The organism is bacterium (assembly GCA_041648665.1).
Lineage (GTDB): Bacteria > UBA10199 > UBA10199 > 2-02-FULL-44-16 > JAAZCA01 > JAFGMW01.
The window spans coordinates 1-49871 of the sequence record JBAZOP010000012.1; the positions used below are offsets into that span (position 1 = coordinate 1).

Sequence of the window (49871 nt, forward strand, 5' to 3'; positions counted from 1 at the left end):
ACGCCCGAAGACCTGGCCAAAGCCGCGTTGCTGACGGCAGATCCGGACGCGCCCCCAGTGCGCATCCGGGCCGCTTGGAGGGACATCGGCTGCTCGGGCAGTGGCCCAGAGGCCTACAGGAAGGTGATCTATCCGGGCCAGTCCGCCCCGGTGTGGCCCGACGCAGATCGCCTGCCGGCGCAGGGCGGCAGCCGCTCTGCGGAGCGGCGCTGCACGACCTACTGTGAGGTCCCCCCAGGCACCATTGTGATCACCTACAGCCGGAAGCGCGGCCGTTGCTCGTTTGAGGCCGGTGTAGTTTACCGTAGCCCCGGTGACCCCGATGTGGGTAAGGTGTTCCCCTGCGAACACAGGACGCTGCGATCTCGCCCGGTGTACGAAGTGACCCTGCCCAACGGCGTCAAGGTGGAGGTAGCGGCGTCAAGGTGGAGGTAGCGCGCACATGAGCCCCGACACGACAGTCACGACCCAGCCCGCTCCTTACGAGCGTACGACCCAGCCGCCCCCCTGCGGGGGATATGAGGACTTCGACGCAGAGGCGATCTACAGTTTGGTGGCCTTGCATCCGCTACCCAAGTGGAGGGCCCCGTGGCTCGGATGACCCCTAACGAGGCCCGTTCGGCAGCACGCCGGCGGGCCCTCGTGGCCCGCACGGCGAAGACCATGTCAGTGGTGGACCAGATCTGGTACGCCACTAGAGCAGACAACCTCCTCGGCACGCTGCTTGGCTGCGTGCTCGGGGGGCTGGTGCCCCTCTTGTCCTACGTCGAAGCTCACCATGACACGTCCACCTACGCGCCCCTGCGTTGGGCGCTTGTAGGTGGTGGCCTTGTATTCTCCTGTGCCACTGTGTGGCACTGGGGGAGCAAGGCCTTCGAAAGCGCCTACAAAGCAGCAGGTTTCGTCCTCCTGCTGGAGGGCGCGATGGTGTTCTCGGGTGTGACCTGGTTGGGCCAGGTCGCGCTCGGCCTGCTCATGGCGGTCAACGCCATTGCCACAGGCGTGGCTCTGGCATTGCAAAAATGGCGCCCCGGGCGCCAGGCGGGGCGGAAGTGATCGTCCGCCAGCTGCAGGGCAGCAAGGCGGCCCCGCCCGAGGCCAACGCGGACTTCTGGCTGCCAGTTGCCCGGGCCCTGGTTGCCCGGGCAACGCTGCCCTGCACCGGATTGGAGCTCCTGCCGGCGGCCACTGGGGTGTGCCGGCGGTACGGCGCCGGCAGCCCGGCGCAGGTCATCGCAGCAGCTGAAGCCTACGGCCTGATTTACTGGCGCGCTCCCGAATGGCGCGCTAAGATCTAACGTGCCCAGGTTCTTTTTGCTTTTGCTAGCAGTGGGGTGCGGCAATGTAGAAGCGCTCCCCACGGCGAGCATTGGCCAAGCCGCTCCAGGCCCTACTCCCGTCGTGGCTTTTGCCGCGCACCACTGCTCCGACGAGCAGGTAGAAGCCGCCACGGCCGCATTCGATGTGTGGAACGAAGCGCTGGGCTCGGCCGAGGGCAACGAGCCTGAGGCAAGTAACACCAGCATGGCCCGGCATTCTCCGGGAAGCTCCTACCAGTTCGGCTGGGCGGAGCCCGAAGCCGCACAGGGGTGGATCGTGTGTGATGCGCCGCAGCCCGAGGATTGCCCGGGCTGCCTGGCGGCTCACTATGAGGGGGACCTGATCGAGATCTATCCCCTGGCAGCGACGCACGCTGCTCGGTACCCGCTGTCGGTGGTGCTCACGCACGAGCTAGGACACCACTGGATCGACGGGCATCTGCCCGAGGGGCTGATGGCGCCCCGCCCACAGGGAGCTGGCCTGTGCGTGGACGCGGCAGCGGCCGAGGCCGTACCCGGGGCCGCGCCGACCTGCTGAGGCCGGTCCCGGAGAATTTACTGGCGCGCTCCCGAACGGGTGCTATGTTCAGCACCCAGCATGGCCCGGCATTCTCCGGGACACGGGGCCACGCCGACCTGCTGAGGGGCGGGGGCAGGCGCAAAAAAAAAAAAAGCCCCGGGGCTCGTGGCCTGCCGGGGCGTGGTGACTTGAAGGGGCGTGTTAGTAGAGGTAGCCTCGCACAGTTTCCCCGAAACGGACTGCATCATCACTGTCGTCCACCATGACAGCAGCGAGGGCAAGCGCCCGTGCGCATGCAGCCAGTGCAGCCGGGTCACCTGCGAGGGCTTTTTGGCACAGGGCTGCCTGTGCCTCGTCTCCTGCATAGCGCGCTTCCGATCGTAGGGCCTTGATTTGTGCGGTGGTGGGGGTGGTGGGGGTCGTCATGCCCGACTGCCATTCACACCCCGTGCCAGGCACGGTATATGGCTAAATACGCGAAATCACACGAACGTGACGCACCGGCAGGTGCCGTAAATTGTCACTTCGCCTCCGAGCAGGTGACGTTTTGCGCAACCAGCAGAAAACCTGCTGTGCGGGTGGCTTTCAGGTGGCTTCCAGGGCGCACAACGCCCAAACCGGCCCGGGCGCAGAATTGTCACCAGCAACGGAAAACACGGCATTTTTGCATGGCACAGCAGGTGCAAGAGCCCAGACCGTGCAGAACAAATACCCTGGTAGATGCTCGTGTAGGGCTCGAGTCCCCGCCGGCGCGGGTCACGACTACGACACGAACGCGCCGATGGCGCGTGCATCGGGTCGCGGACCCACTGCGTCGTTGCGTGCGTACCCTAGCCGTCGAGCGTCTGAGCGAGGCAAGCCGCGCTATGTGGTCTGGCGACTTAGGCCCGGCCCAACGCAAGCTAGTGCCACGATTGCGGCGACGCCCGACACGGGCGTGTGCGGCGCTGGCACAAATACTCGCCGCGTTTGACGCGGACGCGATTGCAGATGCGGCCATCGAGGCCGCGGGAAGAGAGTAGTGATGAGAACAGCAATCGTTGGTGGGTGGGGCGCGGTCGAGCGTCTCGCGAAAATATGGGACCCGGCGGCTACGGTCGAGGAGATCGAGATACGGCTGTGGGTCGTCCGCGTCGAAGGGCGCCCGATCGGCATGATCGGGAAGGAGCCGTGGACCGCGGAAGGAGTGCGGTCCAGGGCGGAAGAGGAGGATTGCACATGACACGAATGACGTTCGTTCTCGGGTCGCCCGACCCCGAGATGTCCGCGATCGATAGCCTGCTCCGCGAGTGCGGGCAGGACGTACGCTACGCGCTAGGCCCGACGGGGCAGCGCGTGACCCCAGCGCAGGCGTACCAGGCGCCACGTGTCAGTGCAGAGCCACTGCTTGGCGGTGACATCTACTGTGTCGAGTGCGACCCGGCACTCCCCTCCGGTTGCCGTCGCATCGCCATTGACCACCACCGTCCTGGAGACCCTGGGTACGGTGCGGGGCCGGAGGACGCTGTGTTGGCCAGTTCGCTGGGGCAGGTAATCTCTCTACTGGTCCGCGAGGGGGAGCTGCCTCCGGAGTGGCCAGACGTCGCGGACGCACCAGCGTGGAGCGTAGGAGACATTTCGCACGATGACCACCGTGGCTGGATAGTCACGCACTGGGAGTGCGACGATCGCACTGAGGCTAGGCTGGGCTACGTCGCCTCGTCTCGCGGTCGTATCATCCCCACCGACCTCGTCCTGGCCGCGGCCTGCGACCACTGTCTGCATCACGCATGGGCTGGGCGTGTGCCTGGCGTCACGCGAGACATGGTCCGTGAGTATCGCGTCCGACACGCCGCGTTACGTCCCGTCGATCCGGTCTCGCCGGAGGAGTACGAGCGGCGGTTCGCGGCGACGCTCGAGGAGCTCGAGGAGCTCGTCGCTGATGCCGGCATGCACGGCTACCTCGTGGTGCACGTCGATCGCCCCCTTCCCGAGCTGCCCGACGTCGCGTGCTATCTCGGCGTGGCGTATGCGGCCGAGGTTACAGACCGCGATGGCCGGCGAAAGATCGTCCTGGGCGGCGCCACCACGCCGGACCTGGTCCGTGAGTGGATGGCAAAGGCGGAGGCCGACGGTCTCGAGGGTATCTATGGCGACCCGGATCGCGGGTTCGCGGGAGGGTATTTGACGTGACATTGCTTGGCATTGCGAGCGCTGGGGATGCAATCCCGCTGACGGACTTCGCTGCTTTGGACGAGGCACTTGCCCAGTGGCGACGGCTGTGCTTCCTCCGACACAAGCTGTCTCTGAGGGCGCGTGTCGAGCAACGCACGCGCCACTACGAGGGTTGGTTTTAGGCCGCAACACGGCCAGGAAGGACATGCATCATGTGTGAATTTGCATCATTCGTTGTAACCCGAGACCGGGTTTTTTGGCACCCCTGGTCGGACAGTCATGAGGATATCATAGCGCACTATCGACTGTACGCCGACGGTGCGCGCGGATCGAACATCATGCGCGTCGAGCTCACGCCGAGCAAGACGGCACCGCGCAAGCTTCGCCAGTGGTCATTCATCATCGACGAGCGATGTGACGATCTGCCCGAGTGGTTTGCGGCGGAGGGGCGTGATGCCCTGCGGGCCCGGGTGCATCGGGCGCTGATTCAGCGCGCCCGCGCAGAGGGGTGGTTCCGCCGCGAGGCTCGGCCGCGCGCGTGCTTCGCGCGCGTTGATGCGGCCCCTGGCGAGGCCGTCAGTGCCCTGCATCACGCGGATGTCACTGGGCACGCCGCGGCCGTGCGTGTCGGCGAGCACTCCTGCGTTCACACTTACGCTGACGGCGCCGCCGTTTCTGCGGATTCGTGCGCTGAGATCAGATGCAGTGTACGATCCGCTGTGTCCGCAGGCCGTGACTCGCGTATCACAGCTGACGGAGGTAGTGCCGTCCGAGCCGGTAACGGCAGCCGCGCGAAAGCGCAACATAACAGTGCTGTCCGCGTCGGCTGTGATGGCACAGCCGATGTGGGGGACAATTCGGTTGCGTGGGCAGGTGAGGACGGGCGCGCCGTCGCGGGCACGTGTTCTGTCGCCCGTAGCAAGGGTGGCGAGGCTGTAGCGGGCAACCATTCTGTGGCGCATTCGTGCTATCTACACGGTGAGGCTACTGTCTGCGATTACGGGGTGGCGTTCGGCACCGCACGAGCCGCGGCCGGATACCAGGGCGTCGCGGTTGCCGCAGGGAAAGCGTCCGCCTGCATGCTCGGTGTTGCGGTGGCAGGCGCCGATGTCGCGGTGGGTGACGGCGGTGTCGCGGTGCTACGCGGCCGCGTCGATGCTGTCGATAAGCGCGCCCGCGGTGGGCGCAACGCGATCGTGATTGTCGACGCAGTAGATGGCGCGGCGTCCGCCGGCGTGGGCGGCATGATTGTGTTTCGCAGATCCGCGCCACGGCCGGTCGTCGTGTACATCGACGGCGAGACGTACTTGCACGACACGTGGTACCGCTACAGCGAGGGGAAGGTTGTGCCTGTCCTCACCCCGTCGGAGGATGCGCCGTGACACACTACTACTACGGGATCACCACGGACGGGGACGTCCGTGTGTGGGCCTGCGCCAGGTTGGGGGACTTTCCCCGGTACATCTGGTCTGAGCGGCATGAAGACCTGTATGCTGCCCGTGAGGCAGCACGCAAGGCAGCAGCCGAGCAGCCCGGTAGCGTCGCTGCCATGGCCCCATTCTGCCCGAGGGGCGTGGGGGCACCCCGATGAACTTGTGCAACCTGTTCATCGATCCCATTGACCCAGTGGATGCAGCTGTGGATGACCTGGACCCGCTGCCCGAGTTGATCGCTCGGGCAGCTCGTGAGATCACACCCACACCACCGGCCCCGGCAGAGAGTGCGTGGGCAGCTCTGCGAAGCGCACAGGTGATCTGTGCGGACGTTTTGGCGAGAAGCGCGAGAAGCGCGAGAAGCGCGAGGACAAGAAAATGAGTCACATTTTGGACAGTGCGCAAGCACTGATGTTAGAAGCCAGTGAGACGACTGACGAGTTTGAGCGCAGGCAGCTGTATGCTTTTGCGGAGGAGATGTGCAATGCTGCGGGTGCTGTGTTCATGCATGCAAGCATGCACGACTTCATTGCGCAGAGAAGCAAGGATGGCAAGATAGCTGTAGCCAGGCGCGTGTTGGCATCGTACAGGGCCAGCTTCGCAGATGCATTTGTCCAGTGCTTGCGTCAGGATTTGAGGTACTTGCGATGAAATCACTATCGGACTTGATCGCAGCCCGATCTCTGCGCAAGGAGCTTGAAGCGCACGTGTCCGCAATCGAAGCGCCCATCAAGGCGCAGCTGGTGGCTGCCTCGGGCCCGCTGCGGCAGCTGCTGAAGCAGGCAGAAGAGGCCGAAGAAGCCGCTGCGGAAGCCGCCCACGCCGAGTGGGAGGGCACCGTGCAGCAGCGGCAGGCACTGCTGCTGGCGGGCGTCCGCGTGCCGGCACCAGAGCTGCCGCCGGGCTGCAGCGTGCGTGCTCTGCGCCGATTGGTGGTGACGGATGCCAACTTCATTCCCCGGGAGTACATGATCCCGGACATGAAGGCTCTCGGCAAGTTGCAGGATCCGGTGCCGGGGACTCAGCACACGATCCGGTATAGCTTTCAGGTCAAGGTCAAGGAGCAGCCATGAGAAAAGTGAAGGCCCACGAGGGTCGTGTGATTCGTGGCCTGCGTTTCCGGGCGTATCCCACGCCCGAGCAGGAAGTGAAGATAGCGGAGCAGGAGGACGCTCTGCGCAGGTTTTGGAATGCGTTAGTGGCCCGTGGTCGTATGACGTCGGACGCGAATGCGGCCTACGCCCTGCGGCAGGGGCTGGTCGAGCCACGCCCACAGAGACCGGACTACGACGCCATGCCCGAACAGGACCGGCACAAGGAACGGGACGCTTACCGGCGTGCTTGCAGGGCGTGGCGGCAACAAGTAGCGGCAGCCACGAAAAAGCTGCCGGAGTGCAGGTACCGAAGCCTGAAAGACTGGGCCGATCATTTCCACACGTCAAAAGATCACCTGGCAGAGTGCTTGCTGGACGATTTCCCACAGGTGCCAGTAACGGCTCTGCGAGAGCTGATCAAAGCTTATGAAGCTGCGCTTGCCGGCACCAAACGGGGTCTTGCTCCTCCCGTTTTCAAGCGAGCAACAGATCCTGTGCCCATAGCCTCCGGTAACGGGTACCCTCTTAGCAGGGGAGAATTCGGGCCACGCCCGAGCTGTCCGAACGGTAAGAGGAAGGACTGGCTCGATGCAGCGATCTCTTTCCCGGGTGTCGGACAGATCGCCTGCAGGCTGGGTCCGGAGGCGCAGCTAGAGGACCGAGAATACTGGGTGATGGGTGTGTCGCTCGTGCGCGAGCCCGATGGGTGGTACGCAGCCATTCGGCAGCACGTGGTGCCTAGACCGGCGCCGCAGCCAGTGCCCGGACTGTCGTGCGGCATTGACGTGGGTCTGATCGATCTGGTTGCGATCGTGCGATCAGATGGCGAGGCAGCCTCGGTGCCCAACCCCCGCACGCAGCAGGCGCACATTGATCGGATTGCGGCCAGGCAGGCGGCGGGCAAGCCCGTCGGCAAGCTGCACGCGCAGGCAGCGCGAAACGTCCGACAAATCATCCGGGAACGAGTGTTCCCGGTGATCGACTCATGCGAGCAAATCTGCGTTGAAGAGATCGAAGCCAGGATCGGTCAAAAAGGATGCATGCATGTTTCGTTCATGCGAACCCTTGTCACCATGGCCAAAGCGCGCTACGGTGAGGGCCGTGTAGTGGAGGTAGACCCTTGCATGACGTCGCAGATCTGCTCGAGATGCGGCGCGGCCCCAATGAAGAAGCATGACAAGACGCGAGAGGTCTCGTGTCCTGCGTGCAAACACCGCGAAAACCGGGACATCAACGCGGCCAGAAACATTCTGGCCAGGGGGCGCTCGCAAAGCGCTTTGCAAATGCGCGAAAGCACAGCTACTCTGAAAGGCAAGTAACAGCACCAACATGGCCCGGCATTCTCCGGGACAGGGATCCACTTCCACCACACGGCCCTCACCGTAGGTAACAGCACCAACATGGCCCGGCATTCTCCGGGACCGGGACGGAAGTCACCCTCACGAAGCCAATGTTGGCGGTAGCAGCACCAACATGGCCCGGCATTCTCCGGGACGTGCCTCGATTGCAGCCACACGTGCTTCAATTTCCTTGTAGCAGCACCAACATGGCCCGGCATTCTCCGGGACCTCTGGCCAGGCACGGCCACGCCCGCCACCACCCCGTAGCAGCACCAACATGGCCCGGCATTCTCCGGGACGACGCGCCACGAAAAACGTGACTATCTCGCTTAAGGCGGTAGCAGCACCAACATGGCCCGGCATTCTCCGGGACCGGGGTCTCCCCCTGCCAGGGCTTCGGCTGCGGCCGTAGCAGCACCAACACGGCCCGGCATTCTCCGGGACTACGAGAGTAGCGAGTCTCTTCCCCGCCGACTCGAGTAGCAGCACCAACATGGCCCGGCATTCTCCGGGACGGGAGCCCGGCCCGAACCCGTAGCAGCACCACCATGGCCCGGCATTCTCCGGGACCGATCAAAGGGGGCCCGAAGCCCCCGGTAGCAACACCAACATGGCCCGGCATTCTCCGGGACGGCCCGGACGCGCCACCCAGCAACGTAGCAACACCAACATGGCCCGGCATTCTCCGGGATAAGAAGAAGCCATTCCTACGGCTGATCCTGCTCGCGGTAGCAGCACCAACATGGCCCGGCATTCTCCGGGACCCCGTCCTAGGGTCACGAGGTTCAATCGCGGCCCGAAAGGTAGCAGCACCAACATGGCCCGGCATTCTCCGGGACATCGCTCGAACATTGACGGCCTCGGCCTCGTCGGTATGGTAGCAACACCAACATGGCCCGGCATTCTCCGGGACGGCCCGGACGCGCCACCCAGCAACGTAGTAACACCAACATGGCCCGGCATTCTCCGGGACCGATCAAGGGAGCCCTGAAGCCCCCCACAGTCCCCACGGCTCGGGGCGCAGTACGTGCCACGCGGCCCCGATCAGGAACGCGTCCAGCAGATCCCCCCGGCGCTTTGCGCTGTGGCACACAGGTAATGTGGCTGCCTCAATTGCCAGCAGCGACTGCTCAGCTCGGGCCTGCAGGACTTCCTTGCGGACACTACCCGCGCGGAATGCGTAGCGCCAGGCGTCCACGGGCAGCACATAGGGAGTGCCACCAGTGGCAGCCACTGCTTCGTGCAGCTGCCATCCGCAGATTTTCGCCAGCGTCAGGACCGCGTGCTTGCGCTGCGGTCCTGTCAGCCACTGATCCTCCGTGACCACCGCGTCTACGCGCAATCCGGCAGGCAATGCCCACCACGCTCCGACGAGAGCAGGCGTGGGGGGCGCATCGCGCCGAAGGAAGCGTCGTGGCACGAGTGCAGCATCGTCGAGCAGCACGTACCCGGGGTGCCTGCCTGGATCGATCGCTAGGATGCGCATCCTGTCCCCTTGCATGTGTCACAGCCCTTGCCGTTGCAGGCAGGGCAGCACGGCCACAGGCGGCCGTCCTTGTAGACGGCGCGGGCATCCTTGCTCCACAGGACCATGGCGCAGGCGTCGGCGCCGATCGGCACGTGGGGCAGGTAGTAGCCGAGCCCCTCAGTCATGAGTTGCTCGAGCCGAGCGGCCACATCGTGGGCCTGCTCTGGTCGGCATTCCACAAGGAATTCGTCATGGGGATGCAGCAGCACCCGTGTGCCGAACAGTGGAGATCCGGGCTCGAAATACTGCTCCTGCACGATCAACCACATGACGTGGCCTGCAATCACGGCGAGCAGCGACTGGAACGGGTTGTTCGCCGCGCTGCAGTAGGTCATGCCCCGGCGAAACACGGACGTGCCTGGGATCCAGTCCGCATAGGTCTTGCCGTCGGGCTCTTGCAGCTGGTTGATCCCTCGCAGGTGGGCCATCACATCGGGGTGCGACTGCTTCCAGGCTTCGTCTAGCCGGCGCCAAAACTCGAGGGGCTTCGAGATCCCGTAGATGGCCCGGGCTTGGCGCATCATGGTCTCGGGACCCATGCCACCCGGCTTGCCAAAATCCTCGATTTTGGCGCATTGGCGCATGTCCTTTGCGTCCTTGTCCCCTGCCTTGACCAGGGCTGCGAAAGCATCATAGGACAGCCCGAGGGCTGTGCTCGCAGTTAGCACGTGGTCATCTACGCCGGCCTGTACGCGCTGTGCCAGGCCCCACTCACCGTACCGGGAGACCAGGTGCTCGGCAAGAGTGACGACTTCGCCCTGCTTCCAGTCGATCGACACGATGCACATGCCAGGGCGAGCCCGGAAGCATTCACGAACGCCGGCCTTGCGCCGCAGATTGAGCAGATTGGGCTTGCTCGAGATGACCCGCAGTGTGTCCGCCAGGGCCCATGACGTGTGGAGGATCGGCTGCGACAGGAAGCCCATGTCCTTGTTGATCACTGCGCTCCACTCGCCGTATTCAGCGAACGTACGGAGCAGCGGGTCACCAGACTCTCGGAGCACCCATGCGGCCGTAGCCACGCCACCCTTGGCCGTGACTGGACAGACCGATTCTTGATCGGCGGCAGGTGACGGATCGCCAAAAGGATCCGTCCAAGCATCCCCGGCGCTAGACACGTAGCGTCCGTCAGGCTCCCACCAACCACGCAGGCTCACGTGCTTTTCGCGGTCGGGCCACTTCTTGTAAAACTCCACATGCAAGTCTGGCGTACACCGATAGGCGCACAGCACAGCCGCTTTGATCCTCGCCATGCATTTCGAGCCGTCATCACGGACGAAGCCGTACTGCTGCACCTGCCCTCGCAGATCAGCAATGTGCTCATTGGCGAGCCGGGCCAAATCCGTCACGCGATCTGGATCGGTTTCGATCCCCCAGCAGTGCTGCAGGTGCAGGCAGAACATTTTCCGTGTGCAGAAAGCAACATCAGGCAGCTTGACGTCCGGATGCCGCTCGCGCATGCGCTGCCACAGCCGCAGCGTGGCAGTGGCGTCAGACAGGGCGTAGACCACGTGCTCGGGGGTGTAGGACGTGACCGGGCTGCCGAGATATTGCCCGTAGGTGAGCCGCACTGCATCGTCTTTGGCTAGCTCGCCCAGCCCATAATACCGGTGCAGATCAGCTAGCGATCGAATGTGTGCGCGCTTGGCACCCTGGATTTCGGCTAGGCGCCGCAAGACGTCCGTGTCTAGCACCCTGCCTTCGGCGTAGGCGCGCCGCAGGGTTTGCGGCTGCACATGGCCCCAGGCGAGCAGGCAGGCCATGTCATAGGCCACGTGGTGGCCCACGACGGTGTGCTCGGACAGCATCTGCTCAATGCGCGAGTCGGGCAGCGCAGCAATGAGGGGGTGCTGCTCGCTCTCGGTGTGCCAGGTTGCGCAAACTGGCGGTGGGGCCATCATGGCCGGTCCAAAGCGGACCGTCTCCGTGTCGAGAGCGAGCAGCATGGGGCTTAGCGGTGGCTAGCGAGGCACGGGGGTGAACCGCGGATTGGTGCGTGGTCCCTTCGGGGTCTGCCTGATCGTCTGATCGCAGATGAATCGGTACCCCAAATTCGGCTTGGTCTCGCTCTCTGCGATCAGAGCTGCTTTGGCCTGATCGCGACTGAACGGGCTCTTGTCGGACGGGTCACGTCCGTAGACCGAGCAAACAAGTTCGCCCAATTGCCCCATGAAAACCAGCGTTTTCTGGCCTTCCGGCGAAGCGGGGGGCGCACCAGGCCAGAATTTGAAATGAAACGCGCGCTGCACGCCGGGCTGCAGTGCAGGGTTGTTGCTCTCGATCACTGTGACCAGCGCTTGGAATGCGCTCCCCTTCGCGCCATTTCGCAGCTGCAGCTGATTCAGCTCGAACACGGCCCGGAATTCGATCTCCCGAGGCACGAAGCTAGGGCCCATGCCATAGTCGAGCACTTCCCTCGAATCCAGTGAAGGCGGGCCGGCTGCGCCGGCAGGCAGGCCCCACGCGGGGGCTGCGGGGGGTGTGGCTGGCACAGCGGGGGGCGTCCACGCGGGGGCTGCGGGTGGCGTGGCTGGCACAGCGGGGGGCGTCCACGCGGGGGCTGCGGGTGGCGTGGCTGGCACAGCGGGGGGCATGGGCTGCGCTGCTGCTGGGGCTGCTGCGGCCGCGCCCTGCATTGCTGCCAGGAACATGGCCTGCTGCTCGGGGGGAAGTTTGCTGATATCAAATTGGTTGCTCATGTTGCTTCTTCTTTCCTGCTCTTCGTTCTATCGTAGGCCGGACCCTCTCCGAGATCCGGCACCGTCATTTCTGCTTGTAACAGCTTCTGTGGCTGCCTATTGGAGAGCTCTGTCGCCCGAGCATAGCCCAGGGCCGAGTTGATCGCCACAACATTCTCGAGGCAGCCCACGAAGTAGCTGACTGACACCTGCTCGGCCTGTTGCCCCTCGCGGTGAATGCGGCCAATGCGCTGCTCCCAGTCCTCCGAGGCCTTCCAGGGCGTCGTAACCAGCATGCGAGACCACTGGTGCTGCAGATTGAAGCCGTCGCCACACGCCTTGGCGGAGGCGATCGCAACGGGAGCCCGGCTGCGGTCGATCGACTCCCCCGACGCATTCAGCCCAAATTCCCCGTAATAGGGCCATTTGGTGAGCTGCGAGAGAGCTTCTCCAAATGCCCGGTGGCTGCACATGATCAGCCCCCCGCCACCTGCTCGACCCCAATCGGCTGCGCGCTGCAGTGCGTGCGTGCTGAGCCACGAGGGAATGGCGTGGGGGACGTATTGATCTTTGATCGCAGCCCACTCATCCCAGGCTTGCTTTGGCAGCGCACCCTCGATGCAAGCATCTCTGATCTGCGCCTCGGTATCGTAGGTGTCCAGATCGGTCAAAATGCGCCGGCAGAACCTGCACCACTGCGTTCGGGCCTGCATCCAATCCGTGGGTGGCCGTGGATCGTGGTAGTAAAAAAAGCCGAGTGCAAGCTGCAATGCAGTGCTATAGACGCCGATTGACTTGTCCGGCAGCAGCCAATCGTCTGGCGTGATCCACAGCTGCCGCAGGCGCTCCCAGTGCTCGGTCATGCTGGGGGGCGTGGGGATTTGGATAGGCTGGATCGACAGGGGCAGGTCAAATGAGTCTTGTGAGATCAGCACGCCTGGTGTCTGCGTCAGCCGCTCCCCCCATGCGGCTTGCGCGCTAGGCCGGTCCACAGCGGACGGGCCCAGGTGCTGCTGCAGGACTTCGTAGCTGGGATCCGGCGCCCAGCTATCACGCTTGGGCGCCCCGTAAGAGGGGTCGTCCAGCAGCAGGGCCCAGGTCTGCTGATGCTCTGGATCACGGGGGGCGGGGGAGCCGTCCCGCAGCGTCCAGTCGAGCATGTGCACGTAGTCCAGCAGAGACGTCCGCCGCAGCGACCCTGACAGCACGAGCACCACGCAGTCTGGCGCATCGTGCAGGTACCTAGCAACGCGCCGGGCGCAGCCAGCGGACCGCACATGCCGGAGCCACTGAGCTTCATCGCACATGAGCAGATTTGGCTTGTAATCCCACAGCAAGTAGCTGTTCTGCCGCAGGCCAAGCCGCTGGTAGCTTTCAATTCTCGTGTGCCGAGGGATCTGCCAGTGCAGTCGGTACTGATCCATTTCCCGCTCGATTTTGCTCGGTGCGTTTTGCTTACCGCGCTTCATGTGCTTGGCCGGCACGAGCAGCAACGGTCGCGTGGCTCCGAGCACGAGCGGAGCAAGCCCCGTCATGAGCGTCTTGCCCGCACCGACACGGGCGCCGCAAAACAGGCCCCTGACTTTGACGAGTTCCGCAAGTCCGCACGCCTGCATGGGGCGCAAGATCTGCGTGCCATGGGGCGTGCGGAGCAACTCGGTCATCGGACGGATCAGCTCGTCGGCATCTGCGAGCGGCACCCGTCGGGGGAGATTGCGGATGCGGGACATCTATCCGGAGATGCGAGCAACGAGCCGATCAATGATCGCATCGGCTAGCGCGTCCAGGTCGATGGCGCCGGCTGCCACAGCAGGCACTGTGGCCGCAGCCGCTGCCCTCTTTGCGGCCGTCTCCTCTTTCGTGGGGCGGCCACGTCGTTTTGCTTCAGGAGCCGCCGCAGTTGGAGGAGTCGCGAGGGAAGCCGCAGCAGGCGGAGGGGGATTGATCGCTGGTGCAGCCGCATTGGCTGCTTGGTTCAGGTAGGCCAAAGCGGCCTGCTGCTGCTCGGGACTGAGCTGCGCCCACTGCGCCGGCGGGAACTGCGGGGGGCAGGGCACCCCAACGGGGGGCTGCGCCGGCGCCGGGGGCAGCTGCACCGGAGGGGGGGCGGGTGGCTGGGGCGCCACAGCAGGCTGCCCTTGTTGTTGGAGCTGCAGCTGCAGCTGTCGCTGGATCTCCTCGAGGATTGCGCTGTTTGAAGGACCTGCACCATTTGCCATTTTCATTTCCTTTTGATCACAGTGCCCCGCGTAGGGGCACATTCGGTTGTATCGAAAACAATTCGCCGGATTTGGCGGAATTAATTGCACAAGTCGTAACGGATCCGGAGCATTGCGGCAAGCTATTTTCAGCGCCGTCATTTCTCGGCCGATCGGCACTAGCTGCTCTCTCACCCGGGATTCGGCCTCGGCGATAGTTAGGCTAGCACGCACGGGAATGCAGCGCTTTTTACCCTTGATATAATAGAGCCACAGCAGACTGGTGGGATCGAAACGAGGCTCGGCCAGGGTGTAGAGCAGCGCAGCCGGGTCTAAAACCAAGGTTTCTGACGTGAAAATGTACCGATCTGACGAAACGAATTTATGGTCTATTTTCCAACCGGGCGCCACTAAATCGAGTCGCCCGGTCCACCACACGCCGCCAAATTCGAAAGTCATGGGCGGCTCAATCAGCATGGGCGTGCAGGGCTGCGGGAGGTAGGGAGCCCCTTCAATTACGTCACGCCCTTCTGGCGTGGTCAGATCGATGGGCTCGCCACGGAGGCGAGCCTCGGCGAGTGCGTGCGCCCGGACCCCGTAGTCCAGTGCCGCAGTGCGCACGTCTGGCAGCCCCCCGATGGCGCGAAAAGCCCAGGCCCGTGGGCAATCCTGGTATTGCTTGAGCCGACTAGGGCTGACGTAGTAGGTCATTGCAACGTGCGCTCTTCGACCGGTATTCCCAGCTGCTGCGCTCGAGCGATCGAACACCGCATGCCGGCGCTCACGCCCCGGTCGGTGTAGACGGCCAGCAGCTGTGCCTCTATCTCCCATAGCGCGCCGGCGAGCATGCCCTGCTCGCGTTGCGCGGCAACGCGGTCATCGAGCACCTGCGTGTAGAGCAGGTGCGAAGCAAATGGGGCCTCCCCCCGCATGAGCGAGTCATGCAGGCACTCGCGCGCGTAGGCCAAATTGCGCTCGATTTCGAAGAAGCTGTCGGCCCCGCAAGGGCTGACTATCGCGACCGTATTCGCCAAAACTCACCCACCATGCTTTGCGATCCACCGTTCGACGGTGGCCACGGGCACCAATCCCGCCTCCAACGCCCACGCCGTCAGCCGCTGTGTCTCTACCACGGTCCAAATCCCGTCGCCAGTGGTGATCTGCTGCCCGAGCCCCCGAAGCGCTCCGGCGAGCACCGTCGTGGGCGGGCGCCGCTGGTCTTGGTGACACCGGTTCCACGACCGGAGCACCCACTCAACGGTGCAGCAAACGTGCCCGTTTACCACACGCAACCCCTCGGACAGGTGATCCTCCTTCAGCGACCTGACGATCAGCTCGGCCACAGCCGCCCTTTCTGCTTGCCGCACAGCAAGCGTGTTGGCCAACTCTGGATCGCTGGCAACACCAAAACGCCCCTCCCAAGCGGGGGCCTGGTTGCTCAGCCACAGCACGTGCGCCGCTAGCCCGTCGCCCTCTACCCACGGGGTCACGAAGTCTTGTCCGCCACGCTCAGCGAGAAACAGCGCGGCGAGCGGGTCCACCTGAATGTGCAGGAAGCGATCGGCAATCGCGAAAATGTCATTGTCCGTCAGATGCCCTCGCAGGCCGAAAATATTCGTGTTGTTCGCCGAAATTTGCAGTCGCGTGCTCCCCTCGAGGGGCACGGGAACACGGTACTTTTCATTGACCAGTCGCGTTCGGGCCTGAATGAACTCCCGCAATGCATCCGTGCGCTCGAAGCCACGAGCATCCTTCGGCAGATCGCTCTCGTCTCCGTGGCAGAAAGGGCAGCGCTCGAGGGTCGTGTTGAACCGATCCATCGCCTCGGTCAGCTTGCTCGGGCCCGTGGTGGACCATAGCCGAGCAAGGCCGTTAGCCAGCATGCTCTTGCCTGTGGACTTCGCACCGGTCAGCACGAGCCCCACCAGGGGCCGCTCAAGCCGCGGAAACAAGGACAACCACTGCACCATTCGTGGATATTGCTCGGGCCCGCATAGCGATCGCAGCCAGGTGTCGATGTCCGCGTTGAACGCAGGCGTGATCCTCCGCATAGGGCAAACAGGCAGGAGCAGCGTCCGCTCCGACAGATCGAGCACGGGTTGCTGCACGATCAGCGACTTCGCCACGCCTGCCAGGGGTGTGCTGTAACGCTCGAGCAGTTCGTCTCGCCGCAGCATGCGGCGGACGTCTTTATCCAGCGTGTGCAGCGTGACGGGGGCCGGGCTGAGCACCACGCGAGCGGAGTTCAGGAAGCCCTTCTCCCCCACGTGGTGGAAACGCGCCCGGTGCCCGAGCAGGTAGTACTCCGCTTCGCTGTGCAGGATCCACAGGCGCTCAAGCTCTTGGTGCGACACATTCAGCCGGCCTCGAATCTCCTCAATCTCCTCGTCGGAGTAGGGGCTCTCGCGATCAAATCCGAACGCCTGCCGAATCGCAGCCCTGCGGTCCGCCGGAAGATTTGTGTCGGACAAGGCCAGTGCGTAGGCCCGGGCCCGCTCGAATTTCTCCCGCACGTCATGCATCGTGGGGGCTTCGGGGACGATCGACATGGCTTCGATCGACCGCCGGAACAGCTCACAAATCGCAGACGTATCGGCGTCTGGATAGGACCTGGCAATGGTCCGCAGGATGTCCCACAGGACCGTGTCACGCTCGCCGGGCTCAGCAAACGAGAGCCCGTCAAGCACGCGACGCATGCGATTCCCCACGTCCACCAGCGTTGCCGACCGGGATGCTGTCCACCGTCTGATCAGTTGCTGCCAGACCTGCGTGTCGATCACACGCACTGCCGGCGGCAGCTCCGCGGCCGCAGCCTTGCCGCCCTGGATCAGCCGCAGTTGCGGCCGCGTGGGCTGCACAGGTGCTTCGCCAATGTCGGACACGTCCAGCCCCCCACCGGGGAAGTAAAGCAGCTCGGGTCTCGCAGCTATCGCATGCTGGGGATGGCAGCTCGGTGCGAAGAAGGCTCGGGCAAGGCCCTTCGACGCGCGATCGGCGCCATCGCCGAAGCGGGCTAGCACCCAATCGAGCACCTGATCGAAGCTGCCCGGAGCCAGTGGCTGCGCCAGGGGAAAAATCAGCCGGCGCCCCTGATAGCACTCCGTGCCGTCTTTCTGCCCACCGTGCGACCAGGTGCTGTGCCACAGCACGGCCACGCCGGCTTGCTGCAGCTTGGCCAGCGCTGCAGCGCACACGGGCAGCGGCTGGCCGTCGAAGTCGAGGCAGATCCCGTAGACCAGCTGCACATCCTCATTGGCCCGCTTGCCGCCCTCCCGCAGGCTATAGAGTGCCAGCAGGGGGGTGCTCTCCTTTCGCAAGTCCTGCCGATGCCCGGCCTGCAGCGTGCGCTGCACGAAAGATCCCCATGTCTCTCGCGTAGCGATCCACTGCGCCGGCTGGTACAGATTTGGATAGCTGGTGACAACGACAGGCAGCTCGGCGGCTGTATCGGCCCTGGCAGCCATGAGATCGACCTCAACCACTCGACCCTAACCATAGCGTGCTCGAAGTATGACGACAAGGGTTAGCGTGCAGCATCAGTAGCCGGTCCAACCAAGCGGCATCTGATCATTGATCCGCACGTCGCCCATTGACGGGCACAGCAGGCCCCCATCTACTTGGGGATCGATGTTCGCAGGCACTGCGTAGATCAGCTTGCGCCCGCCATCATAGACGCGACACACGCCAGGGATCCTGCTGGCTGTCAGCCACCGATCATTGGTCCACAGCAGGTACCACTCGCCCGAAGCGCCGATTTTCGCAGCAACAACAATAGTGCTCTCAACAATCGCTGCAGAAACGAAGCCCACAGGCTCAGAACATAGAGGGTTGGTGTCGTCTCCCGGTATTGACACGCTCTGCCGGGTCCACGTTCCGGTGGGCGTCGTGGTCGTCCAAATGTGCGCAAAACCATCGACCAAAATCCACTCCGCATTGCGAACGCTGTAGCTTAGCGCCGCAATGCCTTGGACACCTTGCGCGTCCAAATCCACTTCAGTGGACCATGTTGACCCCGCATCTGCGCTACTGCGCAAATAGCTGACGCCGGTGCCAGGGTTCGTGTAAATAGCAACGAGCACGCCACCGTATTCGTGCATCAGCATCACGCCGGGCGCGTAAGACACAGGCGATGTTCTGGTCGTTGCTGACAGCGTTTGCGTACTAACAGCCCACGTCAGACGAACAAGCTTCTGCGCCGATCCGTCCGCAAAAAACCAGAACACCTGCCGTGTCGATCCGCTAGCACGGCATGACGCAACGCACGTAGGCACGCTGATGGCAGAGCCTGAGGTCACAGATCCGGCAGCAGCGCCTGCCGCCCAATCTGCATAGCCATTTTCCTTGTTCGGTGTGTAAACGCGGAATGTGGCCGCGTTGGCCGTGGCAAAAAAGCAATCGTCCAGACTGCCTGCTACAGCTGTTTCCGTGGTTGTCAGCGTTCGATCACGCCCGGGTGGCCCGGGCAAGGTGATCGTAGGGGCGGCGCCGCTGGCCCAGACAATGCCGTCCTGACAGCATGTGATTCTGTGCTGCTCCGGTGGATCGTCCGTGTCGGCCCACCCCGTGCTGCCGAAGCCGACCTGCAGCGGCAAGTCTCGCGTCCAACGCAGCCCTCGCGAGAGCTGCCGCAGCGCCCAATTCATTTCTTGGGCGGACACAGAAGCCGTGTCAGGCACGAAGCCCGTAGCGACTTCGTCGTCGGACATGGTGCTGTAGTAGGTGCCATCGCTGCCCCACTGGGGCATTCGATCGGGAATGTCGGACGCTGGCAAGGTCATCTGTACACCGTTGGCATGATGCCGCTGCCCATACAGGCAGCGTTGTTGGGGGTTGGGTTGTCTGCGTCGGGCAGCGAGAACGGCGTGCCACTGGTCGTGTCCACCACGGTCCACGCTACAGCCACACCGCTTGCTGCCGCATCGTCGAGCAACTGCACAGCTGCATCTGGGGCAGCCAGTGGGGGCGTGATCACTTTGATCGCATTGCCGAAAAGCAGCAGGGTGCAGTCCGTGCTGCCGCACAGTGCGGACACGAGATTGGTCAGGTCACTCGGGCGTCCTGTGGATCGATTCGCCGCAATGCGCCCCCTGACAAGGACGCGCAGCGTCTCCGTGTCAGTGGGTCGTGCGGGCTCGCCCACGATCACGGAGAGCCGCTCGAGGGCATATCGCTCGCACGTGTCTACGTCGATCCCGTCGAGAAACGTCCACAAGGCGTCCTCGAAGGCCTGCGCTTGCTCGAGCCACGACACGAGCAGGGCAGCCACGCGGGGAAGGCCCCAGAACGGCGGGCGCAGTTGTAGCACGCCTGCAGGCTCATGCGTTTCGATCGGGAGGAGGGTTCCTGTCACAGGGCCGCCCCGATGCGCGTGTCAATGAGCAAAAAGCGCAGCTGATCGTTGAAAACACCACTGACCCTCGTCAAATTGGTGACGATCAGGTGGATCGAGTCGGTGGCCGCTCCTTGCACCATCCACATCCAATCATCTGCGTGGTCATCGCCGAAATTGGCCACCACAGCGTGGTAATCGCGAGCACCCTCCAGCGACACGGTGACATGTCGTCTAGACGCCGTTGGCAGTACCGGCGACGAAATTACAACATACCCCGTGGCGGACCAAATCGCACGCTCCCAGGACAGCTGTTGGGAGCGGGCAACGGGCATGTAGCCCTCTTGCCCCTCGACCGGCATGTTGACCCCGCCGAGATATTGACGGGCCAGGGACACCCACAGATTCGGATCAATGTCAGACATAGGTCACCGTAATGTTCGCCGTTTCGAGCACTGCTACGCGCCCGGCTGGCACGAGATGATTGCCGTAGGCGTCTGTGTCCGACAGATCCATGCCTACGACGTCAGTCACACCAGCTTGACTCATGAGCGCGGCAATCAGCCTGGATTTGAAAATGCTGACCCCCAGCAGCTGCTCGTGCGCGGCCACTAGTGCTGCCTTGACGTCGGCGGCTGGCAGCGTGCCGGTCATCGTCACGGCCAGCGTGGGGGTCTGCACGTAGGGGCGATCGAACACGATCGTGTGTGTCCCGCCCCACTCGTCCGTGGCTGTGCCGCTGCTCGCAGTGCCTAGATAGTCAGAGCCGTTTTGCAATTGCACACCTGCCGCTGCTGCTTCAAAAACGGTCTGTGCAATCAGGTCATCGTCAGCCTGGCCCGGATCCCCGTCCCACACCACTACGCGAGTCCTGTGCGGCAGGATGCCATCCGCCGGCACGTCGGATGTGTTTTCGTAGGCCCTGGCGTCGATCACGCCATCTAGGGCACTCACCGCCGCTGCAATCGCAGCAGCGGTAGCAGACCCAGTAGCAGCTAGAGAGTCTTCGCGACGCAGCCGCAGGGCTGTGAGCGATTCGGCGTCAGTGCCCGGCGTGGCGTCGTTGGGCTGATTGACGGACACGAGCCCGGCAAGGGGGCTGGCAATGTCCAGCGAACCAGCTGGCGCCACAGCGGTGGCAGCAGCGACCGTGCTCTCGAAGCGCACGTCTTCTACAGTGCCCGCTCCGGCGGCCACAATCTCCTCGGCATTCGCCCACGTGTTTGACGGCTCGCCAGTGACGGCGAGTACTAGCGCGCCCGCTGCAATGGTCGTGGCCGCATCGAATGTCAGGTCGCACGTGGTCCAGCCAACGGCAGCCGGGCGCCGGTAGACGCCCGTCAACTTGCTCAACCCGACCAGCAGGTGCTCTACTGCATTGTCGGGGTCCAACGCGCCCACTGCAGTCTCAAGGCCCTCCCACAGCTCGTCGCAGTGCTCGGCCACCACACGATTGCAGTTGCCGAGTGGCGTGTCGTCGAAGACCAGTTTCGCGCTGATTTTCTGACGCTGAAAGTCCTCGATCTCTTGCAGGATCGTCTCGAACGTCTTGCGCACGAAGCCCGTGTTAGTCAGCCCATAGTCGGTCATTTGAGTACCACGATCCTCACGCTGGGCCCGGAGTCTGTGTCCACAGCGAAATGCGCACTAGTCACACGGGTCTGTCGATCAGTGGTCACGGTCACACTGCGCACCTGCCGCACGCCAGACAGAGTGCCCAGGGCCCGCCAGATTTCGGCTCGCAACAAGGCTTCGCCTGCCGTAGCAGGCTTTTCGAACATGTCAAGGTACCGCAGCCCTGCTGCGGAGTTGTACCTGTCCGTGCCGACCGGGGTCTGCAGCCGGGTTTCAATGCGGGCCGCTATCTCCTCCGTGCCCTGCCAAAAAACCAAGTACTTTCCGTCATCTGACAGCTGTAGGTCTCCGGGTACCTGGAAGCCCTGCTGGTAGGTCACGCCGAGCACCGTACCACAGTGGAGGCCACGGTACCAGGGGGCGTTGGCGGAACGGCGGGGGGCCCGCTCGCTCCGGGTCCCGTCGTGACCCCCGAGTGCGTGTGCGTCGTGAGCCATGTCACGATGGCGCCGAGAGCTGTGTCCACCAGGGCAGCCAGGGCCACGGCTTGCGTGGCAGGGAAGGCCCCTAGATCCACGCCAGTGGGTCCCACGTGCACGATGGGGCCGGCGTCCACGCCCATCGCCGGACCTGTGTGCGTCGCCACGCTCGTCAGGGGGCGCGTATCCGGCGCACAGCCGGGCAACGCGAATGCATAGAGCCCGTGTCGCCGCAGCAGCGCGGGGGGCTGCACTGTGCCAGTTAGTCGCCAGGGACCCGGGTCACGCTCGGCGAAGACCAAAAGTACCGCGTCCCCAGGCAAAACAGGCGAGTGGAAGAAGCCCAGCCCGCCCCGTGGCCAGAGCACGGGCACGTCTTCGAGCTGCGGCATGCCGGCCACCACTGGCTGGCACACGCACTGCTGGGTTGCGGGGAGGTAGCTCAGCACGAGCGCAGGCACGCTCGTGTGCAAGCCATCCAACGACCGCTCGATCGCCCCCTTGATGATTTCTGGCCATGTGGGATCCATCAGCAGATCCCCAGGGCCTGCAACAGCGCCAGGATCCCCATGATCACCAGCAGGTCAATCAGCCCGCACAAGGTCAATGTACCAAAGCGCAATCCGGCCATCACTCCTCCTCCCACCATTTGCAGGGTGCTCGCATAGCGAGCAGCGTAGCAGCGTTTCGCAACGCGACCAAGCCACATCTGCAGCACACTAGCCATGAAACACTGCGCAGCTTGACAAATTTGTGAGGGTGAGCGGCCATCAGTTATTTCCTTCGAATTCCGTGTACCACTCCTGCCCGTGCGTGTCGCCGACTTGGCGGACACGAGTGCACAGGTACGGCTTGGGCACGCCAGTGGCCGTGCTCTGCACAAGCAGCTGTTGCCCGGGCAGCAGATTCGGCAACAGCAAACAGCGCCCTTCGAGCACTGCGATCTCCTGCAGCTCGACCTTCTGCGTGAGCTGATTCGTCCGCTGCACCTTACGGGTACTGGCGGACGTGCTGCCCAGCAGCCCGGTGAACGGGCTGATCAGTGGAGCAATGCCTGCGGGCGCGTCCGCCACTCGGATCTGCAAGGCCCCGTTTTGGATGCTCCACTTCAGCCCGACACTGCGCATGAAATAGATGAACTCGTCCACGATGGGCCCATCCACAGTGTATGCGTGCATGACGGCGGCTCCTGTGAGGAGCTTCGCAGCCCCCGCCGCAGCAGTGCTCGCGCCAAGGTCCACCTTCATCTCCTTGGCGAACGCCAGGGCAATGGTGGCGAGTGGCGTGCCCTTCTTCCACGTTTTGCTGATGCTGCCGGATGCAAGGGGCTCCCCTTTGCTGTTGCATTCTCCATCGCCACCTGTGATCGTGGTGACCCAGTCTTCGCCGTCGTGCGTCGAGACCGCATCTCGAAGAAAGCCGTCGAAGACGGTGCCTTGATTGTCCTTGTACCCGGCGGACAGGCGCACGGGAATTCCGCGCTTCCCCTCGAGGTTCTTGCGGTGATCTGGGTTCAGGTTCCAGATCTTGATCTGCGTCTGATTCGGCCACGGTCGCTCGTCACGTTCCACGACGAACGACACCCGCAGGTGGCCTGCATCGTTGCTCTGGATTGCCACGCCGGTTACCGCGGCGAGCAGCCCCTCGCCGACCTCAAGGGTGAATCTACGCAGCCACTGGTTGGCGCCGATCATGAGGTCTCGGCCTCCTGGTAGTACAGTGCGACTCGCGACCCCAGATCAAGCAACCCGGCATCCGCATCCGAGTTGTCCATCTGGGCGGCAAACAGGACACCCGACGGGCGCTCCGCATGCACGGCCCCTCGCAGGAGATTGACGCCGTTGGCCACGGTTCGCCCGGCGACAATCGACGCACCCGCCGGCGTGCTGAGCGAGAGCATCCAATGCCCGGCTCGCGAATTCCAGGACAATTTCAGGATGAAATCGCTGCCATCGAGACGCACAACCTGCTCGTATTCTCGCAGCTCGCCCGAGTAATCCGTGTAGATTTGTGTTAGCGCCATGGCCTACAACCCCGCTAGGTCAGCATCGAGCCCGAGCCCGAGGTTAGCGTGTGCCTTGACTTCGGCCTCGACCTGCTTGACGGTCTTCCTTCCGAGCTGCGACAGTGGCACAGCAGCCAGAATCGATGGCACTTCCACACCCGCTAGGCTGCTAGCGGCCGTCTTGACCGTCATGATGTGTTCGGCGGACAGTGTGAAGCGTGCGAGCCCACCCTCGCCAGCTTGCCGGCTGTATCGCACGCTGGTCAACACGTAATCGGTCAGCACTAGGCCCCGGTAATGAAAGGCGCAAAGGTGCGCCTTCTCAAGCACGTCGATCAGCGTATTGTGGATCTTGTGCACCCGATCCTCGCCGGGCAACCTGGCTGTCAGATTCCAAACCATCACAGGCGGCAACACGGCCCCCGCAATGGCGGACGCGGCCATGCCTAGCGCGCGCTGCGCCAGCAGCAGCCCAGTCGGCTTGAAGCGATTAGCCTGTGGTGTCACGGGGGACTGGATCCACATCGTGTCCCCCGTGAGCGAGTCATCCGAGATGTTCGGCAACTCGCTCTGCGCAAACTCGAACCGCACCCGGGGCGGCTCGCGCATCACGTGATCCGAGATCTTGCTACCCGTCTCGATCGCGTGCTTGGTGGCGGTCGCTGTGTGCTCGACCTCGACAGCCGTGATCACGTCAGCTGTGAGAGCCCCACCGAGCCCGGGGAACAGACCTTCCCACGTCAGCCAATCGTTACCGAGCATTTGCGGCTCCAATCAACGCTGCCTCGTGGGCGCGTAGGTCGCTGGCAAGCGTCTTGTTGACCTCGGCTGCAATCGTGCGGCCCTGCTGTGCAGGCGTCGCCCCGGCCTGCACAGAGACGTCAATCCGTCGCTGGTCGGTGAGCGTGATTTGGGTGGGGGGCTGCGCCCGAGCAGCGGGAGGCAACTGCACGATGGCTTCCACGGTCGGCATGGTCCACTGCGGCTGCTGGGGTACGCTCACGACAGGCTCTGGCATCTGCCACGCCGGGTTGGGCGCAGGCATTGGAGCGGTGGGCTTTGCGGGCGCCGGGTGCACGGGGGCAAGCCGCCAAGGTGCGTTCTGCGGCACGTTCGGCAAGCCCTCGCCACCCTTGCCGGCTTCGGCGCGCTTGCGCGCCCAATACTGCCGCTGGCGCTCTTTACCGGCGGGATCGTCTTTCTCGCCGACGGCCCCATAGTCCTTGAAGATGTTGCCCAGGTCTCCGTCGATTTCCCTGTAGAGCTTCTGGGCTTGATCGACAGCCAGTAGCACGCCTGCTACGGCCGCTGCCACGGCCGCCACAGCAGCAGCCACGGGGGCCCACGCTGCAGCGGACACACGAGCGGCTGAAACCATCGCTGTGGCGGCCGTAGCAGCCGCCCGAATGCCAGCTCCACCAATGCTCGCGATCGAAGTCACGATGCCACTGCCAGCCCAGGCCTGGGCCGTGGCAACGGCTGACGCAATCATAGCCGCCGTCGTGCGGGCCGCATTGACCACGGCCGACACGCCGATAGCCGTCAGGGCGGCTACGATGATTCCTGCCGCTGTCTTGAAGGTCGTGGTCACGGTTTCCCAATTGTCCACGACCCACTCAACCGCAGTCAGCACGCGGTCCACGAACAGGTCTAGGCCCATCGTGGTTTCGTTGAGCGCATCGGTGCTGCCCCCGAGCACCTTGGCAAAAATCCGCTCGATGCGGGGCCAGTGGATCCCGATGATTTGCACGAAATCCGTGGCAAACCGCGTTACGGCCTGAATGGCCTTGCGGAAGCTGCCATCTTCGTCGAAGCGGCCCAAGGTGCCACCGATCAAACCGGCAAGGTGCTCGAATTCCGGCGTGAGCGTGTCGGACAGATCAATCAACGTGTCCTGCGCCGTCGCCTTGAGCAGACTGAACATGCCACGCAACGTGCTCGAGGCCAGCTTGCCCGCAGCTTCGCCGCTCTCGGTCGTGCCGAGCGTGCCCAGGATGCCAGCCTTGACCGCTTTCAAGGCGACGTCGGCGGTGACCTTGCCCTCCTCCTTGAGCTTCTTCGCTTCGGCAACCGTCACACCCATTTGGGCGGCGATCGAATCCCACATGAGACCGACGTTGATTCCGGTCTCTTGGAGCTGCCGGAGCTCGTCACCCTGCAACACGCCAGCCCCTTTGATCTGGCTGATCGCGAGTTGCATCCGACCCACGGTCTCGGTGGTCATGCCGAGCCCTTGTTGCATGTCCGCAGTGAGCTTGGTGAAATCCAGCGCCTCCTGCGCCGTCATGCCGACGGCACGCATTTTCTTGTAGGCGTCCGTCGTTTGGATCACGTCGAGGCCGAGCTTGACTGCAGTGCTCCGGACCTTCTCAAATTCTGCATTCCCGCGCCGGATTTTCAGCGATTCGTCACTGAAACCCGACATGGCCCCGAGGGCCTTGCGCGTAGCGTCCGCCCACAGCACGGTCTCGGCAACCGCTTTGCTTGCCCCCGCAGCCGCACTGGCGACGAACCCCGCCACGCGAGCCCCAGCCTGCAGGATGCTCGTCGCTAGCGTCTGCCAGAACGCCGCAGTGAGTAGCGAGCCGATCATCCCGGTCTGCCCGGATTGCAGGTGCCTGTGGTACCACGCCACGGCACCCCCTGCCTGCCGGGCCCCGTGGGCTGTCTGCTGCAGGGCTGCACCCGTTTGGCGGGCGGCAACGGCGGCCTGCCGTTCTGCCCCCGTGACCTGCCGCAACACCGCCACGAATCGCTGCCAAGGCGTGACGGGGGGCTGCTGCGCAATCACAGGCGCTGCTACTGGCTGCGCCGCCAGCCGCCGGGCGATGCGAAGCCCTTGCGGCCCCTGCGCGGCCACGGGCAGTGCAGCCTGGGCGCCCTGCCGCCCCAGTAGAGCCATCGCCAGCGTGGCGCGTTCGGCGGACGACTCTACCCTGCTCAGCCTGCCAACGACCTCCTGCCACACTGACGAGCTGCTGCGCCCCGAATCAGCAGCACGCTTGGCGGACATGCCGAGTTGCGCGAAGGCGTCCGAAAGGACCTTGTCCCCCCTTGCAGCCGCTGCCAGGCTGCTCTGCAGCTGTTGCAGCCCCTGCCGGAGGTCGGCCGCAGACGCCCCAGCGGCCGTGGCTGCTCGCGTGTCCCGGAGAATGCCGGGCCATGTTGGTGCTGCAGGCACAGGCTGCGCTGGCAGCTTGGGCGCCTTGACGGCATTCGTGGCGCCCGCCAGCTGCCGAATCTTGGCTTCCGCACGCTCACTCGCGGCCGTCAGCCGAGTCAGCCCCGAAAGGTCGAAGCTGAAATCGAATTTGGCGAATAACTCACGGATTGCCATCACTGCCTGCTAGCTCGACTATACGCCCGTGCCTCGGCTGCGTCCAGTGCATCGAGCACTGCGTTGGCTTCGTACAGATCCACGATCGACCAGCGGTCGCAGATGACCGCCAGCCCGTCCGCAATGCGCCGATCGGTGGCTACTCGCCAGATGCGCCAGTCGGCGCCAGCTGGGAGATCAATACGCTCGCCTTGGCCTCTAGCAGGGCTTGGCCATCTGCGGCTAAAAAATCGCCCCATTGCCAGGTGATGCACTCAAGCAGCCAAGCGAGCGCCAGCGTCAACCGGCGCTCGAACACATGATCGATCAGGGTGCTGAGCGGCAACCAGACCTGTTCTTGCTGAACCTCGCAGATCTGCGAGAACATGTCGATCAGCTCATCGAGGCGAGAGCACCCGGCGAGAGCTGATCGGATCTTGGCAGGATCCAGCTCCCGCATGGCGGCCACCCCCACGAACCCTGGCAGGATGACCTCGGCTACGATGGCCGCGCCTTTGAGCGACGCTCGGAGCTTGAGCGGCTCCGTGAGCCGAAAAGCGCGGCCACCAATCGTAAAAGCATGAGCAGCAGCAGGCATGTGTCAGTTCCCTCCGGGCAGCACGGCCGCATGCGTCGCGACCACACAGAAATTCCAGGTGACATCTCCTACGTCCTTGCCGAAGGAGTAGTTATCCGGGATCTTTTCGATCCAGCATTTGTCACCTGCAATGACAGTGGAGCCGTTGCGATCTTTCAGCAGGAACACCCCCACGCCGGCACCGCCGGCACTGTTCCGATCGACCGCATGCAGCGCGGCCAGGAACGAGTTGTGACTGCTGCTGCGTTTCAGCGTAACGGCCACGTCATACAGCCGATTGTGCGTGGCGTAGCGAGTTACCAGCCCGTCACACGCAGCCACTGCCTCGAAAGATTTCTCCCGAGCAGTGATCGTGACGAACGTGTCGGCCTTGCCGTCGGTGATCGGAATCCCGACCACCACGAGGTCAACGGCCTCGGAATCGTAATTGGCAAATCTGTTGTTGGACATTTGCTGCTCCTGTTAGACCTGTTAGACCGACACGTCTCCGGTGATCGGCACCTTGTGGATCGCGCCACTGAGCGTTCCGGTGAAGGCCAGATTGCGGTAGACTCGAGCGGCTCTATCTGCCGCAGCCTGCGTGCTCACAGCGGGGCGAATGACGGCCCAGCCGGGCTCGAGCAGTGCTCGCCCCTCGGCTGCGGAGAGCCGCCCTGCAAGCGCGGCTTCAAGAACGGCCGTGCCTGCGTCGGAGTAGCGGATCTTTTCCACACTAACCAACGCGACCAGCAGTGCCTGCCGGATCGTGCTCTTGAGCCAGTCGATCCCTCGGGTGATATCGAGGAATCTGCCGCTAGCGGCGAAGCCGTCGTAGGTGTGGGAGAGCCCTTGATCAGCCACGTAGGTGCAAGCTCCGTTGCCGCGGTCGCCCTCGCCATCGCCACGCAGGGCGGAAAACTCGGTGGCCGTCCACGCATCCGCCACGGGCCCGGAAAGTTGCTTGTGCGCCCACGTTGAGCTGCCGGCGTCCTGCGAGAATTGTCGCCCCATGATCGCAGCAGCGAGCTGCCCCTGGATGTTTCGTGTGACCCACACGGACGTGCGATTGCGCCCCGCTGCGGAGATCGTGTGCGCAACACCGCTGTCCGCCACTGTGTTGTTTTCGTCACCCGACAGGGCAGCGAACAGTTTCTCGTTCGCCTCGCACCAAGTGGCCGCCGAAACGATTTCACTGGCCTTTTCCGTGTCGATCAGGACCCCGTAGAAGTCCGGATCGATCAACTGCGCTGCAGCAAGTTCGGCGTCCACACCAGCCTCCACATCGTGGACAGTTACTGCCACAGACAGCCCGGCTACGTCAGTCGCTGCGGAGGTCACATTGATCGCCAGCGAATCATCGCCGCCGGTCAGCGTGACTAAGCCGAAATCAGCAGCCGTCAACGTGACGGTGTAGGGGTCGGTTGCGTCGTGCGGTACCGTGACCTCGGTATCGGCAATCGCCACGGGCACGTCACCGTAGGTCAGCTCGAGCACCGTGCTGCCAGCAGTGCCGCACGTGGTGATCGTCACGGTCATTGACTCGAGCACGACATCTCGTCCTCCACCCAACGGTGTGTCAGACAGATCGATAGGGTACCTCTGCACAGCTGGCGATGCCTCAGTGGTGGTAACCACGACCGGCGCGCCGGGATCGACGGACACGTCTTCGAGCCCCAGGCCAACCGCGCTGATCGGATAAATCCTCTCCTCGCCCGGCGTGGTGCGAGTGAGCACGAGCACGGCAGCAGAGCCTGAGCCGCTCTTGCTGATCGTGACACCCGCCACGGTCCCAAGCGCGGTGATCAGTCCGTCCACGATATCCTCGGCGTCATCCGCCGCAATCGGCGTGTAGCTGACCGTCGTGGTCACGCCGGTCAACTCGAAGGACAGCCGCACAATGCGCCCAACGGTCGTCCACTTGGGCGTGTATTGTAGCACCTGCTGAGTCGGTGCTACTCGAGCGGCCACCTTGACGCTGCTGCAATGCGGGCTTTGCGAAGCGATTGCAGCAACCTTGCGGTAGGGGTCACTGGTCACTGCGAAACCGTCGGTGACCATCGCGGAAAGCCCGGAGGCATCAGCGTTGTACTCACGCACTTCGCCCACGAAATTTGTATGGTACGCCAGCACTAGCGGCGTACCAAAGTTTGCCTGTGCAATAGTCGTGTCACGAATGGTGATCGTGACAGGAATCGTGTCTTGAATGGCCATGCTACTCCTCGATTTCTGGGATCATGTCCACCACGGTCGTGGTGGGGTTTTCCAGGTCGCCGTCGAGCCCGACATGTTCGATCCACCCCAGCGGGGTGGGGTCGGCTCGGTCGAATACGCCGCGGAATCGTAGCTCAAAAAGCACTGCATATACAAGCCGATCCCCGCTGCGGAAGCTCACATCGCCAATCGACTTGGCGGCGACCAGAATCAGCTCGGCTGCTGCTAGCACCTCTCGCACAGCGAGCAGGTCCAAGCCTAGCATCAGGCTTCCGGCTCGATCCACGGCATCGCCGGACACGCCGGCGGAAATGGTTTCGATCCGCACGTCCACGTCCCACTCGCGCATGACGGACAGGCTGCGAGCCTCGTCAACGAAGACCTCGCGCGAGGGCACCACGTCCGTCACGCGCCGCACGAACAGCCGCACCAGGGGGTCTGCCACGGGCTGCCCTGCTTGGCCCCACACAACGGCGCTAGACGTGATGCCGCTGGCCAAGGCCACGGCCTCGACAATGGCGGCCCTAGCACCCATCGTGGTGGTCATTTGACCTCGACCTCCGAGTCGATCGAATTGCGCAGCGCACCCGTCTCGACCAGTGGTGTGTACGGCGGGAAGAAACCCCTCCGCTCCTTGCTGGCGATTGTCCGAGGATTAGTGATCGCTGGCGTTGCGCGGCCCTCGGTAATGAAATTCTTGATTCCCGCAGCTGCCTTCACGCCGGCAAGCTCCAAGGCCTGCCGCAGCCCGGCGAACCCGCCAGCGAAGCCCTGCGCCATGAGGCCTGCAGCGAGCCGCGAAAACGCCTGCTCTTCCTCGTCAAACCAACGCCGAACGAAACTACGCTGCGGCACGTTACCGAGCCCAAACTCGTGCGCAGCCGCAATCTGCCCCACCGTTGTGCCCTGCTCGTTATGCTGCTCGCCGGGACGCATGACCCCGACCTTAAGCACCATGCTTTTGGGGAGACGCAACTTCCGCTGGCGTGTTTGCACCTTGGACACTAGCCCAACCTCCCCAGCGCATAGGCGTGCGCAATCTGGCGTTCATGCAGCTGCCTGCTGTAGGTGCTCTCTCCGTCCTTGTCTATCAACTGCGCTGCTCGCCCCATGGGCCCTGCGGCAAGCCGCGAAGCCAGCTCTAGCTCCACAACCTCGTCTCGCTCGGTCTCCCAATGATCTCCCACCACCAGCTCGGCCTTCGCCAATAGGGCCGAGATCAGGCCGGCGTGCTGCTCATGCGCCGGCCTGAACTCGGGATAGGATGCGAGGAACGAGGAAACACTGACCGTCACACGCCCCTGAACCCCGGGGTCTGGCATTGCTGCCGCCTACCGGGGCGTGGGGCGCGTTGGGCGCGTGGGCGCGGATTAGATCCCGTCCATGTACACCATGGCGTCCGGTGTTTCCACCATGACACCACCCGTACCGAACCACATGGGGATCACGGTCTCGAGGGGCACCTGCACCGGCTGCTCCTCGGTCAGCTCTTGCGGGATAACCATCTTGGCTACATCTTCCCCCGTGGCCATGACGACCATGCGGGGCCCGGTACCAGCGGCGTCCGCCAGGGCCAGGCGATTCCAGGCCTCGAAACGCACCCCGGGGAACAACTTCTGCAACCGCTCGAGCACGCTGATCTGTCCGAATGCCTCGTGCACTCGGATCAGTGCCTGATAGTGCTGTAGCGGCAGAATGACGAGGTTCGCCGTCATGTTCTCGAGGGTCTGCGTGTTGACCGCGATCACGCACCTAGAGACATCCTGCACGATTTCGTCGAACGTGGCATTCAGGACACCGGTCGTGGGATTGACCCACGTGGTACCACCACCCGCCTTGGTGCCGGCCGTCAGGGGGCTGATGGTAGAGACATTGAGCAGCCCCGGCATGCCGAGGTCAGCCAAATGCTCGCCCGCTGCAATCGCATCCAGGAAGGTCTCGACCGTGGTCTGAATCGCCGTCGCGTAGCTCGCCGTGAGGTTCTCTCCGGTCTGCTCTGCTCGGGCAAGATCGAAGATCGAATAGGCGTAGGTGTAGCCGAAACGATGCAGCGAGAAGCGACTTTCCACACGAGTCAGCGTGGGCCGCGGCAGGTTCTTGATCGGCCCGTGCGTGGCGATCTTCGCCGGGTCCTCGCCGTAGGCACGGACTTCCGCGTGAACGATTGTATCGGCGTAAGCAGGTGCCTCGCTCGACACGGGAAGCAGCCGCCTAAACTTCGCCGGACGGTACCTCTGTTGTCGCGCCCGCTGAACGTACTCGAGTTGTCTAGTGAGAATGAGCGACATGAGAACTCCTTACGCCGCATGCGCAACGCGAGCGGTGGCAGAGAGATTCGCGACATCCGTTGCCGCTGCCGTGACCTCGATCGTCAACAAATCGCCTTGCGCGAAGCTGACTGCACCGAAGTCGTCAGTGTCGAGGAACGTAGCCGTCCCATCAGGATCGTCATGTGCCACGGAAATGGTGGCGTCGGTAACGGGGGTGCCGTTCTTGTTGACGATCACCGTCGTGGTTCCTGCAGATCCGCAGGTGCCCACTCGAATTCCGAAGGACTCGAGGGTGCCGGCCTTGTCGCACAGCAGTGTGGCGATCACTGCAGCACTCGGCGAAGCAACTTGCGCCGTCACGACGGTATCAGCGGACGTGTCGGTGTCAGTGTCTGCGAAGCTTGGATTTGCCGGCAAATTCAGCCGAATCTTGCAGACCCCGGCACCGCTGCTGGGGTAGACCACTCGGGCCGCGGGAAGCAACGTGCACGTGTCGCCATCTGCATCGTCGCGAATGGCTCCGAGCTGCAGCTTGCCGGCGCCGTTGGCCGTGTGCCTGCAGTAGATCGACTCGGTGACGGCCATCGCCTCCTCACAGACGACCCACATTTCTCCGACATCCACAACCTCTACGGTCGTGTCAGCGGAGTAGTCGTTGGTCGTGTCGTCGTCGGACGGCGCAGGCGTTAGCGGATCGTAGACCAGCACGCCTACCGCACCGAGCACCTCGGCCGCCGACGTCGGCAGCTTGACATGATTCGCAGCTGCCTGCGTCACGACCACGCCAGCAGGCGCCGCATCGTCGAGAGTGTGATTGAATCCCACGCAAATCGAAGCCTTCGTGCCTCGTCGCGGGGTCATGCCTTCGCTGAAAGTTTGCATGCTGTATCCTTACTTCTGCAAGCTGGACCACAGCTTGCGGGACTCATCGGCAATGAAATTGGCCGCGTTAGCGGCCGGAGGGGGCTGTGGATTGGCCACGTCCTTGTTATGATCGTGCAGCGCTGGCGCAGGGGCTGCTGCAGACTGCCCGGCGAAGTAGGCTTCCAGCCAAACCTCACTGGCGTCCGCCACAAGCTGGGCCTGTGGGTCCCGCGCGAGGATCGCTGCACGCAGCACATCCTGCCGGGTCTTGCCGGCGAAATCAAAATCCTTTGGCAGCGCGGTCGCGAGCCGGGCTCGGAAAGCCAGCTCTGCAGCCACGCCATCAGCCACGAGCTTGGGAAGCTCGGCAACCCGTGCCTGCAGCTTACCGATGGTGTCTTGCGCGGCAGCCAGACTGGCCTGCAGCCGTTGTGAGTCGGTGATCAGGGCCGTGGCCTGATCAATAGTGAGGGTCACCTGGGGCGTCTGTGCGGGGGGCGCCAGGGGCGCGGGGGGCGGCACGGGGGCCGTGTTGTCGTCGAGGATCATAGTCACTCCGTCCAATAGGATCTTTGCGTCGCGACCCGCCCGAGCCTGTCCCGGGGGGAGCAGTGCCACGTGATTTGGTACAATGTTCCGGAAAATCACGTCATACTCGTCACCTGCAGGCGTCTTGCCCGGGGTCCAATCCTGATCCGCATCGTAGGCGCAGGACAGCTCGGCGAGCTGTCCCGAGACAACATCGGACACGGCTCCCGCCACCGTAACCTGCAGCTGCGCAGGCACGAAATAGTCGGCGCCAATGACCTCTGCCGCATCCTGCCGGGCCACGTGCCCCACAGCCAGCTGCTGCCACGTGTCCGCCGTCACACCCGCAGGCGGGTGTCCGACAGTGACAGGAGTCCCCGTGTAATCCGCACGGAACACTTCGTCAGGCGGACGAAATGCACGCACAGTGGTCCCGTCCTGCCTCCGATAGACCTGCACCCCCGACCTGCCGATCCGGGCAGGCACGAAAATTGAGCCAGCCGGCCCCGGCCTAACCTTGCTCAGACGCGCAGTGTCTAGGATCACGACACCATGGCTAGCATGGGCCGGACAGCACGTCAAGGGTTCAGTACTGAAATACCGTGCAGTGACGAAATCTCCCGTATTAACGCCAGGATGTGATCCGGCCTGTGAAGCCTGAACCTGCGAACCCCCTGAACAGACGGGGCGCTGTGCAGCGCTGCGTCCAGCGCACGCTGTAGGTGCTTTGCACACCTGCTGCTGCCGAAAACCTGGGTGCTCTCGTCCACGATCGTCCCGTCGGAGAGCACCCACCGGATCACGCGATGGCCCCCTCGGGGATTGGCTCCGGTGGGGGCTGCGGCGTTACCGGCGGCCCCGACAGAACGGTCACGCCATGCTGCCATGCCACAGCTCTCGTGATGCTGCTCACATGCCACACCACCTGCAGATCTGCCGGCACGCTGTGCGGGTGCTCCGTCAAGTACACCCGCCGCATGCCCTTCGCAGCCCAGTAGAAGGCATCCCGCAGGGCCTCGGCTGCCGGCGAGCCGCCCTCGACTTCGCCGCCCAGCCGCACGATCGTCCCGTCAGACAGAAACCACTGCGCCATTAGAACCTCCCTGCCAAAATGCCTAGGCAGAAGTGAAAATACTCTGGGTCTTCCGTGGCGAACTGATAATCCCCATGTGCAATCCTCTCGAGACCCATTGACGTGATCTCTGTAGCGGAGATGTACGATTTACCGCAGTATGGATCGAAGAAGTTGTCCGGACGGGCACGCTCACCAGGATCGAACCCTCTATCGGGTTGCAGCTCCGCTAGCTCTACTTCGGGTTCGCCGCGTGTCCGCGCAGCAAGAAACGCCCGAGCTGCCACGCCCGCATCTGTCTGTGCTTCGATAGCGTGGCCCATTTCGTGAGCAAATGTTTCGGCTGTGCGCTTGCCATCAAGCACCATCTCATTTAACTGAGGGCTGTAGTACGCCCGGACGTTGACCCACCGCACCCGCAGACCAGGCACTACGCCGTCTCTGGCGAAAGCTTCAAAAAATCGAATGCTTTTAGCTATTTGCGCCTGGTTTGCCGGCGTGGTGGGATCGACGTTGACACCTGCCACTTTTCCACGTGTAATGCTAGCCACATGTTCGGTCGTGGCAGCCATGAAGTGGATGCGTGCACGGTCGTCCGCCAATACACGCTTTCTGGCAGGATCTGCCGTCCGCATTTCCTGCGCGATCCGCGCATCGAGATCGCGCAACGTGGCGACGCCTTTAATTGGCTCGAACTGCCGATTGCTAGGACGAACCTGCTGCCAGGCAAGGGTGCCACCAAGCAGCCTGGCCACTTCGTTTACCTTTTCGATCGGGCGGTCGAGCCCCCGCTCGAGCGCCGCTCGGCCCCATGCTAAAGGAGTCGATGCGCTGGTATACTGCCCCCAATACGCCAGCTCCCAGTACGCCTGCGTGTGCTCTGGCTTGGGCTTCGGCGCGGGCTTGGGCTTCGACGCGGGCTTGGGCTTCGACGCGGGCTTGGGCTTCGACGCGGGCTTGGGCTTCGACGCGGGCTTGGGCTTCGGTTCAGGCAGCACTGGGTCCCCATGGCACCTGCACTGGTAATCACGACCGGGATTGTTCCGATCCCCCCGCTCGTTCGTCACGGGCGGCTTCGAATAGTCGAATTTTCGCCCATGCAGCTTGGCATGCATCGCCCGGACATTGCCGTCGCGCGACGTCCGCCACTCATACTCGGTGATCCCTAGGGCCTCGTGCTTGGCCTGCGTGACATCTGCTGCGAGCTTCAGCGTCTGGTCACGGGCCCACAGACGTGCTTGTCGCTCCGACACGCCTAGCCGCTCCTGCAGCAGCTTGCGCAGCTGCTCCGGATGCAGATTGCCCCGCTCCGCAAAGATCCGCTCGACCTCGGCTAGGTGCTCGGCCGCTATCGTGCGGATCAGCCGCACATTGCGGCGCCGAAACTCTCGCACGGCCGCTTCCCCGCCCGGCGGATTCGGCTGGATCCCAGGCAGCCTGTTCGTGTTACTCCGAACATGCGCCAACGTGCCGGCCACAGTCTGATCAATCAGCTGCCGAACCTCGATCGGCACCACGATTTTCCGCTCTCGCACGGCGTCTTGGATGCGCCGGCGCCTGCGCCAGGCTGCGTGCTCGGCACGCAACACGGCCCAGTAGGCCGCGACTAGCGGCTGCCAGAGCCAGCTGGTCGGGGGCAGATAGCGGATGACGATCGCGGCCGCCAACGGCTACTCCTGTGGCTGCTCGGCATTGTCGGGCGTGTCTTCTTCTTCGGCTTCGGGCTCGTCAGTGGCTTCGATTTCTCGGGGGGCATTCGGGTCAATCTCCACACCTAGCGATCTGTCCCGCGCGCGGGATTTTGCGATCTCGTCAGGGCGCATGACACCCATGCGGTACCAGATCTCATCCCCCTCCGCCTGTGCCTTGCGCAACTGCGCCGCCTCAATCGCCGTCGGCTGCCACAGGGGCGGCCACGACAGATCGACTGGCTTGCCGCCGATCCACTCGAGCAGCCGAGCCAATTTGGGAGTGACCTCGTTCTCCCGGTATGCCCCGCAGCGATCGTACCACTGCCGCATGTCACTCTCTCCCGTCGCCGACAGCCCAGCAGGCTCCTGGCCAAACAGCAGCGTAGCAGGCATCTGAGCGGCCCCAGCCATGCGCAGGGACACCTGCTGCATGAGCTGTGGCAGCGCCTGCAGCGTGACCTCCGTGCGACTGAACTCCTCCTCTAGATCGAGGAACAGCGTCTTGGCGACGCTCCTCCCCATCGAGATGGCGGCCAGGCGATTTTGGAAGGCCTGCAGATTGCTGGCGGACAGCTGCGCTGGCAGCCCGCGCATCTTGAGCACGCCGACACTCAGCTCGCTCAGCAGCGTCCCCACGCTATCCCAAGACAGCCCGTAGTCCTGCAGGACCTGGTAGACCGGCTGCAGCACGCTCAGCCACGGCAGGATTGATTTCGGGTCTGGCCTACCTCGTGGCAGGCCCGTGCACAGGATGCATCGGGACATGTGCACCGTCAGCCCTCGTCGTGCATGCGTCCCCACCACACGCACGACCGAAGGCAGCCCATAGCGGGGGCTGTTTGCGTCCGTCTCTCGCTCGACTACCGTGAGATCGGGCCAGGCTGCAGTATCCAGCCACAGCAGGTCAGTCCGAGGCCCTAGCGGCTCCTCGGGAGCCCCGTAGCGGAAGCCGCCAATCAGCAGAGCCCCCCCGTAGGCCCGCCCCTGCACGAGTGCCTGATGCAGCACCCCTTGGGGGTGCAACTCGTGGCGATTTAGGGCCTCGAAACGAGTCCACAGCGCGGAATCCACTTCGGGACGCAGGCGCAGGGACTGCTCAGCAATCAGCGAGCAGATCCGTTGCGCCAGCCAGTTTCCCGCCAGCAAACCTGTGATCGTGTCCGCTGGCAGATCGGTCGTGGTTACCCACGTAGTGGACAGGCGCCGATCGTGCAGGGCGTCACCGAGACCTGTGATGATGTTGGACCAGCCGTCGGCAACAGGGGCAACGGGGGCAGCTGCGCTTTTCTTAGTTCTAGCCACGGCCGGAGCCTAGCACGGCTGCCGACCCGTTGCCAAGTCCCACTACAGCAACATTGACCTGACAGCCGAGGGCAACGAGGCGGCCGGCACTTCGAAACCCGCTGCATGCTCGTGACCCCCACCGCCGAAGCGCCGAGCGATCTCGGACACGTCTACCCCAAAACTCGGCACGGAACGCAGTGAAAAGCGCAGCTTACCCGAGTCGATCCGAACAGCCACGCCGAACGCGCCCGCGCTAGCCAATCTGCCAGCCACTTCGCTTTGCAAGATGGGGGCCCAAGCGCAAAGCACTCTATACCCAGCCAATTGAATCAGGAAAGCGGACCGCACCATTGCTTCGATGTGCCGCTGCTGATCACGCAGAATTGCGTGACCCTCGCCAACTAGCAGCTCGATGCTGCACTTGGACAACTCGTCCAGAGAGCACAGGGATAACGGCATGCTCATGATCGCAGCATTCACGGCCTTGCTTTGCGGCAGTTGGAACTTCCACAGATCCCTGTCCGCAATGTACTTGATGAATGCGTAGACTGGATCGCCCGGATTATGTCCAACTCCAAAAACACGTTTCGTGGCCGCTCGATCCAGGCTTCCAAGGCAGCTATCGCCGTCTTGTGATGGTCAATCACCACAATCGAATCCGCCTCGAACGGGAACGCGGTCCCGTAGTCCACTGGCAGCGAAGCTACATCGTGTCCAACCAGTGCGCGCCTGGCGATCCAGCCCGCAGCGAACCCGTCCCAATCGTTGTGATGCAAAATCAGTGCGTTCATGCCTCTCCTATGCTCCCCCACTGTGCCAGGCCGTTGGGGGCGGCCATGTAATCCAGCGCCTGCGTAGTGGTGTCCACGCGATCGTTGTGCTTCTGCTTGGGAAATCGCACCAATTCGGCGCGGAATTCCCCAGCCCAGGGCTCGTCTGGCAGATACACCTGGCCTGCCTCGACACGGGCTGAGTGCCGGCGCGCCCGCAGCTCCTTCGGCTCGTGCGGGCTGATCGGGCTGATCACCATGCCCGGGTGCTCCTCTCGCATCTCGGCAATCAGGGGGGCGCCATTCGCCTTGCACTCGATCAGCACGCACTCCGCTTCTCGCCACCCGATCCCGGCCACTGTGCGCCGTTGCGCGGCCAGGAACTGCCGCTTGGCCTCGGGATAGTTCCACGTACCTGAGACCTCATCAAGAAGGAAGTACCGACCCTCACACCAGGCCCACAGCGCTCCATGGACGCGAGAGGCAGCCTGCGGGTCCCTCGTCTCGCCCACGTTGAAATCCCAGCTCTGCACGACTTGCAGCCGCCAGCGTGTCGGCAATTCAGTCCACGTGCGGAACCAGGCATCTTCGAAGAAGGCACCCGACGCGGGCACCGGATTTTGCTGCAGCTGCGCCGAGATGTTTTGCGGCGTCTCAAGCGCCCTTTCAAGCTCGCGCACGGCCGACTCGGGGAACCGCTCGGGGAACAGCAGCTCGCCGGTCTTGGTGCGTGGATCCAGCTTTCCCAGCGAAAGCCCCCGGTCCCACGGGCAATCGGGCACGTAACGCATTGGCAGACACAGGTGCTCGGCGCCGGTAGCCAGCTCCTCCGCAGCCAGATCGTTGTCCGCCAGCCGCTGCATGATCAGCACGACGGCATGCCGCTTGGGGTTGGCCCGCCGAGTCGCCGCCACGGTTTTCCACGTATCGTTGACGGCCTCGATTTTCGCAATGCTGCTCGCATCAGCCGCTTTCAAAGGATCGTCGCAAATCAGCGTGTCCCCGTGCCAGCCGGTGATCCCTCCACCAATCTGCAGCGACACCCGCAATCCGCCTGCCGTGGTGTGCAACTCCGACACGGCAGGCACTGACTCAGTAAACTCCACCCCCGGCCATGCCGCTCGATATAGCGGGGATTGCACAATCCGCATGCACCGCTTCGCATCACGAGCCACGAGGCGAGGCGAGTAGCCCGTGCAGAGCCACTTGTGCTCTGGCTGCCAGGTCCACTGCCACGCCGGCCAGAACACGGAGGTCAGCAAGCTCTTTCCCGTGCCCGGGGGCACGTTGATCACGAGCCTGTTGATTCGCCGCAGGGACACGGCCTGCAACGCACAGCAGATCGCCTGGAGATGCCAATTGCCCACGAATTCGGCTGGCTCGACAGTATGCCAGAAGCGCTTGACGAAGTCATACAGGCCACGCCTACGAACCAACTCAGCAACAGCTGCGCCTATCCTCGGGTCCAAAACATCTCCATTCGGCGGGCTCGTGTGTTCACAGAGGCACCCATCTCCTGGTCGCTCCCGGCCACCAGTGCGCCCAGCAGTATTCGCTGGCATCCGTCGTGCTGCGACGCAAGCGCCCGCCACAAACAGGACACGCTGACATCTGCACCCCTGGCAGCACCGACTGCACGAGCACGCAATCCCGGCAGGTGTATGTCCAGCGAAACTCGGGCCTGCGGGATGGGATGTACAGATCGCAGGGATGCTCCTGCCGCCAAGCTCGTCGCTTGCGACTGCCGATCACCCACCCAATCCGAAGCAGCATGATCGTGTGAGTGGCCGAGCTCAGCGCGTGATCAATGATCTCGGTCAGTAGGGGCTCTGAGTAGGGCGGATTGGTGATTATGCAATCCCAGCGACCTTCCAACTGCCGGAAGTCCTTGTCGGACGCAAAGACGAGTGTGCGCGTCGCAGCAGCAGCAATATTGTCCGAATCTAACTGCACGTTAGGATCCGTGGCAGCTAGTATGCGTGGCTGCAGCGCAGCCAGCTCCCGAACAATGGCGCCGGCGCCGGCGCAGGGCTCGAGCATGCTCCACGCCAGCGGCAACCACCAAGACTGCGTGCCGAGGTAGCTCAGCAGCTCTTGTGTGCACCATGCAGGTGTCGGATAATCGTCATTTTGGACGCGCACGGTCACCTCCCCCGAGCAGCGTCTCCAACTCGCCTCGCAGCTGCTCTAGCTCCTCTATCCTGGCAGTCAGATGCCGCCAATAGCGCACTGCCGACTGGTATCGCGTGCGCCCTTTGCCGGGCCGCACATCGTGTTTTGGATCGGCACACGTCATGACGTGGCCGTAGCTCTCGAAGACAATCATGACATCTCCCAGCCTGTCCATGTAACTCGAACACCCTGCCAGAGTGCTGCTTTGCGGACACGGTTTAGACGCACCGTGGCGACGTCTAACTCCGCCGGCCGGTGCCGCCCTACCGACACGAGCACAGGCCGTTGAAGCTCCACATAGACCCGATCTCTGTCTACGAGATCCAGGTCCACATCCCCGTATCTGGGCGCCTCCAAGTGGATCGTCGCCGCCCGGTGACCTGCCTGCCAGGCGGCAGCAAGCTCCTCTGCTCTCCGCCTGCTCGCATTGCGCGCCCGCCTGATTCGTCGCAAACCTGTCATGTTTCGGCTCCTCCTGCAACTGATCGGTGGTAAGGAGTCATGACATGCTGCCGGTACCAGCGCCAGTAGCGAATCGACTGCCGGCAATCCTCGAGGCCTCTCGCTGGGGGTGGCTTCTGCGGACCCCAGTCGCCATGCAGAAGCTGCACGGACCGCCGTAACGTGGACAGATCGAACGCGCCGAAATGCAGCAACTCGAGAAATGGATCGGCGTGCACACGCAGCCACTGCGCGTCAAAACGGCCGACGTTGAATCCAGCCAACAATGGCACGCTACTGCCGAAGTGCTGCTTGCCCCAGGCCGTCAGTACCTCAGGCAAGTTCGGCAGCTCCGTACCCGACGCAGCCCCCTTGGTGTACAGATCGAGCCACAGGCCCGACGTCTGGTGCATCTGCGCCACGAAGGAATCGGCTCTTTTTACGATCGTTTCCAAGTAGGCGGGAGTGTAACGGAACAGCGTGTGAAACGTGGCCAGCTCGGTCAGCTGATCGTCGGTTAGGATCAGCCCCAACTCGAGGGGCCAATCAACATGGGGTTTGATCCCGCTGGTGGCCAGCGAGATCCACAAGAGGGATGGTTTGCTCATGCCGGCAAGCCTGTCACATGCCCCTTGCTGCCTGCAAGGTGTGCAGGTGTTCAGGACCACGGTAGAAAAGACGCTCGACCTTGCGCTTGTTATGCGCGGTGCTCGTGCGATTCAGCGTATCCCGCTCCCACACGAGCTGCCACCCTGCAGGCGCAAATCGCTCCGACACGAACACTGGCACTGTGCTCGATCGGATCATTGCCCACAGCCAAAAACGAGCATGATCAAATTTCTGCCCGTAACCAGTCGTGCCAAAATACGGAGGATCACAGTAGACGCATGACACTGATACAGAATCGAAATCCGAATAATCCCCAGCGGCGAACAACACGCGGTCCGCGGGAAGGGACGGTGCCTGGCGGAGAACGTTCGTGCGCCGCATGACAAGGGAAGGCGACCGGTTACAGTACTCTCCAGCGCGCGGTCCGCGCTTGATCACACCAGCGCAACTTTTGCCATCGAAGCCCCCGAACCATTTACTTCTGAATCCATTCACCGCGGCCCACGCCGTCATCTTCGGATCGTGGCGCGGATTCGCCTTGGCGAAATCGTAGTCTTCGCGCGTCATCAAGGGCGGTTCCCAGCCCTGCTGTATCGCCTTCCAAAACGCGATCATTTCGCATCGCGCATCGGTAGCGAAAACAGGACCTGGCCACGCCGACGTGAAATTCGCCCCGCCGCAAAAGGGTTCATGCAAAACCCCCGACATGCCAACACGCTCTGCAATGATCGACACGATGAACGGTGCGATTCGCCGCTTGGAACCCATGTAATGCACTGCTGCCTCACCGCTGCTTACTGCTGCCAATGCTCGAGATCAGCCACGGCCTCAAGCAGGTGATCAGGTGTGTCGGGACGAAAACGCAGCTCGCTATTCGCTTCTTTCATCGCCTCAATCATGCGCGCAACCATCTGCGGGATGCGCGCCAACTGATGCGGCGTCAAGGTCTGCTCCTGCGTGGTCTGCGCCCGGTAGACGATCTTCCCCGCCTCGATCGCGAAGGCCAGAGTCATCCGCTCGAGCCCCACGCGCAGGCGCCCTACGGCGTCCTTAGGCAGCTCGGCAGTGCAGTCATAAGCCGCAGCCCGGGGAGACCAATCCCGGGCTACTGCGAGCTGCAGGTCACTCGGGATGGCCCGGCGGACACCAGGCTTGCCGAGCCACGAGACGAACAGCGAGTATTCGGTGTCCGTCTCGTCGAGCCTTTGCGCCCAAGGGTCCCGCATGCCGCAGTGCCCCTCACACAGCCCGGTCAATCATCGCCAAAAGCTCGGGCTCGATGAAATCCTCGCACACTGCATAGCGCTGCTCCTGCAGCCCCATCGCCTCTCGCCAAGCACCGACAGTCGGCGCTGTGCCCTCGTCCCACAGCAGCCGGTGCAGCGGCACGGCCACGTCAATCTGCGTCGTGTAGGGCCTGATTTTGAGCTTGCCTCCGGGCTGCCCTCCCTCGGCGCACAGCAGCCCCTCCGGCAACGTGGACAGGAACACCCCGATGTGCACCATGGGCGACGCCACTCGCCACACCAGCAGGTCGCCAGGGAGCAGCACGGACGGGTGCGGGCGCCGCATTTCGATCTGCCTCTGCCACAGTCGGATCGCATTGGGGCTCGGCGGCCAGTCCTGAGGGGGCGTGATCCACTGCTCTGCGCAGCCACAGATCGCAAGGCCTGCATGTACAGTGATGTTACAGGTGGAAATGCGAGGCACTTCTAGCCCACCCGTGAAAGTGCGCCACGTGTCGGAATAGCGCCCTGCCGCAGGTTGCCCGTGGCTGCACACGTGGTGCATCAGCTCGCAGAATTCACGACGGGGGATGTAGCTCACATTACCTCCAACCAACGCTCGCAATCCCTGCAGCGCTGACGGCCGTCTCCAGTGCAAGTCTTCGGGCTCGGGCGTGTTCTTGTAAAAAACGGGCATTTGGCTTCATTTGTTGCCGTAGGTCATCAGGTGCCCTGACAACACGTCCGCCAGCTCTTCTGGGGGCGTGTCCGCCAGCAGCTGCAGACCATCTCGCATGGGCTGGTACATGCCACCTATATTGGTCATAGCCAAAATATCGCGAATCATCGCGATCACGGTCTCAGCAGGAACAGGGGAAGCAGCTTTGGTCATTCTACACTCGCTCGAATCGCCTCGGGCTCATTGCCCTCGGACAGGTGCGACTCTACCACGGCCTGCCTGGCCCTGCCAGTGGCTCGCTCCAACCGGGCTTCCTGCTCGGCCCTCGCCGCGTGTTCTGCCCTGTGCACCTCGAGCTGCAGCTGCAGCTGCTGCACCTGCGTGACGAGGGGGCGCAGCTCGTCTCTGATGACCTCTCGCTGCTGGGTCTCCGTGCGCCCTAGGAGGGCCTGCAGCCCGGTCCCGCCCCCCAGTGCCACCACCAGGGGCACCAGCCACGCCCAGGGCGTGTTGGGAGGCGGGGGGACGCTACGTGGATGTCCCGGAGAATGCCGGGCCATGCTGGTGTCGCTCATGCACCGTCGCCCTCGTCTCTACCCCAAACCGCAGGTAGCAGCGCGGACACCCGCAGGGCAGCTCGAAGCTGGCCAATGATCAGCCGCTGATTCGCTTCCAGCCGATCCAGCCGCTGATCGATGCTGGCTTCGAGCTGCCCGATCCGCTCGTACAGATCGGTCAACGTGGCCTCTCGTATACAGGGACGCGCAGCGGACATGCTACCTCCGATTGCGACGCTCGCGGATGGTTTGCACGATCAACTTGATCAAGCTGATCGCCTGCCCGATGATCGGGATGAACGGTACTAGGTTACGCTTGGCCATCATGCGTTCCTTTCGATTGCCGCCCTCACTGCGGCGTCTTTCGCTTCGATCAACTTGCGGAGTGCGACGTCGCGCTCCTCGCAAGACGCCACGGCCTCACACAGCGAGGTTGCCGCCTGGTGAAAGATGCGGCTGATCGCCTGCAAGTGCATCGGCAAGTGCTTGTACTCAAACCAGCGCATCATAGGGTGCTCAGCCATCACGCCCTCCGCTCGCTCGAATGCTGATCTCGGCCGCACCCAGCGCGACAGGCCACGTCGTGAGCAGCGCGTACACGGTCACGCCTAGCGCGACGGGCCACGTCAAGCCTGCGGCGAACGACTCGGTGAATGCCGCGGCCACGGTCACGACCAGCGCCGGCAACCACTTCCAGGCGCTGGGGATGCGCTCCCAGACCTGCGGCTGAACGACGCGCCACGCTGCGATCAACAGCGTGACGACGAACCCCACGACGGGGTACCATGCCCGCGACTCGATCGCGGAAACCAGTGCTGTGATTGTGTCGGTCATGTGCTCCTTCCCACCACAACTGTGGTGACGGTTGTTGTTGGTTTGGCGGGGGTGACCTCGCGGGCTCGGAGGATAGCGCGCTCCGGCTCGGGGAGGCGGTCGGCGAGTTCGCGGGGCAGGGCGACGAGTGCTGAGCTCGACTCGGGCTCGAGGGTGACGTCGGCCTGCTCGACCCAGCCGCAGGCCCATACTCCTGGGGGTCCGGGCTCGCCCGCGAACTCCGGTACTCGTCCGCCGTTGTGTGTGCAGCGTATGGGCGGAGCGGAGGCGCGGACTGCTGTCATGACGGCGGCGAGCTCGATCGTACTGAGTCGGCTGGTCACGTTAGGTACCTCGCCCGAAGAGTTGACGCGCATAAGAGCAGATCTGCGATGGGGCGATTGCTATTAGTCGCCAGCATGGCTGCGTAACGAGTTTCGATCACTGTGCCGCTGATGTCTGGCAGCCCACCCAGGGTCATATTCGCGGGCAACGTCGGCGGGACGGCGCCTCCCAGCTCTGCTCCGCTCCGCAGCTCTCCGTCGCAGTAGACTCTGAGCCTCGGCGGGGCATCGGCGCCGGCGTACCGGAACAGGTACGCATGGGGCAGTCCGTCCAACACGGTGGCCACGACGTAGTTCGACGTCCCGGCAACCCGCACATTGAAGATCAACCGGTCGCTGATGGTTGAGTGTCGGTAGGCTGCTAGCCGGCTCGTTGCGTCAGAGTTCGAAAAATTGAAGACGTTGCTTGCAACAGTCTCCTCGAAGCTGCCGATGAAGAGGAAGGCGAAGGCGCTTGCGCCGTTGATGTACGGCAGCAAGCTGTTCGATGTGAACCGCTCAAGTGAGCCTGGTGCGGTCTGGACCGTGTAGTCGCTGAAGCCTGAGCCTGGGGCTAGAAGGTTCGGAAGGTTCGTCGCCGCCGTGTGGAGCAGGCCCAGACCCTGCCCTCCCCAGGAGTTGATTTCTCCCGCCGCATGCACGACCCCCGAGTGCCCGAACCACCCATCTAGCCACGGCCACACAGCGATTGGTGTTGTATGGGCTACCCCCTCCTGCGTATTTCGGAGGGGTGTCGCACTCAGCAGAGCGTCGCTGCCCCAGCCCGCTATCGGCGGTGTGCCATCGGACAAGAGTCGAATCCCCGCCGCCGCCTGCGCAGCCGTCACGGTCTGCGTAGTGTACCCGTCGAGGGCGAAGCGCACGCTGTCGGCGTTCGCAACGGTCGCCGCGACGCTCACGTAGTCCGGCCACACGCATGCCGCAGCCGCCGTCAGCGACAGCACCTTCGGCGCTGGCACACGCTGCCAGCGACCGAGCCCGAGGCCTAGACCTAGCCGCATAGCAGCTTCCTCCGCTCCAACTTGCGGCGCAAGCTGTCAATCCGGCGCTTGCGCAACTGCTCCAATGATTCCCCCGCCGGCAGCAAAATCCGCTCCGTCCCGGAGAATGCCGGGCCATGTTGGCGCAGTTTGGCTCGGAAAACGTCCGCCAGTGCCGATCTGCCGAGCATTACCACCCCACGAGGAAATCCGCGCCGGCTGCGGATCGAAACGCGGTGAACTGCAGTTCCAGTCGCCCCCCTAGGGCTGTCTGCACGGTCGCCGGGATCGTTACCTCGGTGCCGTCCACCCGGGTCAGCACCACGGTGCCACTGATCGCCCCGACCACGAGCAACTGCGCCGGTCCCCCGCCCGCCGTTGCCGCGTCGTAGTTGGCCACCGCGGTTTCGACCGCGGCATACCGGGCTGGTACGTAGATTCGCTCGACTGGTGCTGCCATTCGGCCGTGCTAGCACGGCCCGGCCAAAAAATCAAGCCCCCGGAAACCGAAGCGCCCGAGGGCTTGAAATCTGCTCGTCCCGGAGAGTGCCGGGCCACGTAAAAAAGATGCTAGCACGCCTACGATTCGGTGCCAAGGGCGGCGCATCATTCGCTCCTGTCAACCGGCGAGAAGCCGGACCCGTGATACCGCCACAGCAGCAGCGCGTAGTTCACCAAATCTAGCAGGAATTCCGTGTTTTCCGTGGCATCAAACTTTTCGAGGCACCCCCGGGCGCGCTGCACCAACTCGGCCTGATCACGGTTCGTCGGGAGTTCCGTCAGCCCCCTCAGGTACCGAATTCCGCCCATTTCCAGGCGATTTCGCAGCAACTCGCATGCGGAGTCTCCTCCCATGCGCTGCCAGTGCTCAGCGCCGGTGGGGCAGCGCGGCCGCTCGAACCCAGCGCGCATCCGCACGTGCAGCCACAGCCACTCGGTCACGGTCCGCTCGGTCACCACTGCCTCCACAGCCACCAGTCCTCGCCGACCACGATCATTCGCCGGGCCTCGAGATCCACCAGATTGCGACGCGCCTGCCGCACGCTCGCCCCCCGGAAGCCGCCCCCCCGTGCCCCCGCCACGAGCCGCTCGGGCATGGTCTCGTAGAGCGTCCGAGGGCCGAAGCGGAGCAGCCAACCCGTCTCGGTGGGCGCCATTTCCAGGCACTTCCTGCCGACGGCGCGCTCCGCAGCCCGGCGCACGGCAGCCTGGTCGCCCCACACAGCCTGCACAGCGTCCGACAAGCAGGCAGGCACTCCGATTCGCTCAAGTCCCGGAGAATGCCGGGCCATGTTGACTTCGCTAGCCATGTTGGCCCTGGCACGCTAGCACGCCTGCGAAGCGGTGCCAAGGGCGGTGCTAAGGCGGAAGCAGCGATACCGCTCGTGGCGCCGGCGCCACGGAGGGCGGATCAGGATCACCATCGGCGCCAGCTGATCCACCACGGCAGCTCGGCGTGTCGCATAGGGAATGTCACGCTCGAGCACGACCTTCCACTCGCCCACGATCCACGCGCGTTTCTTGCGGTTTTTGAACCACTCGAGCAACACTTGCCTCGTGTGATCCACCTGCCTTTCACGCCTTTCGTAAGCGTAATTTCGCCTAGGTGCCGGCTGCTTTGGACGCGGTAGCGGCTTCGGGACGAAGCAACCCCTGCTGTTTTTTGCCTCGATTTCGGCCTCTCTCGCTTCGTCCACCATCCACTGCGGTCGGCGTACACGCTTTGCCCCCGGCGGACGCTCAGCCATCGCCGCTTCCCAGCGCATTTTCTGAGCTGCGCACAGCACTTTACGTGCTCGCGCTACCTCGGCAACCAGCTCACTTTCGCTGAGGCTGCCCCATTTTTTGCTGATCATCGGCGGGGGCGTGCCTGACTCCTCTTTCCACATGTAATGCTCACGAAGCTGCAGCTCCCGACGCACAGCCCGCCAATGCATGTCGAGCGCACGCTCGTCGGCGTCAGGGCGTCGCCCTGGTAGGCGTGGTCGTGGTGGGCGGGACGCTCGCTCGACGGCACGCAGCACAGCGCGCTCCGCTTGCGCTCGCCTGCGCTGGTTGCGTTTCGCCTCCAGCTCTGCAGCGCGCTCAGCAGCGCGCTCGGCACGCAGCTGGGCCTTGTCCTGCCGGCGCTGCTCGGCTGCCTCTCGCTTGGCACGGCATTCGGCGTGCCAGGCCTCTCGCTCGGCACGCAACCGGGCCTTGGCCTGCCGAGCTGCCTCTCGGTCTGCCGCAGCTCGAGCCTTGGCCTGGGCCTTGGCCTGCCGAGCTGCCTCACGGTCTGCCGCAGCTCGAGCCTTGGCTTCGGCCTCGAGCCGAGGAGCGTCCCGCGCAAGGCGTTCCTGCGCCTCCCAGATCTCCCAGGCCTCGGGGGTAAGGTACCCTACCTGCCTGATGCGCCGAAGCCACAGGAGGCGCCTCTGGGGCGTCAGAGGGGTTGCTGCTAGGGCGACCACCACGAGGGTGGTCATGGCCTGCAATCGGGGGGTCGGCTCCCACCCCTGCCACATCATGTCGCGAGGGTTCTTCCACCACGCCCCCACTGCACATTCGGGAGCGGGGTTCATCAGCAAATTCGGCTTGGTCAGCCGCATTTGGATGATTGGGGCCAGGAAATCCGCCAGGGCTGATTCGTCGATCATGGCCGTCCAAGTAGCACTGCTCGGCCAACACTGCAACTAAAAAGTCTTGTGCTCTCTTAATGTCCCCGCAAAGACAGCTTGCCATATCCCCCCTTAGCCGATGCGATTTTCCACACTCTCTTGATCTTTTTACTTCGTTTTTTGCTTTTTTATCCCCCCATATACATTCTATGGATCATCTCTCATCCCCAGGTCTTTTTGTGATCATTGGAGATGGTAATAGTTATAGTAGAAGAGAGGAAAATGTATTTTTTGGGCCTAAAAAACGCCATAAAAAATCGAGGGCCCATTTCCACAATGACAACACACAGGGAAACAACCTGGCCACCTGGCCAATTCGATCATTAGGCCCGTGGGCCGGTGTATTTTACGATGTGCAAAGGCTGCGGCGCCGCTAAAAACACAACAGCAACGCACACTTACACGATATACCCTATTTACTAATGGAATATCTGCTACAGTCGTGCTGTACAGGCCACCCGACCGGTTTCGAGAAAAGAAAACGACCCAAAATCCGTGTGGAAATGCTTTTTCCAGGCATTTTCCAGGCCCGATCCTGACCGATTTGCCAAACATGCGTCAAACCCGCCCAGTGAGCATCCAAGATCTGCTTTCGCAAAAAACAGCCCGAGACTTGAGCAGTCCAAAGTGCAACCCAGTGATTACGGGCACTTAGCGTTTTTTCTGTACCGTGTGGATTTTTAAATCGATTCTTCTAGGTGGAAATCGTTTTAAAGCGTCGCTGTAAAAAAGCGTAACAGATCGTAACAGATCGTAACACTCCGGCCCACTAGTCAAAAAAAACTTTTCACTGAGTACTTTTTCTTCGGCCCACGGGCCGAATGTTTTTAAATCGTCACTGGAACCGGCCCGTTGATTTACCAAAAATCGTCACTTGCCCGAGCAAAAAACGTCACCAAAAAATGCCCCAAAAATCAAGGCAGGCCATTTACGTGCCAATTTAGGTGTCAAAAATCGGCACTTGCTGCGTTCCAACCACGCCCCAAACCCGCCAAAAAACCCGCCAAAAAACCCATTAAAGCCGATTTGGCACGGGCTTAGCATTAGGCGATGGCATGGCAACAGACCAATTAAACGCCCTGGAAATGCTCTCCCCCACCCCCGAGCCCACCCCCGAGCCCACCCCCGAGCCCGCCCCCGAGCCCGCCCACACCC

62 protein-coding genes and 1 CRISPR repeat array are annotated in these 49871 nt (G+C 63.3%); of the genes, 12 read left to right on the forward strand and 50 right to left on the reverse strand.

Going from position 1 to position 49871, the window contains the following annotated elements:
- The 10 genes from WC683_06105 to WC683_06150 all read left to right on the forward strand — a co-directional run.
- The coding region (locus tag WC683_06105) for a hypothetical protein (protein ID MFA4972166.1) at nucleotides 1–435 on the forward strand (435 nt) is incomplete at its 5' end.
- A gap of 162 nt (nucleotides 436–597) precedes the next feature.
- Nucleotides 598–1056, forward strand: a complete 459-nt coding sequence (locus WC683_06110) for a hypothetical protein (protein MFA4972167.1) — start codon at nucleotides 598–600, stop codon at nucleotides 1054–1056.
- Nucleotides 1053–1298 carry a hypothetical protein gene (locus WC683_06115; GenBank protein MFA4972168.1) on the forward strand — a complete coding sequence of 82 codons (246 nt, stop codon included), beginning with the start codon at nucleotides 1053–1055 and terminating at the stop codon, nucleotides 1296–1298. The genes WC683_06110 and WC683_06115 overlap by 4 nt, the downstream gene beginning before the upstream one ends.
- Before the next feature lies 1 nt (nucleotide 1299).
- Nucleotides 1300–1857 carry a hypothetical protein gene (locus WC683_06120; GenBank protein ID MFA4972169.1) on the forward strand — a complete coding sequence of 186 codons (558 nt, stop codon included), beginning with the start codon at nucleotides 1300–1302 and terminating at the stop codon, nucleotides 1855–1857.
- A 1006-nt stretch (nucleotides 1858–2863) separates the two neighbouring features.
- On the forward strand, nucleotides 2864–3061 hold the full coding sequence (locus WC683_06125; GenBank protein MFA4972170.1) for a hypothetical protein: 198 nt from the start codon (nucleotides 2864–2866) through the stop codon (nucleotides 3059–3061).
- A gap of 284 nt (nucleotides 3062–3345) precedes the next feature.
- On the forward strand, nucleotides 3346–4011 hold the full coding sequence (locus WC683_06130) for a hypothetical protein (GenBank protein MFA4972171.1): 666 nt from the start codon (nucleotides 3346–3348) through the stop codon (nucleotides 4009–4011).
- A 320-nt stretch (nucleotides 4012–4331) separates the two neighbouring features.
- Entirely contained in the window at nucleotides 4332–5375 is a 1044-nt protein-coding gene (locus WC683_06135; protein MFA4972172.1) for a hypothetical protein, read from the forward strand.
- Entirely contained in the window at nucleotides 5372–5584 is a 213-nt protein-coding gene (locus WC683_06140) for a hypothetical protein (protein ID MFA4972173.1), read from the forward strand. Before WC683_06135 ends, WC683_06140 begins: the two co-directional genes overlap by 4 nt.
- 133 nt (nucleotides 5585–5717) lie before the next feature.
- On the forward strand, nucleotides 5718–6077 hold the full coding sequence (locus WC683_06145; GenBank protein MFA4972174.1) for a hypothetical protein: 360 nt from the start codon (nucleotides 5718–5720) through the stop codon (nucleotides 6075–6077).
- On the forward strand, nucleotides 6074–6499 hold the full coding sequence (locus tag WC683_06150) for a hypothetical protein (protein ID MFA4972175.1): 426 nt from the start codon (nucleotides 6074–6076) through the stop codon (nucleotides 6497–6499). Before WC683_06145 ends, WC683_06150 begins: the two co-directional genes overlap by 4 nt.
- A 1336-nt stretch (nucleotides 6500–7835) precedes the next feature.
- Nucleotides 7836–8833: direct repeats of the CRISPR family, unit length 36 nt; unit sequence GTAGCAGCACCAACATGGCCCGGCATTCTCCGGGAC.
- A 3-nt stretch (nucleotides 8834–8836) separates the two neighbouring features.
- Here the strand turns inward: WC683_06150 and WC683_06155 are convergent.
- Nucleotides 8837–9346: a hypothetical protein gene (locus WC683_06155; GenBank protein ID MFA4972176.1), complete on the reverse strand. Its 510-nt coding sequence runs from the start codon at nucleotides 9344–9346 to the stop codon at nucleotides 8837–8839.
- Nucleotides 9334–11124, reverse strand: a complete 1791-nt coding sequence (locus WC683_06160) for a DNA polymerase (protein MFA4972177.1) — start codon at nucleotides 11122–11124, stop codon at nucleotides 9334–9336. Before WC683_06160 ends, WC683_06155 begins: the two co-directional genes overlap by 13 nt.
- On the opposite strand from WC683_06160, the gene WC683_06165 reads away from it, so the two are divergent.
- Nucleotides 11125–11343 carry a hypothetical protein gene (locus tag WC683_06165; GenBank protein MFA4972178.1) on the forward strand — a complete coding sequence of 73 codons (219 nt, stop codon included), beginning with the start codon at nucleotides 11125–11127 and terminating at the stop codon, nucleotides 11341–11343.
- 6 nt (nucleotides 11344–11349) lie between these two features.
- Here WC683_06165 and WC683_06170 read toward each other — a convergent pair whose 3' ends face one another.
- Together WC683_06170 and WC683_06175 are read right to left on the reverse strand one after the other, a co-directional pair.
- Nucleotides 11350–12087, reverse strand: coding sequence for a hypothetical protein (locus tag WC683_06170; GenBank protein MFA4972179.1), 738 nt, complete (start codon nucleotides 12085–12087; stop codon nucleotides 11350–11352).
- Nucleotides 12084–13490: a hypothetical protein gene (locus tag WC683_06175; GenBank protein ID MFA4972180.1), complete on the reverse strand. Its 1407-nt coding sequence runs from the start codon at nucleotides 13488–13490 to the stop codon at nucleotides 12084–12086. Before WC683_06175 ends, WC683_06170 begins: the two co-directional genes overlap by 4 nt.
- Before the next feature lie 45 nt (nucleotides 13491–13535).
- On the opposite strand from WC683_06175, the gene WC683_06180 reads away from it, so the two are divergent.
- Nucleotides 13536–13844 carry a hypothetical protein gene (locus WC683_06180; protein MFA4972181.1) on the forward strand — a complete coding sequence of 103 codons (309 nt, stop codon included), beginning with the start codon at nucleotides 13536–13538 and terminating at the stop codon, nucleotides 13842–13844.
- Here the strand turns inward: WC683_06180 and WC683_06185 are convergent.
- The 46 genes from WC683_06185 to WC683_06410 all read right to left on the reverse strand — a co-directional run bounded on the left by WC683_06185 (nucleotide 13797) and on the right by WC683_06410 (nucleotide 48695).
- The gene (locus tag WC683_06185; protein ID MFA4972182.1) at nucleotides 13797–14975 is read right to left on the reverse strand and encodes a PD-(D/E)XK nuclease family protein; all 1179 of its coding nucleotides are present in this window, start codon (nucleotides 14973–14975) and stop codon (nucleotides 13797–13799) included. The genes WC683_06180 and WC683_06185 overlap by 48 nt on opposite strands.
- A complete protein-coding gene (locus WC683_06190; protein MFA4972183.1) occupies nucleotides 14972–15298 on the reverse strand; it encodes a hypothetical protein in 327 nt (108 codons plus the stop codon). The genes WC683_06185 and WC683_06190 overlap by 4 nt, the downstream gene beginning before the upstream one ends.
- A gap of 3 nt (nucleotides 15299–15301) precedes the next feature.
- Nucleotides 15302–17746: a DUF5906 domain-containing protein gene (locus WC683_06195; protein ID MFA4972184.1), complete on the reverse strand. Its 2445-nt coding sequence runs from the start codon at nucleotides 17744–17746 to the stop codon at nucleotides 15302–15304.
- Nucleotides 17747–17800: 54 nt separating this feature from the next.
- Nucleotides 17801–19042, reverse strand: a complete 1242-nt coding sequence (locus WC683_06200; protein MFA4972185.1) for a hypothetical protein — start codon at nucleotides 19040–19042, stop codon at nucleotides 17801–17803.
- Nucleotides 19039–19614, reverse strand: a complete 576-nt coding sequence (locus tag WC683_06205) for a hypothetical protein (protein MFA4972186.1) — start codon at nucleotides 19612–19614, stop codon at nucleotides 19039–19041. Before WC683_06205 ends, WC683_06200 begins: the two co-directional genes overlap by 4 nt.
- Entirely contained in the window at nucleotides 19611–20018 is a 408-nt protein-coding gene (locus WC683_06210; GenBank protein ID MFA4972187.1) for a hypothetical protein, read from the reverse strand. The genes WC683_06205 and WC683_06210 overlap by 4 nt, the downstream gene beginning before the upstream one ends.
- Nucleotides 20011–21039 carry a baseplate J/gp47 family protein gene (locus WC683_06215; protein ID MFA4972188.1) on the reverse strand — a complete coding sequence of 343 codons (1029 nt, stop codon included), beginning with the start codon at nucleotides 21037–21039 and terminating at the stop codon, nucleotides 20011–20013. The genes WC683_06210 and WC683_06215 overlap by 8 nt, the downstream gene beginning before the upstream one ends.
- 140 nt (nucleotides 21040–21179) lie before the next feature.
- A complete protein-coding gene (locus tag WC683_06220) occupies nucleotides 21180–21548 on the reverse strand; it encodes a hypothetical protein (protein MFA4972189.1) in 369 nt (122 codons plus the stop codon).
- Entirely contained in the window at nucleotides 21545–22177 is a 633-nt protein-coding gene (locus WC683_06225; GenBank protein MFA4972190.1) for a Gp138 family membrane-puncturing spike protein, read from the reverse strand. Before WC683_06225 ends, WC683_06220 begins: the two co-directional genes overlap by 4 nt.
- Before the next feature lie 240 nt (nucleotides 22178–22417).
- On the reverse strand, nucleotides 22418–23341 hold the full coding sequence (locus tag WC683_06230) for a hypothetical protein (protein MFA4972191.1): 924 nt from the start codon (nucleotides 23339–23341) through the stop codon (nucleotides 22418–22420).
- Nucleotides 23338–23670, reverse strand: coding sequence for a hypothetical protein (locus WC683_06235; protein MFA4972192.1), 333 nt, complete (start codon nucleotides 23668–23670; stop codon nucleotides 23338–23340). The genes WC683_06230 and WC683_06235 overlap by 4 nt, the downstream gene beginning before the upstream one ends.
- Nucleotides 23671–23673: 3 nt before the next feature.
- The gene (locus WC683_06240; protein MFA4972193.1) at nucleotides 23674–24414 is read right to left on the reverse strand and encodes a phage baseplate protein; all 741 of its coding nucleotides are present in this window, start codon (nucleotides 24412–24414) and stop codon (nucleotides 23674–23676) included.
- Nucleotides 24404–26989 (reverse strand): tape measure protein, encoded by a 2586-nt coding sequence (locus tag WC683_06245; GenBank protein ID MFA4972194.1) that lies wholly within the window; start codon nucleotides 26987–26989, stop codon nucleotides 24404–24406. Before WC683_06245 ends, WC683_06240 begins: the two co-directional genes overlap by 11 nt.
- 139 nt (nucleotides 26990–27128) lie before the next feature.
- A complete protein-coding gene (locus tag WC683_06250) occupies nucleotides 27129–27566 on the reverse strand; it encodes a hypothetical protein (protein MFA4972195.1) in 438 nt (145 codons plus the stop codon).
- Nucleotides 27567–27569: 3 nt separating this feature from the next.
- Nucleotides 27570–28016, reverse strand: coding sequence for a phage protein (locus WC683_06255; protein ID MFA4972196.1), 447 nt, complete (start codon nucleotides 28014–28016; stop codon nucleotides 27570–27572).
- 21 nt (nucleotides 28017–28037) lie between these two features.
- Nucleotides 28038–29756, reverse strand: coding sequence for a DUF3383 family protein (locus WC683_06260; GenBank protein ID MFA4972197.1), 1719 nt, complete (start codon nucleotides 29754–29756; stop codon nucleotides 28038–28040).
- Nucleotide 29757: 1 nt separating this feature from the next.
- On the reverse strand, nucleotides 29758–30303 hold the full coding sequence (locus WC683_06265) for a hypothetical protein (protein MFA4972198.1): 546 nt from the start codon (nucleotides 30301–30303) through the stop codon (nucleotides 29758–29760).
- Nucleotides 30300–30761, reverse strand: coding sequence for a hypothetical protein (locus WC683_06270; GenBank protein ID MFA4972199.1), 462 nt, complete (start codon nucleotides 30759–30761; stop codon nucleotides 30300–30302). The genes WC683_06265 and WC683_06270 overlap by 4 nt, the downstream gene beginning before the upstream one ends.
- The gene (locus WC683_06275; GenBank protein MFA4972200.1) at nucleotides 30761–31078 is read right to left on the reverse strand and encodes a hypothetical protein; all 318 of its coding nucleotides are present in this window, start codon (nucleotides 31076–31078) and stop codon (nucleotides 30761–30763) included. Before WC683_06275 ends, WC683_06270 begins: the two co-directional genes overlap by 1 nt.
- Nucleotides 31079–31126: 48 nt before the next feature.
- A complete protein-coding gene (locus tag WC683_06280; protein ID MFA4972201.1) occupies nucleotides 31127–32044 on the reverse strand; it encodes a major capsid family protein in 918 nt (305 codons plus the stop codon).
- 9 nt (nucleotides 32045–32053) lie between these two features.
- Nucleotides 32054–32908 carry a hypothetical protein gene (locus WC683_06285; GenBank protein MFA4972202.1) on the reverse strand — a complete coding sequence of 285 codons (855 nt, stop codon included), beginning with the start codon at nucleotides 32906–32908 and terminating at the stop codon, nucleotides 32054–32056.
- A 9-nt stretch (nucleotides 32909–32917) separates the two neighbouring features.
- On the reverse strand, nucleotides 32918–33964 hold the full coding sequence (locus WC683_06290) for a DUF2213 domain-containing protein (protein ID MFA4972203.1): 1047 nt from the start codon (nucleotides 33962–33964) through the stop codon (nucleotides 32918–32920).
- Between the two features lie 32 nt (nucleotides 33965–33996).
- Nucleotides 33997–34221 carry a hypothetical protein gene (locus WC683_06295; protein MFA4972204.1) on the reverse strand — a complete coding sequence of 75 codons (225 nt, stop codon included), beginning with the start codon at nucleotides 34219–34221 and terminating at the stop codon, nucleotides 33997–33999.
- Nucleotides 34218–34511: a hypothetical protein gene (locus tag WC683_06300; GenBank protein ID MFA4972205.1), complete on the reverse strand. Its 294-nt coding sequence runs from the start codon at nucleotides 34509–34511 to the stop codon at nucleotides 34218–34220. Before WC683_06300 ends, WC683_06295 begins: the two co-directional genes overlap by 4 nt.
- Nucleotides 34511–36157, reverse strand: a complete 1647-nt coding sequence (locus tag WC683_06305) for a minor capsid protein (protein MFA4972206.1) — start codon at nucleotides 36155–36157, stop codon at nucleotides 34511–34513. The genes WC683_06300 and WC683_06305 overlap by 1 nt, the downstream gene beginning before the upstream one ends.
- Nucleotides 36158–36160: 3 nt before the next feature.
- A complete protein-coding gene (locus WC683_06310; GenBank protein MFA4972207.1) occupies nucleotides 36161–37483 on the reverse strand; it encodes an anti-CBASS Acb1 family protein in 1323 nt (440 codons plus the stop codon).
- Nucleotides 37484–37941: 458 nt separating this feature from the next.
- Nucleotides 37942–38256 (reverse strand): hypothetical protein, encoded by a 315-nt coding sequence (locus tag WC683_06315; GenBank protein MFA4972208.1) that lies wholly within the window; start codon nucleotides 38254–38256, stop codon nucleotides 37942–37944.
- Nucleotides 38253–39704, reverse strand: a complete 1452-nt coding sequence (terL, locus tag WC683_06320) for a phage terminase large subunit (protein ID MFA4972209.1) — start codon at nucleotides 39702–39704, stop codon at nucleotides 38253–38255. Before terL ends, WC683_06315 begins: the two co-directional genes overlap by 4 nt.
- Nucleotides 39705–39732: 28 nt before the next feature.
- On the reverse strand, nucleotides 39733–40377 hold the full coding sequence (locus tag WC683_06325) for a hypothetical protein (GenBank protein ID MFA4972210.1): 645 nt from the start codon (nucleotides 40375–40377) through the stop codon (nucleotides 39733–39735).
- Complete coding sequence (locus tag WC683_06330; protein ID MFA4972211.1) at nucleotides 40361–40561, reverse strand: hypothetical protein; 201 nt, start codon at nucleotides 40559–40561, stop codon at nucleotides 40361–40363. Before WC683_06330 ends, WC683_06325 begins: the two co-directional genes overlap by 17 nt.
- Nucleotides 40558–40869, reverse strand: coding sequence for a hypothetical protein (locus WC683_06335; GenBank protein MFA4972212.1), 312 nt, complete (start codon nucleotides 40867–40869; stop codon nucleotides 40558–40560). The genes WC683_06330 and WC683_06335 overlap by 4 nt, the downstream gene beginning before the upstream one ends.
- A complete protein-coding gene (locus WC683_06340; protein ID MFA4972213.1) occupies nucleotides 40866–41456 on the reverse strand; it encodes a hypothetical protein in 591 nt (196 codons plus the stop codon). The genes WC683_06335 and WC683_06340 overlap by 4 nt, the downstream gene beginning before the upstream one ends.
- A 13-nt stretch (nucleotides 41457–41469) precedes the next feature.
- Nucleotides 41470–42225: a DNA adenine methylase gene (locus tag WC683_06345; protein ID MFA4972214.1), complete on the reverse strand. Its 756-nt coding sequence runs from the start codon at nucleotides 42223–42225 to the stop codon at nucleotides 41470–41472.
- A 26-nt stretch (nucleotides 42226–42251) separates the two neighbouring features.
- Nucleotides 42252–42683 carry a hypothetical protein gene (locus WC683_06350; GenBank protein ID MFA4972215.1) on the reverse strand — a complete coding sequence of 144 codons (432 nt, stop codon included), beginning with the start codon at nucleotides 42681–42683 and terminating at the stop codon, nucleotides 42252–42254.
- 13 nt (nucleotides 42684–42696) lie between these two features.
- Entirely contained in the window at nucleotides 42697–43284 is a 588-nt protein-coding gene (locus WC683_06355) for a hypothetical protein (protein MFA4972216.1), read from the reverse strand.
- Nucleotides 43285–43386: 102 nt separating this feature from the next.
- Complete coding sequence (locus WC683_06360; protein ID MFA4972217.1) at nucleotides 43387–43509, reverse strand: hypothetical protein; 123 nt, start codon at nucleotides 43507–43509, stop codon at nucleotides 43387–43389.
- A 62-nt stretch (nucleotides 43510–43571) separates the two neighbouring features.
- A complete protein-coding gene (locus tag WC683_06365) occupies nucleotides 43572–43937 on the reverse strand; it encodes a hypothetical protein (GenBank protein ID MFA4972218.1) in 366 nt (121 codons plus the stop codon).
- Complete coding sequence (locus WC683_06370) at nucleotides 43934–44101, reverse strand: hypothetical protein (protein ID MFA4972219.1); 168 nt, start codon at nucleotides 44099–44101, stop codon at nucleotides 43934–43936. Before WC683_06370 ends, WC683_06365 begins: the two co-directional genes overlap by 4 nt.
- Nucleotides 44102–44242: 141 nt before the next feature.
- Nucleotides 44243–44443 (reverse strand): hypothetical protein, encoded by a 201-nt coding sequence (locus WC683_06375; protein ID MFA4972220.1) that lies wholly within the window; start codon nucleotides 44441–44443, stop codon nucleotides 44243–44245.
- Nucleotides 44436–44753: a hypothetical protein gene (locus tag WC683_06380; GenBank protein MFA4972221.1), complete on the reverse strand. Its 318-nt coding sequence runs from the start codon at nucleotides 44751–44753 to the stop codon at nucleotides 44436–44438. The genes WC683_06375 and WC683_06380 overlap by 8 nt, the downstream gene beginning before the upstream one ends.
- Nucleotides 44750–45076: a hypothetical protein gene (locus WC683_06385; GenBank protein ID MFA4972222.1), complete on the reverse strand. Its 327-nt coding sequence runs from the start codon at nucleotides 45074–45076 to the stop codon at nucleotides 44750–44752. Before WC683_06385 ends, WC683_06380 begins: the two co-directional genes overlap by 4 nt.
- Nucleotides 45073–46077, reverse strand: coding sequence for a hypothetical protein (locus WC683_06390; protein ID MFA4972223.1), 1005 nt, complete (start codon nucleotides 46075–46077; stop codon nucleotides 45073–45075). The genes WC683_06385 and WC683_06390 overlap by 4 nt, the downstream gene beginning before the upstream one ends.
- Before the next feature lie 169 nt (nucleotides 46078–46246).
- Entirely contained in the window at nucleotides 46247–46516 is a 270-nt protein-coding gene (locus WC683_06395; protein MFA4972224.1) for a hypothetical protein, read from the reverse strand.
- Between the two features lie 146 nt (nucleotides 46517–46662).
- The gene (locus tag WC683_06400; protein MFA4972225.1) at nucleotides 46663–47013 is read right to left on the reverse strand and encodes a hypothetical protein; all 351 of its coding nucleotides are present in this window, start codon (nucleotides 47011–47013) and stop codon (nucleotides 46663–46665) included.
- Nucleotides 47010–47366, reverse strand: coding sequence for a hypothetical protein (locus tag WC683_06405; GenBank protein MFA4972226.1), 357 nt, complete (start codon nucleotides 47364–47366; stop codon nucleotides 47010–47012). The genes WC683_06400 and WC683_06405 overlap by 4 nt, the downstream gene beginning before the upstream one ends.
- Before the next feature lie 15 nt (nucleotides 47367–47381).
- The gene (locus tag WC683_06410) at nucleotides 47382–48695 is read right to left on the reverse strand and encodes a hypothetical protein (protein MFA4972227.1); all 1314 of its coding nucleotides are present in this window, start codon (nucleotides 48693–48695) and stop codon (nucleotides 47382–47384) included.
- Nucleotides 48696–49871 lie beyond the last annotated feature (1176 nt).

Excerpts from the sequence above, each read along its gene's own strand:
- WC683_06285 (MFA4972202.1), bottom strand. The coding sequence starts at position 32,908 with ATGCAAACTTTCAGCGAAGGCATGACCCCGCGACGAGGCACGAAGGCT.
- WC683_06110 (MFA4972167.1), top strand. The coding sequence starts at position 598 with ATGACCCCTAACGAGGCCCGTTCGGCAGCACGCCGGCGGGCCCTCGTG.
- WC683_06280 (MFA4972201.1), bottom strand. The coding sequence starts at position 32,044 with ATGTCGCTCATTCTCACTAGACAACTCGAGTACGTTCAGCGGGCGCGA.
- WC683_06155 (MFA4972176.1), bottom strand. The coding sequence starts at position 9,346 with ATGCGCATCCTAGCGATCGATCCAGGCAGGCACCCCGGGTACGTGCTG.
- WC683_06235 (MFA4972192.1), bottom strand. The coding sequence starts at position 23,670 with ATGGCGCTAACACAAATCTACACGGATTACTCGGGCGAGCTGCGAGAA.
- WC683_06390 (MFA4972223.1), bottom strand. The coding sequence starts at position 46,077 with ATGCGGCTAGGTCTAGGCCTCGGGCTCGGTCGCTGGCAGCGTGTGCCA.
- WC683_06405 (MFA4972226.1), bottom strand. The coding sequence starts at position 47,366 with ATGGCTAGCGAAGTCAACATGGCCCGGCATTCTCCGGGACTTGAGCGA.
- WC683_06150 (MFA4972175.1), top strand. The coding sequence starts at position 6,074 with ATGAAATCACTATCGGACTTGATCGCAGCCCGATCTCTGCGCAAGGAG.
- WC683_06375 (MFA4972220.1), bottom strand. The coding sequence starts at position 44,443 with ATGGCTGAGCACCCTATGATGCGCTGGTTTGAGTACAAGCACTTGCCG.
- WC683_06240 (MFA4972193.1), bottom strand. The coding sequence starts at position 24,414 with ATGCTCGGTAACGATTGGCTGACGTGGGAAGGTCTGTTCCCCGGGCTC.
- WC683_06165 (MFA4972178.1), top strand. The coding sequence starts at position 11,125 with ATGGCCCCAGGCGAGCAGGCAGGCCATGTCATAGGCCACGTGGTGGCC.
- WC683_06275 (MFA4972200.1), bottom strand. The coding sequence starts at position 31,078 with ATGCCAGACCCCGGGGTTCAGGGGCGTGTGACGGTCAGTGTTTCCTCG.
- WC683_06135 (MFA4972172.1), top strand. The coding sequence starts at position 4,332 with ATGCGCGTCGAGCTCACGCCGAGCAAGACGGCACCGCGCAAGCTTCGC.
- WC683_06360 (MFA4972217.1), bottom strand. The coding sequence starts at position 43,509 with ATGACCAATATAGGTGGCATGTACCAGCCCATGCGAGATGGTCTGCAG.
- WC683_06175 (MFA4972180.1), bottom strand. The coding sequence starts at position 13,490 with ATGGATCAGTACCGACTGCACTGGCAGATCCCTCGGCACACGAGAATT.
- WC683_06300 (MFA4972205.1), bottom strand. The coding sequence starts at position 34,511 with ATGGCGCAGTGGTTTCTGTCTGACGGGACGATCGTGCGGCTGGGCGGC.
- WC683_06330 (MFA4972211.1), bottom strand. The coding sequence starts at position 40,561 with ATGATTGTCTTCGAGAGCTACGGCCACGTCATGACGTGTGCCGATCCA.
- WC683_06200 (MFA4972185.1), bottom strand. The coding sequence starts at position 19,042 with ATGACCTTGCCAGCGTCCGACATTCCCGATCGAATGCCCCAGTGGGGC.
- WC683_06245 (MFA4972194.1), bottom strand. The coding sequence starts at position 26,989 with ATGGCAATCCGTGAGTTATTCGCCAAATTCGATTTCAGCTTCGACCTT.
- WC683_06170 (MFA4972179.1), bottom strand. The coding sequence starts at position 12,087 with ATGAGCAACCAATTTGATATCAGCAAACTTCCCCCCGAGCAGCAGGCC.
- WC683_06340 (MFA4972213.1), bottom strand. The coding sequence starts at position 41,456 with ATGAGCAAACCATCCCTCTTGTGGATCTCGCTGGCCACCAGCGGGATC.
- WC683_06410 (MFA4972227.1), bottom strand. The coding sequence starts at position 48,695 with ATGATCGACGAATCAGCCCTGGCGGATTTCCTGGCCCCAATCATCCAA.
- WC683_06315 (MFA4972208.1), bottom strand. The coding sequence starts at position 38,256 with ATGAACGCACTGATTTTGCATCACAACGATTGGGACGGGTTCGCTGCG.
- WC683_06350 (MFA4972215.1), bottom strand. The coding sequence starts at position 42,683 with ATGCGGGACCCTTGGGCGCAAAGGCTCGACGAGACGGACACCGAATAC.
- WC683_06210 (MFA4972187.1), bottom strand. The coding sequence starts at position 20,018 with ATGTCTGACATTGATCCGAATCTGTGGGTGTCCCTGGCCCGTCAATAT.
- WC683_06345 (MFA4972214.1), bottom strand. The coding sequence starts at position 42,225 with ATGGGTTCCAAGCGGCGAATCGCACCGTTCATCGTGTCGATCATTGCA.
- WC683_06365 (MFA4972218.1), bottom strand. The coding sequence starts at position 43,937 with ATGAGCGACACCAGCATGGCCCGGCATTCTCCGGGACATCCACGTAGC.
- WC683_06380 (MFA4972221.1), bottom strand. The coding sequence starts at position 44,753 with ATGACCGACACAATCACAGCACTGGTTTCCGCGATCGAGTCGCGGGCA.
- WC683_06255 (MFA4972196.1), bottom strand. The coding sequence starts at position 28,016 with ATGTCCAACAACAGATTTGCCAATTACGATTCCGAGGCCGTTGACCTC.
- WC683_06395 (MFA4972224.1), bottom strand. The coding sequence starts at position 46,516 with ATGGCAGCACCAGTCGAGCGAATCTACGTACCAGCCCGGTATGCCGCG.
- WC683_06125 (MFA4972170.1), top strand. The coding sequence starts at position 2,864 with ATGAGAACAGCAATCGTTGGTGGGTGGGGCGCGGTCGAGCGTCTCGCG.
- WC683_06225 (MFA4972190.1), bottom strand. The coding sequence starts at position 22,177 with ATGGATCCCACATGGCCAGAAATCATCAAGGGGGCGATCGAGCGGTCG.
- WC683_06260 (MFA4972197.1), bottom strand. The coding sequence starts at position 29,756 with ATGGCCATTCAAGACACGATTCCTGTCACGATCACCATTCGTGACACG.
- WC683_06335 (MFA4972212.1), bottom strand. The coding sequence starts at position 40,869 with ATGACAGGTTTGCGACGAATCAGGCGGGCGCGCAATGCGAGCAGGCGG.
- WC683_06265 (MFA4972198.1), bottom strand. The coding sequence starts at position 30,303 with ATGACCACCACGATGGGTGCTAGGGCCGCCATTGTCGAGGCCGTGGCC.
- WC683_06250 (MFA4972195.1), bottom strand. The coding sequence starts at position 27,566 with ATGCCTGCTGCTGCTCATGCTTTTACGATTGGTGGCCGCGCTTTTCGG.
- WC683_06230 (MFA4972191.1), bottom strand. The coding sequence starts at position 23,341 with ATGATCGGCGCCAACCAGTGGCTGCGTAGATTCACCCTTGAGGTCGGC.
- WC683_06185 (MFA4972182.1), bottom strand. The coding sequence starts at position 14,975 with ATGACCTACTACGTCAGCCCTAGTCGGCTCAAGCAATACCAGGATTGC.